The following is a 57,671-nucleotide window of genomic DNA, read 5'->3' on the forward strand; positions in this document are numbered from 1 at the left end:
CATCGAGTTTAAATATAATGATAAAAAATTTATCGTTTTGGCTAAAGAAATTGATTTTTATTATGATATAGATAATACTGTAGAACAGGCATATGGATTAAATAGAAAAGGATCATTTATAGATAATTTAAAAATAACTATAAATAGCCTTAGAGGATATAAAAATACTCTTAAATTATCTATTAACTATAATAAAGATAAGCTTAAATCGTATATAGAGGGATTGTCAAAAGATATAAATGTTTCTATGAAGAATGCAAGTATAAAAATTGAAAACTCTAATATAAAAATACAAAAGGATGAAGAGGGAGTAAATTTACAAGTAGATGAAAGTTTAAATAATGCTATAAATGAACTAGAGAAAGGAAATACATTAATAAACTTAGTGGTTGAAAAAATACAACCAGATGTAAAAGAGGAAAGTTTAGAGAAGGTAGATACAATGCTTGGAACATATTCTACTAAATTTGACTCATCTGTTTCAGGAAGAAGTCATAATGTGGCGTTGGCTGCAAAAAGTACTAGTGATGTAATACTTATGCCAGGTGAAAGTTTTTCTTATAATGAACATACCGGAACAAGAACTATAAGTAATGGATATAAAAATGCTCCTGTAATAGTACAAGGTGTAGTACAAGAAGGTATAGGTGGTGGAGTATGTCAAGTATCCTCAACACTTTATAATGCAGTTTTATATGCTGGATTAGAGATAGAATCTATTAAAAATCATTCAATACCTTCATCATATGTACCTAAGGGTAGAGATGCCACTGTTAGTGATGGTGCAATAGATTTTATATTTAAAAATAATTTAAAGTATCCTGTTTATATAAAGAATTCAGTTTATGGGAATACTTTAACTTGTACAATATATGGAAGCAATGAAGATAAACAAAAAATAGAAATACTAACTAATACAGATAGTGTATCTGAAGCTCCGATTAAAAAAGTCGATGATCCAACATTACCTAAAGGAGAAGATAAGCAGTTAGAGGCTGGTAGAAAGGGATATACTGTATCTACATATAGAATATATAAAGATAATAATGGAAATGTATTAAAAAAAGAAAAGGTATATGTATCGTACTATCCTAAAAAACAAGGGGTAGTGGCGGTTGGAACAATGGAGGCTCCTATAGTTGAAGAAGAAACTACTCCTGTAGAGAATATACCTTCTGAAGATGTAGTTCCTCCTAATAATGTAGAGGTTAATCCAGAACAAGAAACAGAGTCTATATTTGAAGAATCGCCAATTTCAAATAATTAAAATATAAAAAGAATAAACTTAAAATGTATATAAAATGACCTTTATAATTTGAGGTCATTTTATTTTTATGTATAGAAAAATAGCAAAAAATGTATAGTTTTGACTTGATATAGCAAATGTGATATCTTAATTATATAGAAATGGAGGAGATTATTATTTTAGGTAAAAGTATAATAAATGATATAAGAATGATGGATAAAAAGAGTCTAGATATATCTTTAATACAAGATGATAAATCAGATATAACATTTTTTAATATAGATGAAGAAGAAAGTAATGAAACATTAAAAGCATTAAAGCAAAGTTATGTTACTACTAATTATAAAGAAGAAACTATACTTAATTTACAAAATACATTAAATAGTTCTTCAGATGATGCATCTAAGGAGTTAAAAATAGAATCTTATAAAAAATATAATGAAGCTTTAAATTTAGCGAGTAGAAATTATATTACTACAGCTACAGAAATTATAGAAAAAGCGTCAGAACTTAACCCAAAAGATGTGGATATCTTAAATTTAAGAGGATTATTAAAACTTTTAACGTGTGATTTTTCAAAGTCATTTGAAAGTTTTTATACTGCAATGTGTTATGGGAATAACGAACTATCAAGAAAATATGTGGATATATTATCTTCAGATGAGTTTAAAGTCTTCTTAGGAAGGTATAATCACTCTATAAGATTTATAAATGAAGATTTAAATCAAGAGTCTATACATATATTAAATAATATTATAGAGGAAGACCCAGATTTGATAGAGCCTTATGTTATACTAGCGTTACTTTATGATAAAATGGGGAATCTAAAAAAGAAAGAGTATTATTTAGATAGATTAGAACAAGTGGATAAAGATAATCCTTTATTTGAAAACAAAATAAAAAGTGAAGATAAAGAAACTAAGGTTGTTGAGAAAAAAACTAAAAAGAAAATAAATATTATGCCGTATGCAATAGCGGGTATATTAGCCATTAGTATGGTAGCTTATCATATAAGTAATAAAAATAAAATAGAAAGTCTAAACGCTCAGTTAAATAAAAAAGATGAAAAAATAGAAGAGATAGATAAGCAGCTAAGTGAAACTTCTGAAAAATTAGATGAAACAAATCAGGAATTAGATAAAACAAATCAGCAACTAGATGAAGCTAAGAAACAAGAAATGCTAGTTTCTAGTGAGGTAGATTTATATCAAAAGGCACTTGAATTAAAGGCTAGTAAAAATTATAAAGATGCTATAACGTATTTTAAGAAGGTAATTGAATATGGAAAAACTAAAAAATATATTTCAGAATCAATATACCAAGTAGCATTTTTAAGCGAGAAAACTAAAAATTATGATCAAGCAGTAAAATATTATAAAAAGTATATAAATACTTATACTAAAGAGGATCAATACTATGATGATGCTTTCTATCAATTAGGAATGTTATACTATGAAAATGGTGATTTAGAAAATGCTAAAAAGACATTTTATGGAATGAGAAGTGAAGTTCCAGATAGTATGTATAATAACTCAAAGGTAAAAGAAATTTTATCAAAGTAAAATAACACTAAACCATAGGAATACTATACTCTACCAAATAAAAAGTAAACTAACAATACTAATATACTTATTATTTGGTAGGAGGTAAACTATTATATACAAAAGAATTGTTCCTTTCCATACTTATAGATGGTAAGTAAGGATTTATAAATAAAGATATAGTAATAAATACTATATTTGAAGTTGTATCTAATTTAAGCGATTGATTACTAGAATTAGAATAAATAAAATGTGGGGATTTTTAAATTAATCTTGTAGTATCTAAATAATCCTATCTTTTATTATGCATTAGATGTTGAAGATTGGTATGCACAAGTAATTCAAGGTAATAATAGTAATTATATAGATAAACAAGATAAACTTTTTATATAGTTTAGAAATTATATATTATAAAAATAAAAGTTAAAATGATTTATTACTTTAACTTTAAAACTATGACGATTTTTAGGAGACAAATATGAAAACACTAAATCAACTGGCAATAATATTAGGTTTATGGGCCTTAGGTGAATATATTAGTTCATTTATACAAGGTGTAGTTGTTATCCCGGGTAGTATAATAGGTATGATATTATTGTTTATACTACTTAAAGCTAAGGTTATAAAATTAGAAAGTATAAATGAAGTAAGTAATTTCTTTTTAGATAATATGGCTATATTTTTTATACCAGCAGGAGTTTCATTAATTAAATCCTTAGATCTTATATCAGATAATGTATTTGTATTATTAATTACAATATTTATAAGTACTATTATAGTTATGTATGTAACTGGTAAATTAGTTGACATTATGATAAATAAAAAGTCTAAGGAGAATTGATTATGTATAATGTATTTGACACAGAAATTTTTGGAGTAATACTTACAATATTATTTTTTAATATAGGAATATATATACAGAAAAAAACTAATAAGCCTATATTTAATCCATTGCTTATAGCTATTCTAGGTATTATATTATTTTTAAGTATAACTAAGATTCCTTATGAAAGTTACAAGTTAGGAGGGGATAGAATAAACTTCTTTTTAGGTCCTGTAACAATTGTATTAGCAGTTCCTTTGTACAAGCAGTTTGATTTATTTAAAAAATACTTATTAGAGATATTAATTGGTATAAGCTGTGGAGTTGTGGTATCTTTTATATCAATAAAATTAATAGGACACTTTACTAATGCTGATGTAGATATAATAAATTCATTAATACCAAAGTCAATAACTACACCTATGGGTATATCTTTGACAAAAACACTAAATGGAGTAGAAGCAATAACAGTAGTATCTATAATATTAACAGGGATATTAGGTGCTATTATATCTCCTATAGTATTTAAAATAGGAAAAATAAATAATCCTGTAGCAAAAGGAATTGCATTAGGTACTTCAGCACATGCATTAGGTACTACTAAAGCATTAGAAATGGGAGAAGTTGAAGGTGCAATGAGTGGACTATCTATAGGGATTTCAGGAATAATTACAGTTATTTTAATACCTATAATAATAAATTTTATGTAGCGTTTAAATAGTTTATATTATTACTAAACAATGTAACCCAATTAAATAAATCTATAATTTTAAATATTATAATATTATTTTTAAATAATATATTAATAAAAATAAAATATATTGTAAAACTATATATGATTTAAAATTAAACAATAAAAAATTTAAAAAAATATCAAATGAAAATGAAAAATATGAAATACAGTTATGCATATATTTTATTATATATACATAATTGTATTTTTTTGTTTTTATGAATACCTTAATATACCTGATATTATAAACAATTATATTTACAATTAAATATATAAATAAGTTATAAAATGCAAGAAAAAAATACAACTAATCATTTGTCAAAAGAATAGCTACAATATACACAAAAGGCTGATTAAAAATGCANTCTTTATATTTTTATCTATAATATTAGTATATTCTTATTACTCTAACAGAAATACTATACAAGAAATTGAAACTATAAATACTAAATTAGCATCCAATGATACTAGAGTTAATAATAATATAAATATGGATAATTTTAAGAATATAAAAATTGGTGACAATAAAGCTTATGTAATATCTAATATAGGGAAACCATCGAGAATCGATTATAGTGAGTATAATTTTAAATGGTATGTATATAATGAGGATTTAAATAAATTTGCAATGGTAGGAATAGAGGAGGATAATGTAGTAGCTCTTTATAGTAATGGAATTGATAGTAATGAAATAGATGTAAAATTAAACTCAAATAGAGATTTTGTAAGAGAAAAATACAGTCCATTAGAATATAAGAAAAAGGGAAATACTAGATATGTTATAAACTCTGACAATCAATATGATATATTAGAAATTGGAAAAAACTATGTAACAGTTTTTTATGATATACATGAAGATAATAAAGTATGTGGATACCAAATTATAAGTAAAAAAGCAGAATCAACATTAAATGGAATCTATCCACAAGGAAATGATAGATTACAAGAAAGTTTTGAAGCTCAAACTAAAGACCTTGTAAATACTGAACGTACAAAAAATAATTTAAATATATTATCTTATAGTGAAAAAGCAACTACTAGCTCAAGAAAGCATAGTGAAGATATGATGATAAAAAATTATTTTGATCATACTAATAAAGAAAATAAAAGTCCTTTCGATAGGATGGAAGAAGAAGGTATAAATTACAAAAATGCAGGAGAAAATATTGCAGCAGGGCAAAGCAGCGCAATATATGCACATCATGCATGGATGAACTCTTTAGGACATAGAAAAAATATTTTAGGGGATTATAAGTATATAGGAGTTGGTGTTATATTTGGAGGATATTATAACATATACTATACTCAAAATTTTTACACATAGACATACATGAAAGGAAGTCATAACTATGTTTAAGTACAAAAAAATCACACTTATAATTACAGCTGTATTAGTTTTTTTTAGCAATTCGTTTATGTATGCCGAATCTATAAATGATGAAGAGGTATTTATAAAAAATGGTTCAAGAGATAAAAAGCTAATAGCACTAACATTTGATGATGGACCTCACCCAAAAGAAACTAATCAAGTTTTAGATGTACTTAATAAGTACAATGTAAAAGGTACTTTTTTTATAGCTGGAAAACATGCTAATTGGTATCCAAATCCTTTAGTTAGAGCAAGTAAAGAGGGACATGAAATAGGAAATCACACATTTAATCATCCAGATATAACTAACTTGACAAATGCACAGTTAGAAGAAGAAATATTAAAATGTGAAGAGATACTTATAAAACTAACTGGTAAAAAGCCAACATTATTTAGACCACCATATGGTAGTTATAAACAAGAAGAATTAGCATCGATAGCAAAAAAACTTAATTATAAAATAGTATTATGGACTACTGTAGATGCTAGGGATTGGCAAAATCCAGCTGCAGAAGTTATAGCAAATAAAATAATAAATAATGCAAAAAATGGGGATATAATACTTTTACATGATTATGCAACTAATAATACTGTTGCTGCATTAGATATATTAATTCCTAAAATGATGGATCAAGGTTTTGAATTTGTAACAGTATCACAGATAATAGATAAATAATTAGAAAAAATTATAATGCTATACCTAAGGAGGTATAGCATTTTTTATGTATAAGGAAATTATAGCATGAATATATTTATTGATAACCTATGAATATAAATAATATAAATAACTTTAGAAATAAAATAGAAAAATGTTTTGTAAAAATAATTAAGTTAGCAGAATTTATTGCTAATGAATATTTAAATATGATTAACATATATATTAGATATAGTGAATAAAAATTGAGCAAGGGGGGAATTAGCATAAAATAAACTGAAAAATATAACATTTTTTTAAAAATGTAATATATTATAATAAGACTATCTTGAAAAGGATTGATTTAATGTATAACAAAATATATGAAAGAAAAGAATTTATGATATTTCAAGTTAGAGAAGGTTATATAGTTTATAATGCTAAAAAAAGTTTTCAAGAAGGTCACACTCATCTTAAGCATTTTGAAGCTGCAAAAACAGCAATAGATTTAGTTATCAGAAAAAAGATTCCCAAAAGTACTCATGGATACTATTTAACTAGTCTCATTCGATTAAGTGAAGATGATTGTTATATAAATAAGATAAAAGAGTTAATGGAATCAAGAGCACAAAAAGGCAAAAAAGATAAGTACTATAACTCGAGAAATAAACTATGAAAAGGAGCTTAGGCTCCTTTTTTATTTTTATTATAAACTACTTGCTTAAGGATGTATTAGACTTATTTGAATAAATAATATTTATATATTCACTTCTAGATACCAAGTAAGTTGATATACCTTTTTTATTATATTCTTTAAGTTTTATTATGGCCTCATGTTTTGACATGGGAGGCGATATAGATTTATTATCAGATCTTATAATCATATACTTATTCATATTTAGCCTCCAAAAATATAATATATTTAAGAATATTTTCTCTATATAAATAGATATTTATACTAAAAATAAATACGCTATATTTGACTAAAATGACTATGTTGACATACATTTCTACAAAAATATATAATTATAAATATATAGTGATATAGAAAAAAGAGATTATATAAAGAAAATTTATAGATAACTCTTAAATTTTTAATTTTATAGATTTAAATGATTAAATAAAATAATAAAAGTTAAGCTTTGATTATACAGGGAGGGAATAGTAGTGATTTTAATGATTGATAATTACGATTCATTTGTGTACAACCTAGTTCAATATATTGGAGAATTAGGAGAAGAAGTTTTAGTAAAAAGAAATGACGAAATAACTATAGAGGAAATAAAAGAGTTAGATCCTGAGATAATAGTTTTATCTCCAGGTCCATGCTCACCAAAAGAATCAGGTATATGTATAGATGTTGTAAATAATTTCAAAGGTATAAAGCCTATACTTGGAATTTGTTTAGGTCATCAAACAATAGGCCATGTATTTGGAGGAAATGTTATAAAAGCAAATCAACCTGTACATGGAAAAGTGCATAGTATAAAACATACAAATAAAGGTGTTTTTAAAAATCTTAATAACCCATTAAATGTTACTAGATATCATTCATTAGTTGTAGATATTGACACACTTCCTGAAGATTTAGAGGTTACCGCTATAACTGATAAAAATGAAATAATGGGAATAAAACATAAAATGTATTTAATAGAAGGTGTACAGTTCCATCCAGAAGCAATATTATCAGAGCAAGGTCATGATATATTGAGAAACTTTATAAAAGATGCTAGAGAAAGGATGGATATATAATATGATAAAAGAAATAAAAACTAAGTTAAGTTCCTTTGAGATATTTACCATATTTAGAAATGAAGAAAATAGTTTTATATTAGATAGTGCTATGGATAAAAAGAAATTAGGAAGATTTTCTTTTATAAGTAGTAATCCATTTAAAGTATTAAAGTATAAAAATACTTTAAATAACCCATTAGATAATTTACAAGAAGAATTAAAAAAATATAAGGTTGAGAATAAAACCCATTTACCATTTATAGGAGGAGCAGTTGGATACTTATCTTATGATTTAGGTAACTATATAGAAACATTACCTAGAACTGCTATTGATGATACTAATGTATATGATTTATACTTTGGGCTTTATAATTGGGTAATTGTAGTAGACCATTTAGAAAATAAAACCTATATAGCGACACCAGATTTAGATATTGAAGAAGAAAATAAAATAATTAGAAAGATAGAAGATCAAATAAATGAAGCTGAAAGAGCAGGCATAGATAGTATATGCTACGAAGAAAAAGATGTGGAAAAAACTAGATTGAAATCAAACTTTACTAAAAGTGAATTTGAAGATGCAGTAAGAAAAGTTCAAGATTATATAAGACAAGGTGATATATATCAAGCTAATCTAACTCAAAGATTTAGTGGTAAAACAACTTTATCAAGTTATGAATTATACCGAGATCTAAGAAGATTTAGCCCAGCACCATTTGGAGCATTTTTAAACTTTGAGCACAGTCAGATATTATCAAATTCTCCTGAAAGATTTATAAAGTGTGTAGATAATAAGGTTGAAACTAGACCAATAAAAGGAACAAGACCTAGAGGAAAAAATAGAGAAGAAGACTTAAGGCTTCAAGAAGAATTGAGAAATAGTGAAAAAGATAGAGCGGAGCTTCTTATGATAGTAGACCTAGAAAGAAATGATATAGGTAGAATTTCAAAAATAGGAAGTGTCAAAGTACCTGAATTATTTGTTATAGAACCTTATGCAAATGTAAATCACCTGGTAGCTACTGTAGTTGGAGAACTAGAAGAAAATAAAGACTGTATAGATGTAATAAAAGCAACATTCCCAGGAGGATCTATAACTGGAGCTCCTAAAATTAGGTCTATGGAAATAATAGATGAATTAGAACCAACGCAAAGAAATGTTTATACAGGTTCTATAGGATATATTGGATTTAATGGAGATATGGATTTAAATATAGCTATAAGAACTATTGTAAAACAAGATGATAATGTATACTTCCAAGTTGGTGGAGGTATGACTTGGGATTCAAATCCAGAAGATGAATATCAAGAAACTTTAGATAAGGCTCAATCTATAATGAAAGCATTAAGAGGTTACTATGAAGAATAATATATCTTTTAATAGTAAATTAAGTAAATTTGGGATAGGTCTATTTGAAACTATAAAAATAGAAAATGAGCCTATAGATTTTGATTTACATATGAATAGACTATATAATTCTGTAAGAGATTTAAATATAAAAATTGATATAGATAAAAGTACTTTAAAAGATAAAGTTTTAATGTATATAAAACATAATAATATAAAAAATAAAGCTTTAAGAGTAACTCTATTTGATGAAGGATATAACATATCAACTAGAGATATTATTTATAATGATAAAATGTATAATGAAGGGTTTAAATTAACTATTTCCCCTATAAAAAGAGGAGATAGTATAATATATAGGCATAAAACAACTAATTATTTTGAAAATATATATACTAAAGAATATGCTACTAAAAATGGATTTGATGATGCGATATTTTTGAGTACAGAAGGCAAAATATTAGAGTGCTCTATGTGCAATATATTTTTTATAAAATATAATAAGATATATACGCCAAAAGATGAATTACCAATATTAAATGGTATAATGAAAAAAAGGATAGAAGATATTTGCATTGAACTAAATATAGAGGTAGTAAAAAAAGAAATATACATAGATGAAATAAATGATTTTGAATTTTCTTTTGTAACTAATAGTTTAATGGGAGCTATGAAAGTAAAATTAATAGAAAATACAAAGTATAATAATGATAATATATTATTTAAAAAAATATTATCCAAATTAACTTAAAATATTTATTGGAGAATATATATGAAAAATAGTATTTATAATATTTATAATAAAGAAATTAAAAAAATCATAAATAATGAAAATACTAAGGCTATATACTTAGTAGGGTCATCTAAAAATGTTGATTTACAATCAGATAACACATCAGTTAATGATATTGATTTGTTTGTTTTTACAAAGAATGGAGATAAACAAACTAGGATAGTAAAATATATAGAAAATATTGAATTTGATATAAATTATTTTTCTGAAAAAGGGGTACAGAAATTTATAAACGAAAAAGAATATTTTTTCTTAAAAGAGATGAAAAATCCAAAAGTAGTATATGATAAATTGGGAATATCAAAGCACATAATAGGTTTATGTAAAGAAAAATTCACAGAAGGTCCAAATAAATTATCAAGAGAAGATATAAACTTATTAGAAGCTAATCTCTATGCTAAAATAGAGGATCTAAAGAATAAAGAAAAATTTGATGCTTTTGAATATGAATTTTTGACTAATTTATATTTAAAAGATATAATAGTTGGGTATTTTATTATAAATAATAAATGGCTACCTAAAGATAAAAAGTTATTCAAAAGCTTGAAAGATGAAAATATAGAATTATTTAGATTATGCAAAAAAGTCATTGAAACCTATGAGTATAAAGACTTGATAAATGTATATAAGTATATATTCATATAATAAATTATAAATCAAGGGGGCTAACTAAATGAGCAATGTAGATAAAGATAAAATAAAAAGAGCAGTTAGAGATATATTAGAAGCAATAGGAGAAGATCCAGATAGAGAAGGATTATTAGATACACCAGATAGAGTAGCTAGAATGTATGAAGAAATATATTCAGGTATTCATCAAGATCCTAGAGAACATTTAAAAGTAATATTCCAAGATGAAGAACATGAAGAGTTAGTTTTAGTAAGAGATGTTCCATTTTATTCATGTTGTGAGCATCATTTAGTTCCATTCTTTGGAAAAGCACATATAGCTTATTTACCAAAAGAAGGAAGGCTTACTGGTCTTTCAAAACTTGCTAGAGTAATAGAAACTTTAGCTAAAAGGCCACAACTACAAGAAAGAATAACTAAATATGCAGCAGATATAATAATGGAAGAACTTAATCCATATGGAGTTATAGTTGTTGTTGAAGCAGAACATATGTGTATGACTATGAGAGGGGTTAAAAAGCCTGGATCAAAAACTATAACGTCAGCAGTTAGAGGTATATTTGAAAAAGATATAGCTGCAAGGGCTGAAGCTATGAGTTTAATAACTATGAAATAATAAAATAGGAGATATACAATATGTTTGATTATAATAAAAGAACTTATATAATGGGAATATTAAATGTTACTCCTGATAGTTTTTCTGATGGAGGTAAATTTAATAGCATAGATGAAGCTTTAAAGCATGCTATTAAAATGGTTGAAGAAGGCGCAGATATAATAGATTTAGGTGGAGAATCAACAAGACCAGGACATAGCTATGTAGATGCAGATGAAGAATTAAGAAGAGTAATACCTGTTATAAAAAAGCTTAAAGAAGAGTTAGATACACCTATATCTGTAGATACTTATAAAGCGAAAGTTGCAGATGAAAGTTTAAAATTAGGTGTAGAAATGATAAATGATGTGTGGGGTCTTACAAAAGATAAAGATATGGCAAGTGTAATAGCAAAGCACAATGCTTATGTTTGTATAATGCATAATCAAGATGATACTGAGTATGATAAGGATATAATGGAATCTATAAAAGAATTCTTACTAGAAAGTATAAATATAGCTATAGAAGCTGGAATAGATAAAAATAAAATTGTTTTAGACCCAGGTATAGGATTTGGAAAAACTTATGAACAAAACCTAGAAGTATTAAAAAGGTTAGGTGAGTTAAAAACGTTAGGATATCCTATACTTCTTGGCACATCTAGAAAATCAGTAATAGGAAATACGCTAGATCTACCTCCACAAGAAAGAGTAGAAGGAACTATAGCAACTACTGTTTTAGGAATAAGAGATGGGGTAGATATAGTAAGAGTTCATGACGTAGAGAAAAATTTAAGAGCAGCTAAGATGGCTGATGCTATATATAGAGGATAGCAAGAACTAGTAAAGGAGTATATAGGTGATGAAAAAAAACCTATTTGATAGAAACTTAAAAATAGAAATTACTACAGATAATAAAAAGTTAACTGTAAAAGAAGATAAAATTATAATAGCAGGACCTTGCGCTATTGAAAGTTATGACCAATTACTTAAAACTGCAGAGTTTGTAAAAAGTAAAGGTGCAAATATCCTAAGAGGTGGAGCATATAAGCCAAGAACATCTCCAAATTCTTTTCAAGGACTAAAAGAAGAAGGTCTTGAAATATTAAAAGCAGTAAAAAAAGAAACGGGGATGGCTGTTATAACAGAGTTAATGGATATAAGAGAGCTTGATAAATTATATGAGGTTACAGATATAATTCAAATAGGTTCTAGAAATATGCAAAACTTTAATTTATTAACAGAAGTTGGAAAACAAGATAAGCCTGTTATGTTAAAAAGAGGTCTGTCGGCAACTATAGGAGAATGGATAGGTGCTGCTGAGTATATAGCTGTAGAAGGAAATAGTAAAATTATAATGTGTGAAAGAGGTATAAGAACGTATAATGATTATACTAGAAATACATTAGATTTAGCTGCAGTACCTATTATACAAAAAGAAACTGGACTTCCTGTAGTAGTTGATCCATCTCATGGTACTGGTGTTAGATACTTAATAAAACCGATGTCTATAGGAGCATTTGCAGTTGGTGCTGATGGAATTATGGTAGAAGTACATCCAGAACCAGAAAATGCACTATCAGATGGTATGCAATCCCTTAATTTTAGTGAATTTGAAGATTTAATAAATTCTATAAAATAAATCATAAAAAGAGGTAAATTACCTCTTTTTTTATGACTAAAAAAGTATTAAATAATAAAAAAAATGTAAATACTTAATTATATATATAAAAATATTTAAGTATTTTAAAATATATTTTTTTAAAAAAAAGAAGGAATTTACCAAAAAAAGTCGAATTATGAATAATGAGCATTTGACAAATTTAGAATATAATGTAAAATAGATATGTTAAGATAAAAAAACACCAGAAGGTGATAATATGAATGATATAAAAGATATTATAGAAGAAATAAAAAGTCGATGTGATATAGCAAATGTTATATCTAGCTATATAAACATAAAACCATCAGGGGCAAATTATAAAGGATTATGTCCTTTCCATGGTGAAAAAACGCCATCTTTCTACATAAACACATCAAAACAAATTTATAAATGCTTTGGATGTGGTGAAGGTGGAGATGTTATAAATTTTGTAATGAGAATTGAAAACTTAGATTTTATGGATGCAGTGAAATTATTAGCTAATAGATGTGGGATAGAAATCAATACTCATGTAGATGAATCCACAAAGGAAAGAATGGAAAAATCTAAAAAATTTCAAGACATACATGTAGAAGCAGCAAGGTTTTATTTTTCAAATCTTATAAAAAGTAAAAATCCAGGATATGAATATCTAAGAAAAAGAGGATTAGATGATAAAATCATAAAAAAATTTGGTTTAGGATATTCGCTAGATTCATGGAACTCACTTATGAATTATCTAATATCGATAGGATATAAAAATGAAGATTTAATAGAGTGCGGTTTATTTGGATATAAAAGTGAGACTAAAAAGATTTATGACAAGTTTAGAAATAGAGTAATGTTTCCTATATTTGACTATAGGGGAAATGTAATAGGATTTGGTGGAAGAGTACTAGATGACTCTTTACCTAAGTATCTAAATTCTCCAGATACACTAATATTCAACAAAAGACAAAATTTATATGGATTAAATTTTGCTAGAAAAGAGATAAAAGATAGAAGTGTGATATTAGTAGAAGGATATATGGACTTAATATCACTTTATCAATATGGAATAAAAAATGTAGTAGCTACTCTAGGAACAGCCTTAACTGATGGACAAGGAAGTTTGATAAAAAGATATGCAGATACAGTTATTATATCATATGATTCGGATGAAGCAGGTATTAAAGCAACCCTAAGAGCTATAGAAATACTTAATAAGTTAGATATTAATGTTAAAGTATTAAATTTAAAGGAGTGTAAAGATCCTGATGAATTTATACGAAAATATGGAGTTTTGGAATTTGAAAAAGAAATCCAAAATTCAACTCATTATATAAAATATAAAATAGACAATTTAAAAAGAAACTTTAACATACAAAAAGATGAAGAACGAGTAAAATTTGCAAAAGAAGCATCAAAAATAATAAAAGAAATAAAAAGCCCGGTAGAAGTTGATTATTATACTAAATACTTAAGTGAACAAATCGATATAAGTGTTGAATCTATAAAGAAAGAAGTCTATGGTAAATATTACAACGGGAATCAAAATAAAAACAACAAAAATAATAAATATATATATAAGAAAGAAGAAAAGATAATTGAAAAACCAAAAGCTATTGAAAAAGGTAAACTTCTGGTAGAAGAAAATCTTATAAAAATAATGTTAGATAGTAAAAAACATAGAGAAATAATATTATTAAAGATAAGTGAAGAAGACTTTTTAGAAAAAGATAGCAAAGAAATTGTAAATTGGTTAATTAAAAATAAAGATTTGGATAAAATAACTATTGACAAAATTAAAAGTTTAAACATATCCGAAGAATATATTAAAGGATTAGAAAGTATATCTTTAGATAATCTTGATTTAAATAATATAAAGAACATAGATGAGATAATTAAAAATATAAGGAAAAATAGTCTTAATGAAAAAATTAATATGCTATTAAAAGAGCAAATAGATATTGAAAAGAATAAAGACGTTAAAGATGCGAAAGAGGTAGATTCTAAAATTATGGAAATAGCTTTAAAAATAGTTGAATTAAGAAGACAATTACAAAGGTTATAATGGAAGGAGGTCTAAATATGGAGAATAAATCAAACAAAAAAGAATCGAAAAAAATGACAGCTAAAGGTTTAATTGAAAAAGGTAAAAAACAAGGATCTCTTACTCTTGCTGAAATAATGGAAGCTTTTTCAGAAACTGAGTTAGATAAAGATCAAGTAGAAAATCTTTATGAAACATTAGGTAACTTAGGCATAGAAGTTATAGAAAATAAAACTGATAAAGTTGATATAGATTTTGCACAAGATGATTTAGATTTAGATGACTTAGATGAAAGTATAGTAAAAGATGATACACCAATGGAAATAGAAGAAATAGATTTATCTCTTCCAAAGGGAATAAGTATTGATGACCCTGTTAGAATGTATCTAAAAGAAATAGGAAAAATACCTTTATTAAAGCCACATGAAGAAGTAGAGTTAGCTAGAAGAATGCATGAAGGTGATGAATTAGCTAAACAAAGATTAGTAGAAGCAAACTTAAGATTAGTTGTAAGTATAGCTAAAAGATATGTTGGGCGTGGAATGCTTTTCTTAGATTTAATACAAGAAGGTAACTTAGGTCTTATAAAAGCAGTTGAAAAGTTTGATTATGTAAAAGGATTCAAATTTAGTACTTATGCTACATGGTGGATAAGACAAGCTATAACTCGTGCCATAGCAGACCAAGCAAGAACTATAAGAATTCCTGTTCATATGGTTGAAACTATAAATAAATTAATAAGAGTATCAAGACAACTACTTCAAGAATTAGGAAGAGATCCAAAGCCTGAAGAAATAGCTAAAGAAATGGATATGACAGAGGATAAAGTAAGAGAAATAATGAAAATAGCTCAAGACCCAGTGTCACTTGAAACACCTATAGGTGAAGAAGAGGATAGTCATTTAGGAGACTTTATACCAGATGACGATGCTCCAGCACCAGCAGAAGCTGCGGCATACTCATTATTAAAAGAACAAATAGAAGACGTATTAGGTTCTTTAAATGAAAGAGAGCAAAAAGTATTAAAATTAAGATTTGGTCTTGAAGATGGACGTGCTAGAACTCTTGAAGAAGTAGGTAAAGAGTTCGATGTAACAAGAGAAAGAATAAGACAAATAGAAGCTAAAGCTTTAAGAAAATTAAGACATCCAAGTAGATCTAAAAAACTTAGAGATTATTTAGACTAGAATAAATATATAAATACAAAAATTCGCCTTTTGGGGCGAATTTTTGTAGCATATAGGAAATTATATATACAATATATATAGTTAATACTAGTAATTAATTATTTTTCCTCAACTTATTGATATTTAAAATTACTTTTTAGATATTAATGATTGTATAATAGTAGTATTTCAAATTTAAAATATAAATACTGTTATTATAATTGGAATAAAGAAGTATTGCTTAGTAAGAAAGGAAATTACATATGAAATTAACAGATAGATTATTAAAAATAGCAGATTTAGTTACAAAAGGTAAAAAAATAGCAGATATAGGTACGGACCATGGATATATACCTGTATATTTATTAAATAAAGGACATGTTGACTTTGCAATACTTGCAGATGTAAATAAAGGACCTCTAGAAAATGCGAGAAGTGAAGTAAGACATAATAATTTAACTGATAAAGTAGATTTAAGATTAGGTTCTGGCATAGAAGTACTTAATGAAAATGAAGTAGATGAAGTAATAATAGCTGGTATGGGAGGAATATTAATAAGTGAGTTACTAGAAGCTAAAAAGAGTGTAGCTCATAACTTAGATAAATTAATTCTTCAACCTATGCAAGCTCAAGATGAACTTAGAAAATATCTTTTAAATAATGGATATGAAATATTAGATGAAGTTTTAGTTAAAGAAGACTTTAGAATATATGAAATAATAGTAGCTAAGTATACTTCAAAAAATACTGTTGTAGATGATGAAATATACTATGAAGTTGGTAAAAAGCTTATAGAAAATAAAGACCCATTATTAAATGAATTTATAGATAAAAAAATATTTATGTATAATTCAATACTTAAAAAATTAGAAGGTAAAACTGGTGAAGAGATAGAAAAGAAAATAAAGATAAGTACTGAGAAAATTTCAAAACTTGAAAATTTAAAAAAATAAAATAAAGGGGTATAGTATGTTATTAAAAACAATTATAAAAAAGATAGAGTCTAAATATCCATTAAACTTAGCTTATGATTGGGATAATGTAGGTCTTTTAGTTGGAGACTTTGATATGAATGTAGAGAAGGTTTTAGTTGTTCTTGAAGCAAATGAAAAAGTTATAGATGAAGCTATAGAAAATAACATAGATTTAATAATAACTCATCATCCATTTATATTTAAAAAAATGAACAAGATAAATACCATGGATTTAAAAGGGAAGCTAATACATAAACTTATAAAAAATGATATAGCTCTTTATTCTATGCATACAAATTTTGATATAGCCTATGATGGATTAAACGATTATTTTATGAAGTTAATGGGATTTGAAAATTCAAAAGTATTAGAGGTAACTAATACTGAAACTTTATATAAATTAGCTGTATACGTGCCTAATACACATGTAGATAAAGTTAAAAATGCATTATCTGATGCAGGTGCAGGTCATATAGGTAACTATAGTCACTGTAGTTTTAGTTCTCAAGGTATAGGTAGTTTTAAACCACTTGATAATGCTAATCCCTATATAGGAAGTTTGGGAGAAGTAGAGCTAGTTGAAGAAGTTAAAATAGAAACTATAGTACCTAACAAAACGTTAGGGGGGGTAATAAGTTCTATGATAAAAGCTCATCCTTATGAAGAAGTTGCATATGATATATATAAACTTGAGAATAAAGGAAACTCTGTAGGTTTAGGAAGAATAAGCAAATTACAAGATAGTATAACTTTAAAGGAATTATGCAATAGTATAAAAGAAAAGCTTAATATGGAACATATCAGAGTTGTTGGTAATCTTAATGATAAAATAAATAAGGTTGCAGTAGTTACTGGATCTGGAGCAGATATGTTCAAAAAAGCCAAGAGAAGCGGTGCAGATGTATTAATAACTGGAGATATGAAATATCATGATGCTCAAGATGCACTAGATATAGGAATGAATGTAATTGACTGTGGACATTTTGATACAGAAGATATATTTAAAGATGCAATTAGTATTTATTTAGAGGATATTGAAGGGATAGAAGTTATAAAAAGTAATGTTAATTTAAATCCATTTAAAATAATATAATAAAATGAAAGTGCCATAAAAATAATTTATGGTACTTTTATTTATTTTACGATAGTTATTTAGTTATATTATTTTTTTGTAAAAGTTTCTTTACTTCATATACATCAGATTCAATTAAAGTATTAGCCTGTTCAGATATTATTTTATTATTAGCTAACTCTGATAATTTAGATATTGCTAATTCTTTTTTATATTCTCATGGTAACTCAGAGTTTAGTTGCTCAATAGCCATAACAATTTGTTTTGCAAGGTTATAGTAGTCTTTAAGTTTTTGACTTGCTATTTTTTCGTTTAAATAATTTAATAAAAAAACTATAGCTACAGTTATAATAAAGGTTATTATAGTTAACAATGGATTAAATAAAATAGAATCAAAAATTAAACCTTCTTTCTTAATTTGATGTAAAAAAAATGAAATTTTAAAATATAATTATTTTTATTTTAATAATACAAATACTATTAGTGTAGTATATGACATTTAAGAAGGAGAAGTGCTATGATAAAATATCTTGTTAAAAGAACAGTCAAAAATGAAATGTTAGAAAATAGTAAAAAAATAGCTTTTTATACAGGAATAGCAGCAGTATCCACAGTTGGAGGATATATTTCGTATAAAGCTATAAAGAAAATGAGAAGTAGAAAAGAAGATGAGATAGAATATTTAGAGTATGAAGAATACGATTCTGATGATCTAGAAAATGAGTTAGAAAAAGATGAATTAAAAGAAAAAGTAGAAGAATTTAATTCTAGAAGAATTTGTCATGAGAACTGTGAAGATGCATCACCAGGAGAAATAGAGAAACATATAAATTCTATAAAAGATGATAAAGAAAATATGAAGATAGATACAGATGAATATAAAAGTGTAGAATATGAAAACTATGAAGATGATATAGAAGAATAAAAAGGCTAAAAGCCTTTTTATTCTTATTGATAAAATAAACCTTGTAAAATATAAAAGATACTTTACAAGGTTTATTTTGATTAGGGTTAACATCCAAAAAATTATCAAGATTACTATAATGTAGTGGAATATTTTTATAAAGACTATAAAAATAAAAAGCTTAGTCAAACTTTGACTAAGCTTTTAGTATTTTAATGTCCAGTTAAATCACTTTCGTTAAATCTATTTTGAATCTTTTCAGTAACTTTATTTATCGGTTTTTTAAAGAATACTGTAAATATTACAAATACAACAATAAATATTGCTAAAGTAGAGATATCTTTTGTTAAATTTGGCATATATATTCCACCAACTGCTTCACGCATAGCAGATATTGCATATGTGAATGGTAATAGTGGATAAACATTTTGGAAAAATTGTGGAGTAACTTGTATAGGGAATGTTCCTCCTGATCCTGCAACTTGTATAACTAATAGTACAACTCCTATTGCTTTTCCAACATTTCCAAATATAGAAACTAAAGAGTAAACAATAGCTGTAAATACTATACTTGTAAATACTGATATTAGGATAAATAATGGTATATTAACTGCTTGTACTTTTAGGAAATATATATCACCTAAACTTACGATAAGAGCCTGAATTATAGTCAATGTTAAGAATGTAAGTCCTCTACCAAAATAGACTTCATTTGGTTTATAATCACCATGTACATTTGTAGATAGTAAAGACATTAAAAGTAATATACCTACCCATAAAGATAAAACTGTATAAAATGGTGCCATAGCTGAGCCATAATTTTTTATAGGATATAATCTATTTTCAACTAAATCAACAGGTTGTTTTAAGAAGTCAGAACGTTTTAAAACATCACTCTTAAGTAATGATATAAGTTCATTTACTTCACTACTATTATTTATTTTTTTCATAGAATCTACAATGGTATCTACTACAGATTTAGCATATGGTAGCTTTTCTTTTATAAATGATGCACCTTTTTCAGCACTACCACTAAAAGATAAAGTAGTATTTAATATATCTTCAACTGCTGGTAATTTTTTTTCAGCACTATCTAATACTGCTATTATATTGTCTGCAACTTTAAAACTATCTTCTATAATATTACTTATAGGACCTTGTATTTTTGAATCAAAATTATTTAATATAGATGATGTTATTGTATTTACATCACCTATAACTTTTAATAAGTTATTTAAATTAGTTAAAGGTGGTTTTTCTCCATTAGCCACTTGGTTTTTAATAGTTTGTAGTGAGCTAACTGCTGTATCTAATTTAGCACTTATACTGTTAAGTGAATCTATTACACTTTTTAACTGGTTACCAGGAACAAGTTTGTTTAATTTTTCCAAAAACTTAGTTAAAGTATTTGTACTAGATGCTAAGTCTGATAACTTAGTAGATAAATTATCTATAAGTTGAGGAGCTGATTCAGAACCTTTATTTATAGCATCTATTAAATCTGAAACTGCATTTTTAGCATTTGATGATATTTCTGATATTAATCCTAAATCATTTTTTAGAATAGGAGAAAGTTGACTTAATCCTGTTTTTGAATCATTTAAAAAGCTTTTTATATCAGACGATAAGTTTTTAGAATTAGTAATAGTATCTTTTATAAGAGGCATATCATTTTGTATGTCTTTAATTATATCTGATACTTTATCAGTTGCATCAACAGCAGTATCAACAACTTTATCTATATCTTTAAACTTACCTTGTACTTCAACTAAATTATTTTCTAAAGTTGATAGTTTAGGTAATTGTTTTTCAATTTCTATTCCTGCTTCCTTAAATGCCTTTAAAATCACTTCACTTACTGTTTTAACAACAGTTTGGTTTACTTCATTTTGAATAGTTGTAGCTCCTTTACTTGTAATTTTAGGGGCTATAGCATTTATTTTTTCGTTTACTGTATATATTATAGTACCTTTTTTTATATCTTTAGAAACTAAAGAAGTTAAATTCTCAGAAAAGTTTGAAGGTATTTCTATGTACGCATAATATTTACCAGAATTTACACCTTCTAGGGCTTTTTTTCTATCTACGAATTTCCAACCTAAATCTTTATTAGTTTTAAGTTCTTTTACTAGTTCATCACCCATATTTACCTTTTTATTCATTATTTCTGCACCAGAATCTTCATTTATAACTGCAACAGAAATATTTCCTGTGTTACCGTATGGATCCCATGAAGCTTTTATATTAAACCATGCATAAAGTGATGGTAATATACATAGGCCAATTATGATAACTAATAAAACCTTATTAGTGAAAATATCTTTTAAGTCATTTTTATATATCTTGAAAATATTTTTCACTTAAATCACCTCCAAGTTAAAATAAAGTTAGAAATCAAACTATATTCATTATAAATGGAAAATTAAATATAGTAAAGTTACAATTTGGTATCTTTTTTGACAAAAAAATACAAATTAATAAAAATATAAATTTTTATAAGAGAATCAATCTTTTTAAAAAGTTGAGTTATTTAATTGTATTTTATGTAATTTAAAGAATTTTATAGTATTAATATAAAATAAAATAGGTAAGTAAAAAAATGTTTACTTACCTATTAAAAAATAAATAGATTTGAAATTATTTGAGTATGTTCATTTAATATATTTAGCCCTATTAGAATTAATATAATACCACCTATTATCTGAGCATAATTTTTGAATACAGATCCAATTTTCTTACCAATCAATACTCCTATAAAGCAAACTAAAAATGTTATAACTCCAATTGATACACAAATTGGTATTATATCAATGTTTAAAAAAGCAAAAGTTACTCCAACTGCTAATGCATCAATGCTAGTTGCAATAGATAAAATTATTAATTCTTTATTATCTAAATATGTAGAGTTATCATTATCATCATCTTTAATAGCCTCAACTATCATTTTTATACCTAGAAAGCTTAGTAAAAAAACTGCAATCCAATGATCTATACTTCTTATGTATAACTCAAAGTTCATGCCAAATAACCACCCAATAAGAGGCATAACTGCTTGAAATAGTCCAAATAAAAATGCAATTTTAGTAGCTATTGATAAATTTATTTTTTTTAGTGTCATACCTTTAGTAACAGATACTGCAAATGCATCCATAGAAAGAGCAAACCCCGTTAATAATATACTAAAAATTCCCATATAAAACCTCCTTAAAACATGTCCTAAAATAAGTATATATTAAGTTGAGTATTATAAGTATAAAATTAATGACTTAATAAAATAATTATATATAACTTATGAGTTATAATTGTTCATAAAATTTAAAAATGATTTTACACTTAAGTAAAATATAAATGCATCTTTAAAATTCTTTAAATCTAGATTAAGATATTCTTTTATTTTTTCTAACCTATATATTAACGTATTTCTATGTAAGAACAACATATTTGAAGTTTTAGATATGTTTAAATCATTTTCTATAAAATTAATACCAGTAGTAAGTAAATTTTTATCTATATTTTTTATAATATCATATTTTATTAATGAAGAAATTTGCTTATTATTACTTGCAATAGAAGTAACTTTATACATTATTAAATCATTTAAAGTTATAAATTTACTAGTATTACTATCATTAATTATTATATCAATTAATTCATTGGTTATATTTATCTTAAAGTCTAGATTATCAATGTTAGTTATTTTTTCTAAATATATAATATAAGTTTTTGAATATGTTTCAGATTCTATAATTGTAGGAGTAGAACAGTCTATATCTAGAATATCATCAGATATTAATAGTAAATAATTATTATAATTGTATATTTGTACATCTTCATATAAATTATTAAGTATATTTTTTAAAGAATCAAAATCTAGATTTTGTTGATTAAACAAATAACAATGTCCGTTTACATGATTTAGTATACTATCTTTTAGAAATTCTATTACATAAGTTGTATTATTAAATTCAATTAAATTTTGATTAGAAGTGATCTTTTCGTTATTATATTTAAACATATTGATTTTTTTATTAGTTTCTTTTTCAAAAAACTCTATTAAGCTTTGCATAATTTACCCCCTCGAAAAATTATGAAATTTTTTATGATTATATTGCTAGTAATTTAAGTATTTTAAAGTATCTAGATTACATTAAAAAGAGTAAGATGATTAATCATCTTACTCTTTTTAATATAACATTAATTCAAACTATTTTGAAGTTTCTTTTACTTTTTCATCTCTTATAGCTACTTGAGTTTCTTTATCAAATATATGGATTCTATGCTTATCCATAGCAAGTTTTAACTTATCTCCTATATTTAACTTATATCTACCATCAAATCTAGCAGTGATACTATGGTTACCAGCTTTTAAGTAAGCATATATTTCAGCTCCCATAAGCTCTCCTAGTTCAACATTAGCTTCAAATGTACTATCTAAACTGTTATCAACAAATATATCTTCTATATGAATATCTTCTGGTCTTATACCTAAAATAACTTCTTTACCTATATATCCATTAGATGTTAAGGCTCCACAGTCTCCAGCATTTAACTTTATACTTAAAGCATCATTTTGTGCATATATTTCTCCATCTTTTTCAACTAATTTCACATCTATGAAGTTCATTTGAGGAGCTCCTATAAATCCTGCAACGAATATGTTGTTTGGAGAATCGTATATATCTTGTGGAGTATCTATTTGTTGAACAATACCATCTTTCATAACTACTATTCTATCAGCCATAGTCATAGCTTCTACTTGGTCATGTGTAACATATATAAATGTAGTTCCAAGTGATTTATGTAACTTAGTTATTTCAGTTCTCATTGCTGTTCTAAGTTTAGCATCTAAGTTTGATAAAGGTTCATCCATTAAGAAAACCTTAGGATTTCTAACTATAGCACGCCCAAGAGCAACCCTTTGTCTTTGTCCTCCAGATAAAGCCTTAGGCTTTCTATCTAATAGATGGCCTAAATCAAGTATCTTAGCTGCTTCTTTAACTTTTTTATCTATTTCATCTTTAGGCATCTTTCTAAGTTTTAAAGCAAATGCCATATTATCGTATACACTTAAGTGTGGATATAGAGCATAGTTTTGGAAAACCATTGCTATATCTCTATCTTTAGGATCTATATCATTTACTAATTTATCTCCTATGTATAATTCGCCATCACTTATATCTTCAAGTCCAGCTATCATTCTTAATGTAGTTGACTTACCACACCCAGAAGGGCCAACTAAAACTACGAATTCTTTGTCTTCTATATCTATATTTACATTTTTTACTGCATTAAATCCATTGTCATAAGACTTGCATATATTTTTTAAAATTACCTCTGCCATAATAAATCTCCCCTTTATACTTGAATATTTTTTATTTAAAAATAATTACAATTAAATGTTATCAGAGAAATGTTTTCCTAGTAATGTTTATATTAACCGAAAAACTTTGTATATATTTTACAAAGGTATTCATTAATATTTTTTTTAGATGCTCAATAGGTATTTTTTATATATAAGTTTAATTTACTAGACATAGTTTTTTTTATGTTGTAATATAATATAAAAGTAGAAAAAAAAATAAAAATAGCTAAAAATGACATAAAATGGAGGTATATGTATGTTTCTGGAGCAAAAAGCTACAGATGTAACTACTGAAGACGTATTAAAAGGGATTGAGCAGTTAGGGAACTTAGACTTTAGCAAGATAAAAATGAGTTCGTTAATAGAAAAACTAGTAGAATGGGCAGCAACTACAGGATTTAAACTTATTGTAGGAGCATTAATAATATCAATAGGATTTAAAATAATTAACAAGCTTGTTGGTCGTTTTATGAATGTTTTAGAGAAAAGAGAAGTTGATATAACCATTAGTAAATTCTTAAAATCACTTATAACAGTCAGTCTTAAAGTAATTCTTGTTTTACCAGTATTAGGATATTGGGGTATACAATTATCTGGTATTGCTGCATTAGTAGCGTCAGCTGGGGTTGCAATAGGTTTAGCTCTTCAAGGGAGTTTATCTAACTTTGCTGGTGGATTTATAATATTATTTATTAGACCTTTTAAAGTAGGAGACTATATTGAAACATCAACATATGGTGGTGTTGTAGAACAAATAGGATTATTTTACACTCAATTAGCAACGTTTGATAATAAACAAATATTAATACCAAATGGAAGTTTATCTAATGGAAGTTTAATAAACTATTCAGCAAAATCAACTAGAAGAGTAGATTTAATATTTAGCGTTGGGTATGAAAATGATATACATCATGTTAAAGATATATTAACTAAAATAGTTGAAAATCATAAGCTAATTTTAAAAGATCCAAAACCATTTATAGGTGTAAGTTCACATAGTGCAAGCTCTATAGATTTCGTAGTAAGAGTATGGGGTAATACTGAAAATTATTGGAATATATATCATGACTTATTAGAAGAAGTCAAGATAACTTTTGATAAAGAAAATATAAGTATACCTTATCCACAAATGGATCTTCATTTAAAAGAAGTTTATAAGAAGTAATAGAAAAGACTAGTGTATATATGCACTAGTCTGATTATTATAAATATAAAACATTAAATTGAATAAGTTATATTTAAATTAAAGTTTTAATATATTAAGTGATGAAATAAAAATATTATTTATTTTAACTTTTGATAAAATAAAACAAAATTTAAAGTAAATAATGTATACTAGGATTAATAGAAATCAAAAGGAGAAATACAAATGGAGTATATTCAAAATTTATACTACATGGTACAAGATTATTGGATTTTGACAATGTTAATAGGTTTAATGAGTTGTTTTGTAGAAAGTTTCATACCAGCATTACCTTTGATAGGAATAGTAACTGGGAATGCAATGTTTTTTGGATTCTTAAATGGAATGATATTATCATGGATAGGATCAGGATTAGGAACAATATTGTTATTTTTATTAACTAAAAAGTTTAAAGACAGCATACATATGGAAAGATTTAAAAATGAAAAAATAAATAAAGTTATAAACTGGATATATAAACAAGGATTTAAGGTATTGTTTATAGCTTATTGTTGCCCATTTGTACCAGGTTTTTTAGTTACAATAACATCTGCATTAAGCGGAAAAGATATAAGGAATTTTGCTCCTGCAATGTTATGTGGAAAATTTATTATGTTTTTAGTCGTAAGTTATCCAGCAAGTGATGTAGTAGGATTTATAAAAAATCCAATTAAAATAGTACTATTTATATTATTAGTATTTTTAGCTTGGAAAGTAGGAAATAGTATTAATACTAAATTAGATAAAAATAATTAAATATAAAGGATATAGGTCCTATATTAATATATAAAACCTATATCCTAGTAAGAATATAACTATAAAGCTTAATACTTTGCATATTAGTTTTTCTGTTTTAGAATTAGTCTTTATAGGCATTAAAGAAAAGTTAATATCTATTGGGTAAAGCAATTCTATACCTTCCTTTGTAAATAAATCTAATATCATATGAGAAAAACATCCGATTATAAGACCACTAAATGAAGATATAAAAACTATATTATTATCTGCATACTTTAATATTAGACTTGATAAATAACATAGTAAATATAGAAATAGTAGACTATGAGTAAAACTTCTGTGACGAAATCTAGAACCGAATAATTTATATACTTTTGGGAAGGTTTTACTTGCACAAGAACCACGCATATCTATATCTGGAATTATTGAACCTATATATGAAAAATACATATAAATAAATAATAGAATAAATTTATAAACAGGCTCATAACTAGATAAATATTCATTGTCAATAAAGGGCAGTGCAAGTAGTGCTAATAAGTATCCGCCCTTTGTGTGAGTTTCCTTTACCATTAATCCTCCTATGGTGCTAAGTACATGATGATTTATTACATTATATAGTAAATATAAAAATTTTACAAATTGCAACTATTTAGAATTATTATAATTAGAAAGAGCTTTATCCCAATTAACAACATTAAACCAATTATCTATATAATTTACTCTATTATTTTGATATCTAAGATAATAAGCATGTTCCCATAGATCTATTCCTATAACTGGAATTAAGTTTAGTGTTATAGGTGTATCCTGATTTGATGTTTTTATTATAGATAAGTTTCCTTTATTGTCAGATACAAGCCATACCCATCCTGAACCGAAAATATCTAATGAAGCTTCTTTAAATTCCTTTTTAAATTCATCAAAAGATCCAAAATCTCTATCGATAGCCTTTTTTAGTTCTTTAGAAGGATATGTTTTTCTATTAGTCATTATGCTAAAAAAGAACTCATGATTATAAATTCCTCCACCGTTGTTTTTTATTATTTGCGACGCACTATCTGGAAGACAATCTAAGTTACTTAGTAAATCTGTTAAGCTACAAGAATAAAGTTTAGGATATTTTTTTATAGTATCATTTAGTTTATCAACATAATTTTTATAATGTTTATTATAATGTAACATCATAGTTTCTTTATCTACATATGGTTCTAATGCATCATAAGAATAATTTAGTTCTTTACATTCAAATGGTTTAAATTCTGATGATAAGCTTAATGAATTTGAAGAAGCTAAAATTATAAATAAAAAAAATAATGTTACTGATAATAGTTTTTTCTTCATAAAACCACCTCTATATAGTATTATGCTTAAAAATAAGATAAAAATTTATATAAAGTTAAATTTTATAGTATATATATCTAAATTATTTCAATTTTACATTATTTTATTATATTTCATATAAAAAGGAGTAGAATAATCTACTCCAAGTACTATTTAACACCCATTATTCCAGATACTAAAACATCAGTATCAGCCCCTAGGAAATAATCATTTATATTTATAGAGTTAAGTATTGTTTTTAAACTTTCTTCTTCGTGTTTTGTATTTAATAATAGGTTCTCAATATGAGAAATATCACATTTTCCAAAGAAATCCCCAAAGAATTTTATATCCTTTATAATTCCACCTTCAACATTTAAGTTAAATTCTACATTTCCTCCAGGATACCTTAATTCATTATAAAGAGAGTATTTTGGGGAATGTCCAAAGTTCCAATCCCAAGTATTGTATTTTTCTTCTACTAATTTATTTATATTATTTATATCTAACTCACTTAAAGTATAATACTTATTATCAGTATTTGTTTTATAAAAGTAATCTATTATTAAATCCTTAAATTCTAATATATCCATAGGAACTTTTAAATGTTCACTTATATTAGTTACACGAGCTTTTACAGATTTAATGCTTTTTCCTTCAAATTTTATAGGTTTAACTTTTAAAGCATTTGACATATCTGATATTTGAGATGAAAATAACAATGTACCATGATGCATTACTTTATTTTTGTAGTTATATTGAGCATTGCCTGAAAATTTACATCCATCTATTAACAAATCATTTCTTCCAGAAAATTTAGCATTTATATCCAATGTTTTTAAAAGTTCTATTATAGGAGTAGTAAATCTTTTGAAATCACTGAAATTATCATTATTACTTGCTATAAATGTAAAGTTTATATTACCTAAGTCGTGAAATACAGCTCCTCCTCCTGATTGTCTTCTGACAACGGGTATAGAGTTTTCTTTAATATAATCTAGATTAATTTCAGATAATGTATTTTGATTTTTACCAACTATTACGGAACTTTCATTTCTCCAAAGTATAAAGATATCTTCATCGAAGTTTTTAAGAAAATATTCTTCCATAGCCAAATTAAAAAACGGATTAGTTTTTTCATTATAAATTAGTAACATAAAATCTCTCCCTTAAAATGTATATAAATTTACATCATTAGGTAAATAGTAGCAGGGAATAATATAGTTATCAATATACTTAAAATTTATAGTTATAAGATATTTATAAATAGAAAATAATGAATACATATGAGTTATTTTAATTTGAATGTATAATATCATGGAAATCTATATAAATTAGTATATTAAATTAAATATGATAAACAATAAGATAGAAAATATTAGTATTTTAATAAAGTTTAGACTTAAAGCCTATAAATATAAAAGGAGGTAAGTATGGCTTACATTAATTTTAAGGAAGAGAAGGCTAAAGGCAAATTTCAACTTGATGAAAGAAAAAAGAACAATGAAATTTTATATAAATCTATATTAAAGCATAAAGATAGTTTAACTGGATTTTATCCTAATTTAAAATATAGTTTTAAAAAGATAATTGATGAAAATATAGGTAAAAAGGGAGTGTTAGGAGAAGAAGATTTTCAGGAAATAACAAATGAAGATATTATTTGTACTAAGTTTATAGATTGTACATTTAAAAATATAAAATTTAAAGATTGCAGATTTATAGGATGTGTATTTGATAGTTGTAAATTTGATGAAGGTGGAGTAAGTTTTGAAAACTGTATATTTATTAAAGAAGACAGTGAAAAGCTACCATCTTTAAATAGAAAAGATAATCTAGGTTGTAGTTTTTATAACTGTAATATATATGCTAAATTTTTAAATAGCGATATATCTTATGCCATATTTGAAAATAGCAAACTTCAAAATACTAGCATAGAATTAACTAATGCTTCAAATTGTATAATAACAAATTGTGAATTTGAAAAGGTTGAAGTTGTAGATTCTGATTTTAGGGGATTTAAAATTTTTAGTACATATATGGTGAATTTTTCTTTTGAAGATAAGTTTTTAACCAAATTTGATGAAAAAACATTCTTTGATAAAATTGAACCAAGGGTAAAAGATAAGCAAGAATATGAAGGAATATATACAGTATATGAAAGTATTGCAGATAAATTTAAAGATAATACTTTAACGAGTAACTTTGGAGAATATTATTACCTAGGTAAATGTATTGAACGAAAATCACTAAAGTTATTGCCAAAGTTAGGTTCATATTTAGATTGGATTATTTGTGGATATGGAGAAAGACCTTTCTTTTGTATATTTTCAGCTTTGGGTATAATAATTATATTTTCATTTTTATATTTAATAACAGGTATAGATACGGACGGTAGAACTATCTTATATACATTTAGTAATATGTATACATGGAACATAAGTAAATTTATAAAAGATTTTAATGAAGCGCTTAATTTAAGTGTAGGAATGTTTGCTGGTGTGGGAATTGACAATGGAAAACCTACAGAAATTGGGTATTTGGTAGCCAATTTAGAAATGTTAATAGGTATAGTTCTTATGGGTGTTGGAGTAGGAACTTTAGTTAGGAAGGTAATTAGATAAATAAAAAGATAGGAATTATAAAGTGTACCCTTTGTCAAGGACAATTTAAAAAAAGGTATTTCTAAGAAACAAGATGATTTCTGTACTGAACAGGAGTCATCTTGCTTAAATTCCATTGATATCTATAATTATTATAGTAATCCATATAATCATCTATTTCTTTTATCACTTCTTCTAATGTACTACATTTGCTAAGAATAACTTCATCTTTAAAATGCCCAAAGAATGATTCTTGTGGAGCATTGTCCCAGCAATTGCCTCTCCTTGACATAGATTGTTTTAAACCTAATTGCTGTACTTGCTTTTGAAATTTAGGACTCGTGTAATGAACACCTTGATCTGAGTGTAAAATAGCTTCGCTATGGAGTTTTAAATTCACATTTGACTTAAGTTTTTCTAGTGTATTTAAAACAATATCTAACCGTAGGTTATCTGAGACATAATGAGCTAATATTTCATTTGTAGAGGAGTCTTTTATTGTAGACAAGTATGCTTTTTTTCCATTTTTATAACTTAAATATGTAATATCTGTTAATAGCACTTTATATGGTATATCTTGCTTAAATTCTCTGTTTATGAAATTAGAAACAATAGTATGCTCTTTACTTGCTTTCATCATACGTCTGTAAGGATTCGCTTTTCTATACGGGCAAACTATTCCATATTTTTTCATTATTCTCCTAATACGCTTTAAATTATATATTATATTAAATCTATCTTTTAAAACCATTTTTATTTGTCTTGCACCTTTTTTACGTCCTTTAAAGTTAAAAGCTTTTAATACATTTTCTTTTGATAAAATATCTTTATCTTCTCTTGATTTTCTTAAATCCTTGCTTTCTGATGAGAAGTATTTATAATACCCAGAACGTGATACACCTGCAACTTTACATAAATAACTTATCATATTTTTAAGTTTATATTTTTTTATTGTAGACTTAATAATCTCATATTTTTCACAAGAAAATAAACTTACTTCTTCTTTAACACTCTCCTTTCTATCATGTCTAACTTTTTTAGTAATTCATTTTCAGCTTGAAGTAACTTCATTTTAGCTTCTAGTTTTTTGTATTTTTCTTCTATTGAAAGATCTTTCTCAATAGGTCTTCCAGTATTGTATTTGCGAGTATCTGTAAGTTTTATAGCTCCGCCATTTTTAAAGGCCGTACGCCATCTGCTAGCAGAAGATTTAACTCTTTGCATGCCTATAATATCGATATTGAAGCCACACTCTTCAAATATTATTCTAGGAAGTTTACCATTACCATTTTCATCTATAAATATTCTTTTAAATTCATCTGTATAAGTAATACCTTTTGAAGTTACTTTCTTAACGTATTTGTTTTGTTTTAATATTATTATTTCCTCTTCTGTAAATAATTTTTTACTCATTAAAATTTTCTCCGATCTAATTATTATTTATTTAATTATATACAAAAATACCCTATAGAGTAGACCTTTTTATTAGCTGTCTACTCTATAGGGTACATTTTATATTATCCTGTCTTTTTATTTATTTTATAATTTTTTTATTAATATATTTTGATAACTATTTGGTAAACTTAACTCTTATTACAACCTTTAAGATTATAAAATGAATTTAAAATGCAAATATAGTAATAAAATAGAGATTGAGTATACCAGTTTTTGAATAAATATATATATTGTGTTACAATAAATATTAATATTATGATTTTAGACAACGGAGGAGTGCATGAAAGATAAAGATAAAGAAAGAATAAAAAAGTTTATAGAACTTCAAAATAAAGATTTGAAGTTTGAAGATATAGCTTTAGAATTAGGAATAGCAAAAACAACTCTTAGAGTATTTTTGAATAGAAATGGATATAAAATGTATAATGGTAAGTATAAGCTTAAAGATGAATCTAGTGAATTTAAACAAATAGAATTTGAACAAAGTAAAAACTCTAGTAAAAAGAAATCTACTAAAATTAAAGAGAATAAAAACACTGCAAATAAAGAAGTGAAAATAAAAAAAGAAAAAGATACAAAGAAAAAAGTAGAGAGTAAAGAAGGTAATTCTAGAAAGAATATAAAAATAGATAATAAGGTAGAAACTAAAAAAAATAAAAGGGGAGTTCCTAAAAATGATAGAAAGATAAATATAACTCAAGAGGATTTAGATAAGCTATGTGAAGTTTATGACTGGTATATGGAAGTCAAAGATCTAAAATCTATGAAAATTAAAGCAAAGACAAATAAAAAAGATATAAAAATAGAAGATACTAATATAGATACATTAAAAAGTACGAGCATAAAAGTAGATAAAAAGACTTGGGAAGATTTTGAAAGATTGTGCAGTAATTCGAAATTTACAAAACAAGAGATAATTACCCAAGCCTTAAAAGACTTTATGAAAGAGTATAAAAATTTACTATAAATATAGTAAGAATTGAGGTGTTTACATTATGAATAAATTTCCTAAGAGAGTATTATTTATTTCAATGTTATTAATTGTAAACATATTAATGTTGGCATCTTGTAAATCGAAGGATATTTATGATGATGAAAATTTAGATTATACTATAGATATAAATAATGAAAATGCAAAAGTATTATCAATAAAAGATGTAGAAAATAATAGTGATGATAGTGATAATGAATTGAAATTATCTAAAGTAATTAAAAATATTTCAGATATTAGCATATACAATATACTAATAACTTATGAAGAAATAAATAATAAAGATAATATAGTAGAAAAATCTCAAGTGTTTTTAGATTTAACTTTAAATCCAAATGAATCATCAGAGATAAGTTTTTTCAATGATGATGAAGTTAAAGGAATAAATATAGTATCCTATGAGTATCATACTTTAGATAAAGAAGTTATGGTTAATTTAAAAGATGATACGGTAGTTATAAATAAAAGTAGTGTGGATTTAAAAGATAGTAAAGAATATGAAGTTTTAACAACATCTGAAATATACAAAGTTAAAAATTCTAATGAAATAGATACTTATGCATTGGATATAAAAAATACATCTAAAAAGCAATTAGGTAATATAACTGTAAAAATAGGACAACTAGATAAAGATGGAACGTATATTATGGTAGATAGTATAAGTTTATATAATATATTAAAACCATCAGAAGATATAAAGATGGAAATAAAGGCATTAGACAATACAAAAAGTATTGAGTTACTAGGGTACAGTTATGATGATATAAAAGAAAAAGCAAACATAAATATAGACCTTAAATTACATAAAGCAAGTATAAGTGGTTAGTATTGAATTAATATAACAAGGGGAATATGAATAAATCATATATATATTACTAATACTAAATATAATTTAAGGTGGTGATAACTATGGATAGAGATAATAATTTAAATAAAATTGACGTAGATTTTGAAAAAATTAATGCTACTTTAGCTGACCCAAATTTTGCGAATTGGTACTATCATCAAGTTACAGATAATGTTGATGGTAATGAGGAATTTAATATAGAAAATTTCGTAAACATAATTAACAATTATAAATTAAATTAATTAAGTAAGAAATAAAATATGGAAAAAATAAAACTTCTAGGATATAGGTACTAAGTAAAATTAGCTAGTTATATTCTAGAAGTTTTTTATTTACTAGAATTTTATGATAAAGTAGTATTAATATATGTAGAAAAGTAAAAAAATATATTTTTAAGTAAGGATATATCGTTGGCTAAATGAAGTATTTATCCGACACGTCGCTCGAGCGAAACGAATTTTTATTTAAAATAAATAATTATATTGTATAATTTATATTAAATAAAGTGTTAAAAAAGGAGCAGAGTATGAAGATATTAGTAGTAGAAGATAATATAAAAATATTAAAGAGTATATGTGATGAACTTGATAATCATTTTGATACATATAAATGTAGCGATGGAGAAGATGCACTATACCAAATTAACCAAAATATATATGATTTAATAATATTAGATATAATGATTCCTGGAATCAATGGACTAGATATATTAAAAAGTATTAGAAAAAATATAGAAACACCAGTACTTATATTAACTGCAAAAGAAGAATTAGATGATAAAGTAAAGGCTTTTGAAATAGGTGCAAACGATTATTTAACAAAACCTTTTTATATGGAAGAGTTAGTGGCTAGGGTATATGCAATACTAAGAACTACTGGAAAGTTAAAAAATAAAAATGTATTACAATTTAAGGACTTACACGTAGATATAAATGAAAAAAGGGTATTTATAAATGATTGTGAAATAGAGCTTCAAAATAAGCAGTTTAATTTATTAGAATATTTCCTATTAAACAAAGGGTGTATATTATTAAAAGAACAAATTTATGATAGGATATGGGGTCTTGATTCAGATTCTACTATAGAAATAGTAGAAGTTTATGTTAGTAACTTAAGAAAAAAGTTAAGTAAATTTGGGTATGACAAATATATAAAAACTAAACGTAAGGTAGGATATATTTTTGATGATAAATAAAAAGGTATTTAATAAAACTAAATCCAGTCTTATAAAGATTAACATAGCAGTAGTGCTTAGTTTTTTAATCTTATTTTCTATATTTATATATGCATATTTTAAAGGAGTTACATATAAGAGCATAGATAATAAACTAAATAATGAATTAGAATCTATAGCTATACAACTTACTAGGCAGTCTATGGTTTATCCAGTTACAAAATATCCAAGTAATATGATTTATATATATAAAAGAGATAGAGTAATGTATTACACTCCTCAAAATGGTTATTTTAGTGATGTATTACCAAACCGGTATACTAATAAATTAAATGATATATTTACATTTAGTGAAAATGGATATACTTTTAGAGAATTAAACGTAGAAATAGATGAATATCAGATTCAAATAATTAGAAATATTGACTCTGAGATAAGTTCTCTTAGACAGCTTATATTTGTATTTATAATAGGTATATTAATATCACTTATTATAACTTATTATTTAGCAGTATATTTGACTAAAAAAGCATTAATACCTATAGAGACTGCTTGGAATAATCAAGCTAAATTTATACAAGATGCTTCTCATGAACTTAGAACACCAATATCAATAATTTCATCTAAATTAGAACGTATGTTAAAACATCCAAATAGTACTATAAGTGATGAGGTTGAAACTATAGCAGATGCTATGAGTGAGATAAGAAGGAGTAAAAAAATGATAAGCGATTTGTTATCCTTAACTAAAGAAGAAGCTATAACTAAGCTTAACATAACTGAAGTAAATATAAAAAATTTTATAAAAGATATATGTGTTGATTATGTTGATATAGCAGATATACAAGAAAAAAGATTTGAGATGAATTTTAATTTGAAAAATGAAACTATATTTACAGATGAAAATAAATTAAGACAACTTCTTCTTATATTTATAGATAATGCATTTAAATATACCAAAGAAAATGATTTTATAGCTATAAATATAAATCAAAAAGACAATGTTTATACAGAGATTTTTATAATAGATAGTGGAGTAGGAATAAAACAAGAGGATATACCGTATATATTTGATAGATTTTTTAGAAGTGAAAATGTAAGAGATAAAGATATAGAGGGATCTGGAATTGGATTATCTATTGCCAAGATGATAGCTATAAATTTAGGTGCAGAGATATCTGTGAAATGTGAAAATAACAAAACAGAGTTTAAGATAATCATACAAAATAATAAGTGCGACAAAATAACATAAAGTAAAAAAATGCTAAAAAAGGGTGGTTTAATGATTGCAACTTGGGTATAATTTGAATATACTAATAATATTAAAATAAATACACATAATAAATAAAGTAATTAAATATTAGGAGGGAATATCCATGGCTAAAATAATAAATACATCTCAATTTAGAGGAAGCGTTGAAGAAAATCAAGGGGTAGTTGTAGTAGACTTCTTTGCAACTTGGTGTGGACCTTGTAAAATGTTAGCACCTGTATTTGAACAAGCAGGGGAAGAAATGAAAAATGATGCAACATTCTTAAAAGTTGATATAGATCAAAGTTTAGAATTAGCACAACAATTTAGAATATCTACTGTACCTACAATGATGATATTTAAAGATGGTAAGCCGGTAGAAACATTAGTTGGATTTATGCCAAAGGAAAGAATAGTTCAAAAAGTTAAATCACATTTATAAAAATTAAGGTGGTATAAAAATGAGATATGACATAGCTATAGTGGGAAGTGGTCCTGCAGGGCTTTCGGCTGCAATAAATGCAAAAATAAGAAACAAAAATATTATAGTATTTGGAACTGAAAGCTTAAGTAATAAGTTAATAAAAGCACCGTCAATAGATAACTACTTAGGATTTTATGAAATAAGTGGTGAAGAATTAAGAGAAAAATTTCAAGATCACTTAGACAAAATGGAAATTGAAATAACATATAAAAAAATAAATAATATATATGCTATGGGTGATTATTTTGCACTAATGTCAGGTGATGATATGTATGAAGCTACTACAGTCATACTAGCTACAGGTGTAGAATATGGAAAACCTATAAAAGGTGAAGAAGAGTTTTTAGGTAAAGGTGTTGGATATTGTGCAACTTGTGATGCGCCTTTATATAAAGACAAAAAGGTTGCTATTATAGGATATAACAAAGAATCTAAAGAAGAAGCAAACTTCTTAAACGAGATAGCATCTAAAACTTATTTTATACCTATGTATAAAAATGACTCTTTAATGAGAGAATCTAATGAATTAGATAATAGCATAGAGGTAATAAATGATAGACCAGTACAAATAAAAGGAGAAAATCTAGTAAATAAAGTTTCTTTCAAAGAAAAAGAAATAGACGTAGATGGTGTATTTGTAATAAAAGATAGTGCATCTCCTAAATCATTAGTACCAGGTATTGAAACAGAAGGACCTCATATAAAGGTAGATATAAATATGCAAACTAGTATTACTGGATGCTTTGCAGCAGGAGACTGCGCAGGTAAACCATACTCGTATATAAAATCTGCAGGTCAAGGTCAAATAGCAGCAATAAATGCAGTTTCGTATTTAGATAAGCTAAGAATTGAACAAAAAAATAAAAAATAAGTTCTAGGGTTCCTAGAACTTATTTTTTTACGTTTAAGGATATTATAATATTTAAAAAAATGTGGATAACTTCTGAATGTAAGTAATATCAATCAACTGGTTTTGAGCGTAAAAAAAGATTTTGAAATGCTTCGCCCACGCAGTGGCTCAAGCAACGGACGAAGTCGTTGGCGACATGAGCGAAGCGAATTTTTTATGTATTAAGTAAATTAGTATGAAAATAAATAATATCAATAGTTTTATAAACATAAAAATTATATTTTTGAGAAATGATATATCGTTGGCAAAATGAGGTGTTTCATCGACATATCTTTTAAGAAAAGCGCATTTTTATATTAATTAAATAAAATAATAAATTGGATTTAGTTATGATTAAAAATAAAATTATTGTAAAAAATGATTTACTTTATATTTAAATTTAAAAATGCAAGCTATAAATAAAAAATTGCAAAAAAATAGTTGAAATTTAGAAAGATAATCGCTATAATGTATATAAATGAATGATTGTATTAAAAATATGCATTATTAAAACTTTTATAAATTATTTATACAATGAAAATAAGGAGGGATTTAGATGGATGCAATACTTAAACTGATAGGCAATATGAATACATTCTTATGGTCTTATATATTAATAGTAATGCTAATAACATTAGGACTTTATTTTACTTTTAGGACTAAATTTGTTCAATTTAGATACTTTGGAGAGATGTTTAGATTATTAGGTGATGGAGCATCTAAAGATTCTAAAAAAGAAGGTAAAGTATCTTCATTCCAAGCCTTTTGTATGAGTACAGCATCAAGAGTTGGAACAGGAAATATAGCAGGGATAGCAATTGCAATTATAGGAGGAGGTCCTGGAGCTATATTTTGGATGTGGATTATAGCTTTAATTGGATCAGCATCAAGTTTTGTTGAAAGTACATTAGCTCAAATATATAAAGTAAAGGATGGAGACTCATTTAGAGGAGGTCCAGCTTATTATATAGAACAGGGATTAAATAAGAAATGGCTAGGTGCAACTTTTGCAGTATTAATAACTATATCTTTTGGATTTGTATTTAACGCAGTTCAAGCTAATACTGTAGCTACAGCATTTAATAATGCATTTGGTTTAGATAAGATGGTTATAGGTATAGTACTTGCAGCATTAACAGCAGCTGTTATATTTGGTGGAGTGCATAGAGTTGCTAAAGTTTCTGAAATAATAGTTCCTATATTTGCAGGACTTTATATATTAGTATCATTATTTATAGTAGTTACTAACTTAAATTATATTCCAGGTGTATTTAAATTAATATTTGAAAGTGCATTTGGTATGAGAGAAATAGCAATGGGTACTATGGGTGGTATGATGTTAACTGGTATAAAAAGAGGATTATTCTCTAATGAAGCTGGTATGGGATCAGCACCTAATGCAGCAGCTACAGCTGATGTAAGTCATCCAGTACAACAAGGTTTAATACAAACTTTAGGAGTATTTACAGATACTATAGTTATATGTAGTTGTACTGCATTTATTATACTTTTATACCCAACATATATGGAAACAGGGTTAACTGGTATAGAACTTACACAAGCTGCATTATCAGCACATATAGGACCTATAGGAAATATATTTATAGCAGTTTGTATATTCTTATTTGCATTTAGTTCTATAGTAGGTAACTATTATTATGGTCAATCTAATATGGAATTTGTAAACTTAAGTAAAACTGGATTAAATGTATTTAGAGTGATTGTTGTAGGTATGGTTTTATTTGGAGCACTTACAAAGGTGCAAATAGTTTGGGATTTAGCAGATGTATTTATGGGGCTTATGGCTGTTATAAACTTAGTGGCTATAACATTATTAGGTAAATATGCATTTGCAGCATTAGATGATTATACTAAGCAAAAGAAAGCTGGAATTAAAAATCCAATATTCAATGCTTCTAATATAAAAGGGTTAGAAAATGTAGAGTGTTGGAATGATAATAAATTTTCAAAAGAAGTAATATAATTTAAAAGTGTCTCTTAGTTATAAGAGGCACTTTTACTATATTATAAAATATATATAAATAAGATGTATTAAATTATATAAAACGTTTACATTGTATATATATAATGTTAGAATATAATTAATATTTATTTATCTGGGGGTAAGTTTATGAATTTGCTTAAACAAAAGTCTTGGGCTGTAGTAATCATAGATGAAAATGAAGATTCCAAAGAAATTAAAATTATAAATTTATTAAAAGAAAATAATTATAATGTAGTGGGGATTAATTTAAATAATTATAAGTCAGATAAATTTCATGTTTATGAGAGCTTAAAAGATATACCACATAATGTAGATATTGTTGCTATCATTAAAGAGTCAATACATAATTATTGTATAATAGATGAGATGGAACTACTGGATATAAAAAATATTTATTTTGAAAAGGGTAGTTATACAGAATATATGTTAAAAAAAGCAAAAGAAGCTAAATTAAATATAGTAAATTTTGTAGATTTGTATGAAGAACTTAAATTAAAATAATTTTAAAGAAGGTATAAAAAAGTCTATTTAAACTTTTTATACCTTTTTTGATGTATGCTATTTGTTATATAATAGTTAATTATAAACCGTAGCAGCATCTAATATAAATTAAAAAATGGTAATATTTATAAAGTATACAATAAAAATTGAAGGAGAGTTAAGTAGTAATATATAATTATTAATATAGTCAAAAAAAGTTATAAATATTCAATTTATAGGGGAATCTGTTTAAAGTAGTAATAATTACAGTGATTAATTATGTATAGTGAAAAATAAGGTGTAGTGGGAAAATATAAATGAAAATGTAGAAAAATTATAAATGTAGTGTAGTGAACTATATTTTGATAAAAAATATTAAAGGGATAAGCTAGTAAGTGTACAACAAATTTAAAATGATATAATTTATTAGAGTGAGTAGGTGACATAATGTTAGATGGATATGAAAGAAATATAGATTATGCTAGAATATCTCTTACAGATAAGTGCAATTTAAGGTGTGTTTACTGTATGCCAGAAGATAAAGTATATGAAAATAATTTAATAAATGATACTTTATCGTTTAATGATTATAAATTTATAATAAATGGATTATCACAAGTTGGTATAAAGAAAATTAAATTTACAGGTGGAGAGCCTTTGTTATATCCACATCTTATAGAGTTAATAAAGTATGCACATTATGAGTGTAATATAGATGATATATCGATAACTACAAATGGTATAGGTCTTAATGAAATAGCGTATGAGTTAAAAAGAAGTGGATTAAAAAGTGTTAATATTAGTTTAGATTCTCTTAAATCATACAAATATAAAAGTATAACAAGAGGTGGAAACTTAACAGATGTATTAAAATCCATAAATAGATGTTTAGAGTTAGGGATAAAAGTAAAAATAAACTGTGTTGTTATAAAAAGATTTAATGATGACGAAGTTTATGATTTTATAGAAATGGCAAATTATTATCCTATAGATGTTAGATTTATAGAACTTATGCCACTAGGAGAAGGTGAGTATTTTTATGAAAATGGATATTTTAATATATCTAATTTTATAAATGATATTGATGAACTATATAAAATAGAAGATGAAAAAGGCTCTACGGCAAGACTATATCAAGCTAAATATGCAAAGGGAAGAATAGGTATTATAACTCCTATTAGCTGTCAGTTTTGTAATACGTGCAACAGAATTAGAATTACATCAGATGGAAAGATAAAATTATGTCTTCATTCAAATGAAGAAACGGATATAAGGTATTATCTTAATAAACCAATGATATTTAAAGAAGTATTAAAAGAAATTATACTTAAAAAGCCAGATAAGCACAATTTATTAGAAAGTAATTCTAGTGATACATATAGACAAATGTATGAAATAGGTGGATAATATATAAATGATAAAATATAACAATAAAAAAGTGTCTTATAATGATATATATTATAAGACACTTTTTGCTATTTAGAAAAATAAATAGTTTTTAATTAGTTATACAACTTAATAAAGTTAGATTAGATGTTTTGATTAAATTTATTTATAGAATCTATCATTTCTTTTCTTATAGACTCACCAAGAATTGTAGTTTTAACTTTTGGATTTTCTATATGTTCGTATATAGGTGGTAAAAACTCAACTTCAACATCTTTTGAATTTATTTTACCTATAGGTTGGTAACCTTCATAAGTGTGTCTAGAGTTTTTTATAACAAAAGGAACTATAGGACATTTTGCTTTGTATGCAATTTTTAGTGCACCATTTCTAAATTCAGATATAAGTGCATTTGGATCTTTTACCCAAGTTAAATCTCCTTCGGGGAAAATTGCCATACTTTGGCCTTTTAATATATTATTAGCTGCCTCATTTATACTTTTTATACCTTCTCTATTATCTTGTCTGTTTATATAAACACATTTTGTAAGCTTTGCCCAACTGCTAACTATAGGCATTGACCTCCAAACAGGTTCATCAGCAACTACACAGCCAATAGGTCTATCTACACTTGCAAAGAGTATGAAACTATCTAGCATACTAGCATGGTTGCAAATGAATAAGACTGGTTGGTTTGGTATATTTTCTTTTCCATTTATAGTAAGGTTTATGTTAACCAACTTTAAAGACTTTTTAGCTTGTTTATGTAAAAAATCATATATTTCTTTATTAGTAAAGTTATCTGGATTTTTCTTTATTTTGTTAAGTTTAGGTATAGAACAAGAAAAACCGAATATTTGATAAGTTGCAAATTTTAAATAATTAAGCATTTTTGTATCTCCTCATATAGATATCTAATAATTTATTTTAACATAAAACAATTATATTTACAAATAACTTATATCTAAGAATTATTGTGAATATAATATAAGGTCTCTTGAATATAATTTACCTAGATACACCTGTTTATATACTAATTTTAGGAGGAAATTAATGAGATTATCTGATGAGAGATTATTAAGGGTAAGGATTTTATCTCATACTGGAGATAAAATACATATAAAATTACCTGTTGGATTTGTTAAAAAAATGATTAAAAATAATACATTTGATTTTTTCTATGGAGCAGATGATATGATAGATAGCCAAAAGCTTTTAGATGTATTAGTTAAAGCCTTTGATTATGACTTAAGTGGGGAAATTGCTCATATGGAGAGGAAAAATGGGGATATAATAAAGATGATAATTGATTAAATAGCACTAATAATTAGTGCTATTTTTTACGCTTAAGGATATTATAATATTTTAAAAAATGTGGATAACTTCTGAATGTAAGTAATATCAATCAACTGGTTTTGAGCGTAAAAAAGATTTTGAGCAACGGACGAAGTCGTTGGCGACATGAGCGAAGAGAATTTTTTATATAGAATAGAAAGTCTAATTTATTTTTAAAAAAGTATATATAAATTATAAGTTTGACAATAAATAGTCTATATTTAAAGAAAAAATGTTGAAGATTAGATAGAAATAAAATAATATGTTGCACTATAAAAATAAATGTGATACTCTAAATAAAGAAATAAAATATTAATTAAAAATCTTATTTAAATTTAATTTTAAAATAAGATACTTTAACTAACATAAGCATCGAATGATTAGAATGAAAAATTAATAATATAACATAAAAAATTACTTACATAAGGAGATTATTATGAAAAATATATGTGTAATAGGTAGTTTAAATATGGACTTGGTAGTTAATGTAGATACAATGCCAAAACCAGGACAAACAATAATTGGAAGTAACTTTAAAGAAGTACCGGGCGGAAAAGGTGCTAATCAAGCAGTTGCTATGGCAAGATTAAATGGAAATGTATCTATGATAGGTAAAGTTGGAGAAGACGGATTTGGACAAACTTTAATAAACTCACTAAAAAATGATAAAGTAGATACTACATATATACAAACTGCAAAAGGTGCAACTGGAGTAGCACTTATAACTGTAGATAAAAATGCTCAAAATTCTATAGTAGTTTCACCAGGAGCTAACTTTGAAGTTAAAGAAGATGATATAGATAATAATATAGAAGCGATAAAAAATAGTGATATAGTAGTACTGCAACTTGAAACACCACTTAACACTATAAAGTATGCACTAAACAAAGCAAAAGAATTAAATAAGTATACAATATTAAATCCAGCACCGGCGGTTAAGTTAGATGATGAAATAATAAAAAATGTTGATTTATTAACTCCTAATGAAACAGAACTTGAAATTATAAGTGGAGTAAGTATAGAAACTGAAGAAGATATACAAAAAGCTGCACAAATAATGATAGAAAAAGGTGTAAAAGAACTTATAGTAACATTAGGTTCTAAAGGAAGCTTATATATAAATAAAGAAAAAAGTATGTTTAAAAAAGCATACAAAGTTGAAGCAGTAGATACAACTGCAGCTGGAGATAGTTATACTGGAGCGTTAGCAGTAGCATTATCTCAAGATAAAAATATAGAAGATGCAATGGACTTTGCATCAAAAGTAGGAGCTCTTTCAGTTTTAAAAGAAGGTGCTCAAAGTTCATTACCAACATTAGAGGACGTTAAAAATTTCAGGGGGTAGGAAAATGAAAAAGACTAAAATGATAAACAGCGAATTATCATACACAATATCTAAAATGGGACATACTGATAGTTTAACTATAGGAGATTGTGGTCTTCCTATACCAGATGAAGTTAAAAGAATAGATTTAGCATTAACTCATAATGTTCCAACATTTATACAAACATTAGATGTAGTTTTAGAAGAACTATGTGTAGAAGAAGTAGTAATTGCCGAGGAAATAGTAGATAAAAACCTATTAGTATATGAAGAAATATTAAAGAGATTTGAAAATATAAAAATAACAAAAGTTTCTCATGAAGAATTCAAGAAATTAACTAAGGAAAGTAAAGCAGTAGTAAGAACTGGAGAATGTAGTCCTTACGCAAATATAATATTAAAATCAGGAGTTGTATTTTAATGAAGACACCAATCCTAAAAATGACAAATATAATAAAAGAGTTTCCAGGCGTTAAAGCTTTAGATGGAGTTAATTTAGAACTTTATGAAGGTAAAGTTATGGCTCTTATGGGAGAAAATGGGGCTGGAAAATCTACACTTATGAAAATATTAAGTGGAGTATATAAAAAAGATGGAGGACAAATCTTTTACAATGGAGTTGAAGAAGATATAAAAGGTCCAAAGGATGCTACTAAAAAAGGTATAGCAATAATCCATCAAGAGTTAAACTTACTTAATGATTTAAGTATAGGAGAAAATATATTCTTAGGTCGTGAGTTTAAAAAAGGTTTTAGAATAGACTTTAATAAACTTCATGAAGAAGGAGACAAACTACTTAAGAAATTAAATGTAAATAGAAGTTCAAGAGAATTAGTTGAGAACCTAAGCTTAGGTGAACAACAAATGGTTGAGATAGCTAAAGCCTTATCTTTAGATGCTAAAATTATAATAATGGATGAGCCTACAGATGCTCTTACAGAAACAGAGACTGAGAGTTTATTTAAAGTTATAGAAGAATTAAAATCAGAAGGTAAAGCTATAGTATATACATCACATAGATTAAAAGAAATATTTGAAGTGTGTGATTACATAACTGTTTTAAGAGATGGAAAATACGCAGGTAGTGAAGATTTATCTAACTTAGATGAAGATAAAATGATAGAGATGATGGTAGGTAGAAAGCTTACAGATCAATTCCCAAGAGTTGAAATAACACCTGGAAAAACAATATTAAAAGTTGAAAACTTAAATAATGAATATGTAAGTAATATAAACTTTGAGGTTAGAGCTGGAGAAGTAGTTGGTATAGCAGGTCTTATGGGAGCAGGAAGAAGTGAACTTGCAAAAACTATATACGGTCATTTTAAAAAGGAAAGTGGTAAGATAATACTTAATGGAAAAGAATTAAACCACAAAAGTGCTCAAGAAGGATTATTACATAGAATAGCTTATGTTAGTGAAGATAGAAAAGGTGATGGATTATTAGTTGATTTATCAGTAAGAGAAAATATGACTTTATCATCATTAAACATAATAAGCAAAGGATTAATAATCGATAAAAAACATGAAAATGAGAGAGTTGACTCTTATATAGAAAGAATAAATATAAAAACACCAAGCAAAGAACAATTAATAAGAAACTTAAGTGGTGGTAATCAACAAAAGGTTGCAATAGCAAAAGCTTTAATGATACACCCAGAAGTATTAATACTTGATGAACCTACTAGAGGGGTTGACGTTGGTGCTAAAAAAGAAATATATGATTTAATAAATGAATTCAAATCTCAAGGTAAAGCAGTAATAATGATATCTTCTGAAATGCCAGAAATATTAGGATTAAGTGATAGAATATTAGTACTTAGTCAAGGAAGAGTTACTGGAGAATTTGATATAAAAGACGCAAGCCAAGAAGCCATATTAAAATGTGCAGTAGAAACTAAGGAGGCAATATAGCATGACATCGCAAGCTATGAAAGAAATAGCAAAGAAAACAATAGATAAAAAAGAATTTTTCGATAAATACAGAAGTTTAATAGCATTAGCTTTATTAGTAGTAGTTGTATCGATATTAAGTCCATCATTTTTAACTACTAAAAATATTTTTAACGTATTAAGACAAACATCAGTAAATGCTATAATAGCAGCTGGTATGACATTTGTAATACTAACAGGTGGAATAGACTTATCAGTAGGTTCAATACTTGCTATAAGTGGTGCAGTTTGTGCAAGTATGTTAGTATCAGGAACTAACATGATAATAGCAATAATAGTAGCTTTAGTAATAGGAGCAGTTGTAGGATTTTTAAATGGATTTATAATATCTAAAGGTAAACTTCAACCATTTATAGCTACACTTGCAACAATGACGGTATTTAGAGGTTTAACTTTAGTGTTTACAGATGGTAAGCCAATAACACTTGGAAGTGGAGATTTAGCAGTTGCATTTGGAAAAATAGGTGGTGGAAGTATATTTGGAATACCAACACCAGCAATAATAATGATAGTAGTATTTTTAGTTTGTGGTTATGTACTTAATAACACTACAATGGGTAGACATACTTATGCATTAGGATCAAATGAAGATGCAGCAAAATTATCAGGACTTAACACTGATAAAATAAAAATAGCAGTATACACAATAAGTGGTATATTAGCAGCAGTTGCAGGTATAATAATAACTTCAAGATTATATTCAGCACAACCAACAGCAGGTAATAGTTATGAACTAGATGCAATAGCAGCAGTTGTACTTGGTGGAACTAGCTTAACTGGTGGTAAAGGGAAAATAAGCAAAACTATAGTTGGTGCTTTAATAATGGGTGTATTAAGTAATGCACTTAACTTATTAGATGTATCATCTTATTATCAAATGATGGTGAAAGGTGTAGTTATATTAATAGCTGTACTTTTAGATAGAAAAAACAAGTAGGAGGAAATAAAATGAAGAAATTTCTTTCTATAATAATGACGACAATATTAGCATCTAGTTTGTTAGTTGGATGTAGCCCAAAAGATGATGGAATACAAAAAATAGGTTTAATAGTATCTACATTAAACAACCCATTTTTCGTAGATTTAAAATCGGGAATAGAAAAAAGAGCAAAAGAATTAGGATATGATGTTGTGGTTTTAGATTCTCAAAACGATCCAGCAAAAGAAGTATCAAACATGGAAGACTTAACTGTTAAAGATGTTGATATAGTACTTTTAAACCCAGTTGATTCAGATTCAGCTATAGCATCAGTAATGATTGCAAACAATTCAAATTTACCAGTTATGACAGTAGATAGAGTTGCAAATGGTGGTAAAGTAGTATCTCATATAGCATCTGACAATGTAGCAGGTGGAGATATGGCTGCTAAATTCTTAATAGAAAAGTTAAATGGTAAAGGGAATATAGTAGAACTAGAAGGTACAGCAGGATCTTCAGCTACTAGAGATAGAGGTCAAGGGTTTGACGATGGGATAAGAAAAAGTGGATTTAATTTAGTAGCTAAGCAAAGTGCAGACTTTGATAGAACTAAAGGTCTTACAGTAATGGAAAATATAATCCAATCAAAAGGAGATATAGACGCAGTATTTGCGCAAAATGATGAAATGGCACTAGGTGCACAAAAAGCATTAGAAGCTGCAAATATGAAAGATGTATTGATAGTTGGATTTGATGCAACAGATGATGCAGTAGAAGCGGTTAAACAAGGTAAAATGGCAGCAACGGTTGCACAACAACCATTACTAATAGGTGAAACTGCAGTTAATGCAGTCCATAAGGTATTAAGCGGTGAAAAGATAGCTGATTATATACCAGTTGAATTAAAATTAATAACTAAGTAAAGATAAGTGTCTCATTAAATATGAGGCACTTTTTTGAGTAAGGAGAAATTTTTATAGATAGTCCGCTCGATGATGATATATAAGCCTCCCTCTATGCTAAAAAATTATCGCCAACGATATATCCTCATTTCCATTTCGGATACATCTGCAGCGGTAGCAAGGATATATCGTTGGCGACATGAAGTGGTTCGCCGACACGTCGCTCAAGCGAAGCGAATTTTATGCTTGTATAAATTAAAATAATAAGAAAATATATATAAATATTAAAATTTGAATGATTATTAAGATTTAATTTTTATTTTAACTTGTCCTATTGTAACTAAATTATAATAAATTTAATGGAAACACTTTACAAATGAATTATAATCAACTACTATTTACAGTATAAAGTTTACAAAATAGTAACAAATATAGAAAATTAATTATGAAGATTAATTACTATAGAAAATTTAAAGGAGGATTTTTATGATAAAGAAAACTTTATTTAAATTTTTGTTAGTATTGACAGTAATATTTTCAATAGGAGTAACTAACATATTTGCTGATAGCACAGGGGTTGTTACAGCATCAAAATTAAACGTAAGAAAAGGTCCATCGACTAAATATAGTACAATGGGGAGTTTATATAAAAATAAAAGTGTAACAATATTAGGTGAAAGTAATGGTTGGTATAAAGTTAATTTAAATGGAAAAGAAGGATGGGCAAGTAAGCAGTATATAAAAGTAAGTGGAAATAGTACTTCAAGTAATACTTCGCAAACTACTAGTTCAAATAATAGCCAAGGTAACGTAGTTCGTACAATGAATGTAGTAGCTACAGCCTATACTGGATATTCAACAACTTCAACAGGTCAAAAGCCTGTATGGGGAACAATAGCTGTTGATCCTAAGATTATACCATATGGAACTAAAGTTTACATACCTCAATTTGGAAGAACTTTTATAGCAAATAATACTGGTGGAGCTATAAAAGGAAATAAGATAGATATATTCATGAATACTAAAAAAGAATGTTACAACTGGGGAAGAAGAACTATAGAAATTCAAATATTAGGATAAGATATAAAGTTTGACTTATTTTATGATGAATAATTTTTTAGTATTTATATTTAAAAATTTAAATATATACTTGAATAAATAAAAATGGAGCTGATCTCAATTATGAGATAGCTCCTTAATGTTTTTACTTTTTAGATTTACTTAGATATTTTTTATTATTGAATAAAAGCATAGAAATGCTAAGTATAATACCTAAAACAGATAATATTACAAATACAGTTTCATTAGTCGATGAAAATCTGTTAAAAGTTATTATACATATAAATGTAGCAATTAATAATAAAATATCATACATCCTGTCCATTTAAGAAAGTATTCCCCCTTTATGTTGGTAATAAGTATTTTAAATTTACATACAACTTAGATGATACTTATATTATATACTAACTTAGTCAATAAGTTGTCTTTTTGGTATGTTAAATTTAATAGTATTTTCGATTTCTTCTAACATAGATTGATTTTTAGGATCTATGAAAAGGCAAGTATATCCTTTTTCACCAGCTCTACCACATCTACCTATACGGTGAATATAAGATTCTACAGTTTCAGGTATATCATAATTGTATATATGAGTAACTCCTGTAACATCTATACCACGAGCGGCAACATCAGTTGCTATTAAATATTGTATATCTGCATTTCTGAAAGATTTCATTATACGTTCACGTTTAGACTGCTTTACATCACTGTGGATTTTAGCGCAGTTATAACCACGTCTTGATAAGTCTTCCTCAAGCTTGTCAACTCTAACCTTAGTTCTACAGAATATTATAGATAAAAATGGATTATCCTTATCTAGACATTTACAAAGAGAATCTTGTTTATTTCTATCAGTAGTTTCAACAACCTCTTGAATAATATTATCTAAAGTAACTTCCTTAGATTTTATAGATATTACACTAGGGTCATTCATATATCTATAAGCAAGTTTTTTAACAGCTGAGTCCATAGTAGCTGAGAAACATAAAACTTGAGATTTTTTAGGAACATCTTTCATTATAGTTTCTATATCGTTTTTAAATCCCATAAAAAGCATCTCATCTGCTTCATCAAATACAACAGTTTTTAAGTTTTTTAGATTAATAGTACCTCTCATTATATGGTCTATAAGCCTACCTGGAGTAGCTATAACTAAATGAATATTTCTTTTTAGTTTATTTAACTGAGCTCCAATATCCTTTCCACCATATGCTGCTAATATATTTATATCTTTACCTTCTTTTAACTTCATAGCTTCTTCAGTAATTTGAATGGCAAGTTCTCTTGTAGGAGTTAAAATAAGTCCTTGTATATTATTATTATCTATAGATATATTTTCAAATAGAGGAAGTAAAAATGCTAAAGTTTTACCAGTACCTGTTTGAGCTTGAGCTATAACATCACAACCATTTTTTATAATGTTTATACTTTCTTCTTGTATAGGAGTTGGTGTTGATATACCGTTTTTTAATAAAACCTTTGTTATGCTTTCACTAATTCCTAAATCTTTAAAATTCATAAGTTATTACCTTTCATTTTGAATATTTTAAATATTATGTTATTAGATTTACTTAATTTAAGAAAACTTTATAACTAATCTATAATACCACAATAATGTATATTATTCTAATAGTTTCTATAATAATGTGCCTTGAATTTACTTTGTTCATATCGACAACAATATATATTGTTTAAGATTATATAATTTTATAGATTTAAAAAATAAAAATTGAAAATACTAAATATATATAGTATGTAAAAAAGTTGGAGGATCATATGAAGTGTAAATGGTCATCAAAAATAAACAATGAACTAATATGCAATCATGAAGCTGATGATAGTGGATATTGCATATTTCATAAAAAACATAAAACAAAAGAAGAAAATAAAGAAGTTATAAAATTAATAAAAGAAAAAAAAATAAGTGATTTTAGTGGATTTATATTTGAAGAAAATTTTAATATAAATGAAGTTATAGATTATAGTTATAAAGAACTTAATTTTACAGAAACGACATTTGTAAAAGAAGCTTTATTTAATAACTATATATTTAAAGGTAAAACAATATTTAATCAAACTAATTTTTTAGATTTTACAACATTTATAAATAGCAAGTTTAGATATACAGCAATATTTAACAATGTGATATTTAATTCAAAACATTCTAATAAAAAAATATTTATGGGAGTTGAATTTACTGGGCAAAATTTAGTTATAAGCTCAGTTTATAATCTTCCAAGATTAGATGGAATAAAATTTGATGATTATACAAAATTTATATTATTAGATGTAGACTATGAAAAAGAACATTATATAAATGGTAAAATAAACTATAGAATAGCTAGAAATCAAGCTAATAAAATAGGAGACCATGAAAGAATTGGATATTATTATTACAAAGAAAGAGCCTATGGTTCTAAAAATATAAGAGTTGAAGACTATCCAACCTATAGAGATTATTTATCAACTAAATTTTTCGATGCATTATCAAAGTACACAGTAGGTTATGGTGAAAGACCTTGGAATATATTAATAGTAAGTGTTATGACAATAAGCATATTTGCACTTTTATATATGTTTATTGGAATTAAAACATTGAATAATGAATTAATAGGCATAAGTATAAAAACATTAAGCCAACATTCATTAGTTGAAATACTAAATACATATATAGACCTTTGGTACTTTAGTATGGTTACATTTACTACAGTAGGTTATGGAGATATGATAGTAACAACAACAATTGGTAAAATATTAGTAGGTCTTGAAGTTTTTTTTGGAATAACAATAGGTGCAGCATGGACATCTGTAATAATTAAAAGGATGATCCGATAGTTAGTAAATAATTACTGATATATTATTTATACAAAGAGGAAAAGATTAAGATATACTTATTAATCCAAGAAGGTGAGCATTTTGAGAAAAAGACTAAAAGAATTACTAATATTAACCTTTGTATTAATACTATCAGTACCTACTTTAATATATTGTGATGATAACAATAAAGTAGACAGATACTCTAAATCATCAATACTTATAGATCAAACAACAAATAGAGTAATGTTTGAAAAGGATCCAGATGCAAAAAGACCACTTGCTAGTCTTAGTAAAATGATGACATTTTTAATAGCTCTAGAAGCAATAGAAAATAAAGAAGTAAGTAAAAATGATATCATAACAATAGATAAAGATATGGCAAAGGTAAAAGGATCTAGTTATCACTTAAAAGTAGGTGAAAAAGTACCTCTATATGAACTTATGAAAGGGCTTATGATAGTATCAGGAAATGATGCTTCAATAGCAATAGCAAAGCATATTAGCAAAGATGAAAAAACATTTGTTGAAAGAATGAATGCTAAAGCTAAAGAGATAGGGATGATAAATACAAGTTTTGTAAACCCAAATGGTCTTCCAATATATGACCTTCAAAATCCTAAAGCTCTTCCAAAGGAAAATATATCGACAGCAAGAGATATAGCCAAGCTTGGAAAGTATATGTTTGATAACTATGAAAAAGAAGTAGTAGCAATAACTGATATGCAAACATATTCATATCCAGAAAGAAATTTCCAAAAAAATAATACTAATGCGTTACTTGGTATTATCCCTGCTGTAGATGGAATAAAAACAGGCTACACTGGAAACGCTGGATATTGTTTAGCCTTTTCTATGGTAGTAGATAAAGATAAAGACAATGAAATAAGACACAGAATGATAGGTGTAGTACTTGGAGCTAATCATAAAGAAAAAAGAACTTCTGCATCATTATCTATACTAAGATATGGTAAAGAAAACTTTTCTACTAAAAGAGTTATGGAAAAGGATAAATTAATAGGTAAAAAATATATAAAAGGGTTAGAAGAATTAGAGGTAACATTAAAAAGTGAAGATGAACTTTATGCAACATTAAAAAACACAGAAAATTTAAAATCTCAAATTACATTAAAAGAATTAAAATATCCAGTTAAAAAAGGTGATACAATAGGTGTAATAAAATACTTCACAGAAACTGGACAGGTTATAGGTAGTGTGGATATAATAAGCGCTAATGATGTAGATAATATATCATTTATAACTAAAATAAAAATGATATTTACTGATTAAAGTCCAAGAAAAAAGTATATAATTTAGATAAAAAAGGATAAAAATAAAAGATATAAAAAATATTGTAATTTTAAAATCCTTATGATATACTATCTAAGGTGAAAATAACAATAAAATAATCACGCACGACAATGTGATCTTTGAAAGGTGCCTACGAAAGAGGTTTTTCAGAGAGATGACCATGTCGGAGGATAAAAACCAAGGAGGACTAAGATGTCAGTAATATCAATGAAACAATTACTAGAAGCTGGTGTACACTTCGGACACCAAACAAGAAGATGGAACCCTAAGATGGCTCAATATATATTCACAGAAAGAAACGGAATATATATAATAGACTTACAAAAAACAGTTAAGAAAGCTGAAGAAGCTTACAAAGCTATGAAAGAAATAGCTGAAACTGGAAAGCCAGTTTTATTCGTAGGAACTAAGAAGCAAGCTCAAGAAGCTATAAAAGAAGAAGCTGAAAGATGTGGAATGTTCTACGTTAACGAAAGATGGTTAGGTGGAATGTTAACAAACCACAAAACTATACAAACAAGAATAAACAAATTAAGAGAATTAGAAAGAATGGAAAACGAAGGTGTATTTGAAGTTCTTCCTAAGAAAGAAGTTATAAAATTAAGAGCTGAAAAAGAAAAGCTTGAAAAATACTTAAACGGTATGAAGGATATGCCTGAATTACCAGGAGCTATGTTCGTAGTAGACCCAAGAAAAGAAAACATAGCAATACAAGAAGCACACAGATTAGGTATACCAGTATTCGGTATAGTTGATACTAACTGTGACCCAGAAGAATTAGACTACGCTATACCAGGAAACGATGACGCTATAAGAGCTGTTAAGTTAATAACTGGTGCTATGGCTAACGCTATAATAGAAGCTAGACAAGGTGCTGAAGAAGAAGTAGAAGCTGAGCAAGAATAATAAAACAACTTAATGGTAAGGGTCTCCCTTACCATTAATAATATATACATATGGAGGGTACTCAAAATGGCTATAACTGCACAAATGGTTAAAGAATTAAGAGAATCTACAGGTGCTGGAATGATGGACTGTAAGAAAGCTTTACAAGAAGCTGAAGGAAACATGGAAAGAGCTGTAGATATATTAAGAGAAAAAGGATTATCTAAAGCTGCTAAGAAAGCTGATAGAATAGCTGCTGAAGGTTTAGTTGCTATAGAAATAAACGAAGACAACACAGTTGCTTCTATGGTAGAAGTTAACTCTGAAACTGACTTCGTTGCTAAAAATGAAGATTTCAAAACTTTCGTTAAGGATGCTGCTTTAATGGCTTTAGCTACTGATAAAGAAGACGTAGCTGGATTATTAGCTGAAACTCATAGCGAAGGAATAGCTTTATCTGAAGTATTAAACAACAGAATAGCTACAATAGGAGAAAAATTAGACGTAAGAAGATTCGTTAAGATAGCTACAGAAGGTCAAGTAGCTGGATACATCCACGGTGGTGGTAAAATAGGTGTTTTAGTTGAAATGATAACAACTGCTAAAGATGCAGAAGTTATAGCTATGGGAAGAGATATAGCTATGCAAGTTGCTGCTATGAATCCTAAATACGTTTCAAGAGACGATGTAGATCAAGAATACATAGCACATGAAACTGAAATATTAACTCAACAAGCTTTAAACGAAGGAAAGCCAGCTAACATAGTTGAAAAAATGATAAAAGGTAGACTTGAAAAGCAATTAAAAGAAGTTTGCTTATTAGAACAACCATTCGTTAAGAACGGAGACTTAACAATAAAAGCTTTAGTTGCAGAAACTGCTAAGAAAGTAGGAGCTGACATAACTTTAGGAAGAGTTGTTAGATTCGAAGTTGGAGAAGGTATAGAAAAGAAAGAAGAAAACTTTGCAGAAGAAGTTGCTAAGCAACTTAAGTAATTGTAAAAGAGAACACTTAAGTGTTCTCTTTTTTTGAAAAAGATATTAGGTAGAATGTAGGGAGGATTTCTTTTTATGAAACCAATGTATAAAAGGGTACTGTTAAAACTTAGTGGTGAAGCACTAGCAGGAGATAAAGGTTTTGGAATAAATAATGATGTTGTTAATGAAATAGCAGTAGCAATAAAGAAAATTCAAGAAATAGGTGTTGAAGTATCTGTAGTTGTTGGTGGTGGAAACTTCTGGAGAGGAAGAACATCAGAAGGTATGGATAGAACTACGGCAGACTATATAGGGATGCTTGCAACAGTTATGAACTCTATGGCACTTCAAGATGCTCTTGAAAACATAGATGTTCAAACAAGAGTTCAAACTGCTATAGAAATGAGACAAATAGCAGAACCATATATAAGAAGAAAAGCAGTTAGACACTTAGAAAAAGACAGAGTAGTTATATTTGGTGCGGGAACAGGGAATCCATATTTCTCAACAGATACAGCGGCATCACTTAGAGCAGCTGAAATGGAAGCAGAAGTTATACTACTTGCTAAAAATGTTGATGCAGTATACGATAAAGATCCAAAGGTACACGCTGATGCAGTTAAGTTTGATGAATTAACTTACTTAGAAGTTTTACAAAGAGAATTAAAAGTAATGGACTCTACTGCAACATCTTTATGTATGGATAACAAAATACCTATACACGTATTTGAATTATCTACAGATAATATAATAAAAGCAGTTATGGGTGAAAAAATAGGTACAATAGTAAAATAATACTTAATATTAATTATTTTATTAAACACCGCTCGATAAAAAATATATAACCTTCCCTCCAAGCTACAATGTCGGTTCAGTTTATATATTTCTCATCTTCGCTAGAAGAATTAATAAAATAAAAAAATGTAAAATATATTTTTTAATATAGATTAAAAGTATTATATAAAGTAAGATAAAGATATATAATAGTATTATAATATATAGGAGGATAATAACTATGAAATTAGATGTACATAAGCAATTAGAAGCTAAGATGACTAAAACAATAGATGCCCTAAAGCATGAATACACAACTATAAGAGCAGGAAGAGCAAACGCTCAAATGTTAGACAAGGTAAGAGTTGACTACTACGGATCATTAACTCCAATCAACCAAATGGCTGCTATATCAGTTCCAGAACCAAGAACATTAATGATAAACCCTTGGGATAAGTCTTCTATGGCAGAAATAGAAAAAGCTATAAGAAACTCTGATTTAGGATTAAACCCAACTAACGATGGTCAAGTTATAAGAATATCAGTTCCAGCTTTAACGGAAGAAAGAAGAAAAGAATTAGCTAAGAGAGTTCATAAAGTTGCTGAAGAATTCAAAGTAAGACTTAGAAACGAAAGAAGAGATGCAAATGATGCATTAAAGAAAATGGAAAAAGACGGAGAATTAACTGAAGACGAATTAAAGAAAGCACAAGATGAAGTTCAAAAAATAACTGACAAATTCATAAAAGAAGTAGATCAAGTTGCTACTGCTAAAGAAAAAGATATAATGGAGGTATAATATTGAATAAATATTATAACCTTTTAGGCCTTCAATTAGAAGAAGTAGAAAAGTATCTCAAAGAAAAAAACATAACATACACTGTAAAATCTATACAAGGTAAAAAAGACACGGATAAGCTTATTATTCCTAAAGTCATAAAAATATCAGAAGTAGATAATGGTGTAGAATTACTAACAACTAAGTTTTCTGACTCCCTAAAATAGGGGTCAGAAATCTTTGCATTTAAGCAAATTTTATAATGGAGGCAAAAACTATGAATAGTTATGACATAAATTTAGAAAAAGTGCCTACTCATATAGCTATAATAATGGATGGAAACGGGAGATGGGCAAAATCTAGATTCCTTCCTAGAACTGCAGGACATAAAGCAGGGGTAGAAGCAATAAGAGAAGTAATAAAAGAATCTCAAAGATTAGGGGTAAAACATCTAACTTTATATGCTTTTTCAACAGAAAACTGGAAAAGACCTAAACTTGAAGTAGATACACTTATGACTCTTTTAGCTACATATTTAAGCAAAGAGATTAAAGAATTACATGCCAACAATGTAAAAGTTACAACAATAGGGGATATATCAAAGCTTCCTAAAAATTGTATAGAACAATTAAATAATGCATTCGAATTAACTAAAGATAATACAGGAGTTAATTTAAATCTTGCTCTAAACTACGGAAGTAGAGATGATATAAAAAATGCAATAATAGATATATTAAATGATGCAAAATGTGGTAAAATAAATATAGAAGAAATAAATGAAAATACTATAAAAAATTATTTAGATACAAAGTCTATACCAGATCCTGACTTAATAATAAGAACTAGTGGAGAGCAAAGACTTAGCAACTTCTTAATGTGGGAAGCTGCTTACTCTGAGTTTTATTTCACTGATATACACTGGCCAGACTTTAATAGAACAGAGCTTCAAAAGGCAATATACGTATATCAAAATAGAGACAGAAGATTTGGCGGACTAAGTAAGTAGTAAGGAGAAAATTTATATGCTTACAAGAGTAATAGCCGCATTAGCTTTAGTACCATTATTTATATTCATTGTAATTGGTGGGATACCATTATATATAGCTGAAATAGTAATACTTGCTATGGCTTTAAGAGAATTTTATAAAGCATTTAATGCAAAGGATATACACCCTATAGAAAATATAGGTTATATATTTATAGCATACATGGGTCTAAAAAATATACTTAAT

Annotated in this window: 62 protein-coding genes (1 of these 62 only partly in view); 49 read left to right on the forward strand and 13 right to left on the reverse strand. The window is 26.5% G+C overall.

Going from position 1 to position 57,671, the window contains the following annotated elements; translation table 11 throughout:
• Positions 1 to 37: 37 nt before the first annotated feature.
• From BN7997_RS05510 to BN7997_RS05540, 8 genes are all read left to right on the forward strand, one after another.
• Positions 38 to 1,267: a VanW family protein gene (locus BN7997_RS05510; RefSeq protein WP_143023171.1), complete on the forward strand. Its 1,230-nt coding sequence runs from the start codon at positions 38 to 40 to the stop codon at positions 1,265 to 1,267.
• A gap of 140 nt (positions 1,268 to 1,407) precedes the next feature.
• Positions 1,408 to 2,808, forward strand: coding sequence for a tetratricopeptide repeat protein (locus BN7997_RS05515; RefSeq protein WP_071119858.1), 1,401 nt, complete (start codon positions 1,408 to 1,410; stop codon positions 2,806 to 2,808).
• A gap of 457 nt (positions 2,809 to 3,265) precedes the next feature.
• Positions 3,266 to 3,628: a CidA/LrgA family protein gene (locus tag BN7997_RS05520; protein WP_071119859.1), complete on the forward strand. Its 363-nt coding sequence runs from the start codon at positions 3,266 to 3,268 to the stop codon at positions 3,626 to 3,628.
• Between the two features lie 2 nt (positions 3,629 to 3,630).
• On the forward strand, positions 3,631 to 4,320 hold the full coding sequence (locus BN7997_RS05525; RefSeq protein ID WP_071119860.1) for an LrgB family protein: 690 nt from the start codon (positions 3,631 to 3,633) through the stop codon (positions 4,318 to 4,320).
• A gap of 513 nt (positions 4,321 to 4,833) precedes the next feature.
• Complete coding sequence (locus BN7997_RS05530; RefSeq protein ID WP_242873391.1) at positions 4,834 to 5,667, forward strand: CAP domain-containing protein; 834 nt, start codon at positions 4,834 to 4,836, stop codon at positions 5,665 to 5,667.
• Positions 5,668 to 5,692: 25 nt separating this feature from the next.
• Positions 5,693 to 6,388, forward strand: a complete 696-nt coding sequence (locus BN7997_RS05535; RefSeq protein ID WP_074010961.1) for a polysaccharide deacetylase family protein — start codon at positions 5,693 to 5,695, stop codon at positions 6,386 to 6,388.
• Between the two features lie 89 nt (positions 6,389 to 6,477).
• Positions 6,478 to 6,609, forward strand: a complete 132-nt coding sequence (locus tag BN7997_RS16180) for a hypothetical protein (RefSeq protein ID WP_278335238.1) — start codon at positions 6,478 to 6,480, stop codon at positions 6,607 to 6,609.
• A 104-nt stretch (positions 6,610 to 6,713) separates the two neighbouring features.
• Entirely contained in the window at positions 6,714 to 7,022 is a 309-nt protein-coding gene (locus BN7997_RS05540) for a hypothetical protein (protein ID WP_071119863.1), read from the forward strand.
• A gap of 37 nt (positions 7,023 to 7,059) precedes the next feature.
• Here the strand turns inward: BN7997_RS05540 and BN7997_RS05545 are convergent, their stop codons facing one another.
• Positions 7,060 to 7,242, reverse strand: coding sequence for a hypothetical protein (locus tag BN7997_RS05545; RefSeq protein WP_071119864.1), 183 nt, complete (start codon positions 7,240 to 7,242; stop codon positions 7,060 to 7,062).
• A gap of 271 nt (positions 7,243 to 7,513) precedes the next feature.
• On the opposite strand from BN7997_RS05545, the gene BN7997_RS05550 reads away from it, so the two are divergent.
• From BN7997_RS05550 to BN7997_RS05600, 11 genes are all read left to right on the forward strand, one after another.
• Positions 7,514 to 8,098, forward strand: coding sequence for an anthranilate synthase component II (locus BN7997_RS05550; protein WP_071119865.1), 585 nt, complete (start codon positions 7,514 to 7,516; stop codon positions 8,096 to 8,098).
• A 1-nt stretch (position 8,099) separates the two neighbouring features.
• Positions 8,100 to 9,449: an aminodeoxychorismate synthase component I gene (gene pabB, locus BN7997_RS05555; protein ID WP_071119866.1), complete on the forward strand. Its 1,350-nt coding sequence runs from the start codon at positions 8,100 to 8,102 to the stop codon at positions 9,447 to 9,449.
• Entirely contained in the window at positions 9,439 to 10,179 is a 741-nt protein-coding gene (locus tag BN7997_RS05560; RefSeq protein WP_071119867.1) for an aminotransferase class IV, read from the forward strand. The genes pabB and BN7997_RS05560 overlap by 11 nt, the downstream gene beginning before the upstream one ends.
• A gap of 21 nt (positions 10,180 to 10,200) precedes the next feature.
• Entirely contained in the window at positions 10,201 to 10,866 is a 666-nt protein-coding gene (locus BN7997_RS05565; protein ID WP_071119868.1) for a hypothetical protein, read from the forward strand.
• A 28-nt stretch (positions 10,867 to 10,894) separates the two neighbouring features.
• Positions 10,895 to 11,467: a GTP cyclohydrolase I FolE gene (gene folE / locus BN7997_RS05570; protein ID WP_071119869.1), complete on the forward strand. Its 573-nt coding sequence runs from the start codon at positions 10,895 to 10,897 to the stop codon at positions 11,465 to 11,467.
• 20 nt (positions 11,468 to 11,487) lie between these two features.
• Positions 11,488 to 12,279 carry a dihydropteroate synthase gene (gene folP / locus BN7997_RS05575; RefSeq protein ID WP_071119870.1) on the forward strand — a complete coding sequence of 264 codons (792 nt, stop codon included), beginning with the start codon at positions 11,488 to 11,490 and terminating at the stop codon, positions 12,277 to 12,279.
• A 28-nt stretch (positions 12,280 to 12,307) separates the two neighbouring features.
• A complete protein-coding gene (aroF, locus tag BN7997_RS05580) occupies positions 12,308 to 13,087 on the forward strand; it encodes a 3-deoxy-7-phosphoheptulonate synthase (protein ID WP_071119871.1) in 780 nt (259 codons plus the stop codon).
• Positions 13,088 to 13,325: 238 nt separating this feature from the next.
• Entirely contained in the window at positions 13,326 to 15,140 is a 1,815-nt protein-coding gene (gene dnaG, locus BN7997_RS05585; protein ID WP_071119872.1) for a DNA primase, read from the forward strand.
• A gap of 17 nt (positions 15,141 to 15,157) precedes the next feature.
• Positions 15,158 to 16,306 (forward strand): RNA polymerase sigma factor RpoD, encoded by a 1,149-nt coding sequence (gene rpoD / locus BN7997_RS05590; protein WP_071119873.1) that lies wholly within the window; start codon positions 15,158 to 15,160, stop codon positions 16,304 to 16,306.
• Between the two features lie 242 nt (positions 16,307 to 16,548).
• Positions 16,549 to 17,238, forward strand: coding sequence for a tRNA (adenine(22)-N(1))-methyltransferase (locus tag BN7997_RS05595; protein ID WP_071119874.1), 690 nt, complete (start codon positions 16,549 to 16,551; stop codon positions 17,236 to 17,238).
• A 16-nt stretch (positions 17,239 to 17,254) separates the two neighbouring features.
• Positions 17,255 to 18,352, forward strand: a complete 1,098-nt coding sequence (locus BN7997_RS05600; protein ID WP_071119875.1) for a Nif3-like dinuclear metal center hexameric protein — start codon at positions 17,255 to 17,257, stop codon at positions 18,350 to 18,352.
• Between the two features lie 196 nt (positions 18,353 to 18,548).
• On the opposite strand, the gene BN7997_RS15875 is transcribed toward BN7997_RS05600, so the two are convergent.
• Positions 18,549 to 18,704 (reverse strand): hypothetical protein, encoded by a 156-nt coding sequence (locus BN7997_RS15875; protein WP_207645581.1) that lies wholly within the window; start codon positions 18,702 to 18,704, stop codon positions 18,549 to 18,551.
• 144 nt (positions 18,705 to 18,848) lie between these two features.
• Between BN7997_RS15875 and BN7997_RS05605 the strand changes: the two genes are divergently transcribed.
• Positions 18,849 to 19,256, forward strand: coding sequence for a hypothetical protein (locus tag BN7997_RS05605; RefSeq protein ID WP_071119876.1), 408 nt, complete (start codon positions 18,849 to 18,851; stop codon positions 19,254 to 19,256).
• Positions 19,257 to 19,447: 191 nt separating this feature from the next.
• On the opposite strand, the gene BN7997_RS05610 is transcribed toward BN7997_RS05605, so the two are convergent.
• The 4 genes from BN7997_RS05610 to BN7997_RS05625 all read right to left on the reverse strand — a co-directional run bounded on the left by BN7997_RS05610 (position 19,448) and on the right by BN7997_RS05625 (position 24,576).
• Positions 19,448 to 21,595, reverse strand: coding sequence for a YhgE/Pip domain-containing protein (locus BN7997_RS05610; RefSeq protein ID WP_071119877.1), 2,148 nt, complete (start codon positions 21,593 to 21,595; stop codon positions 19,448 to 19,450).
• A gap of 254 nt (positions 21,596 to 21,849) precedes the next feature.
• A complete protein-coding gene (locus BN7997_RS05615; RefSeq protein ID WP_071119878.1) occupies positions 21,850 to 22,428 on the reverse strand; it encodes a manganese efflux pump MntP in 579 nt (192 codons plus the stop codon).
• Positions 22,429 to 22,524: 96 nt separating this feature from the next.
• Positions 22,525 to 23,301: a PucR family transcriptional regulator gene (locus BN7997_RS05620; RefSeq protein WP_071119879.1), complete on the reverse strand. Its 777-nt coding sequence runs from the start codon at positions 23,299 to 23,301 to the stop codon at positions 22,525 to 22,527.
• 138 nt (positions 23,302 to 23,439) lie between these two features.
• The gene (locus BN7997_RS05625; protein WP_071119880.1) at positions 23,440 to 24,576 is read right to left on the reverse strand and encodes an ABC transporter ATP-binding protein; all 1,137 of its coding nucleotides are present in this window, start codon (positions 24,574 to 24,576) and stop codon (positions 23,440 to 23,442) included.
• Between the two features lie 277 nt (positions 24,577 to 24,853).
• Here BN7997_RS05625 and BN7997_RS05630 point away from each other — a divergent pair, with 277 nt between their 5' ends.
• Both BN7997_RS05630 and BN7997_RS05635 read left to right on the forward strand, forming a co-directional pair.
• Positions 24,854 to 25,762 (forward strand): mechanosensitive ion channel family protein, encoded by a 909-nt coding sequence (locus tag BN7997_RS05630; protein ID WP_143023173.1) that lies wholly within the window; start codon positions 24,854 to 24,856, stop codon positions 25,760 to 25,762.
• A gap of 204 nt (positions 25,763 to 25,966) precedes the next feature.
• Positions 25,967 to 26,536, forward strand: coding sequence for a TVP38/TMEM64 family protein (locus BN7997_RS05635; RefSeq protein WP_071119881.1), 570 nt, complete (start codon positions 25,967 to 25,969; stop codon positions 26,534 to 26,536).
• An 18-nt stretch (positions 26,537 to 26,554) separates the two neighbouring features.
• Here BN7997_RS05635 and BN7997_RS05640 read toward each other — a convergent pair whose 3' ends face one another.
• The 3 genes from BN7997_RS05640 to BN7997_RS05650 all read right to left on the reverse strand — a co-directional run bounded on the left by BN7997_RS05640 (position 26,555) and on the right by BN7997_RS05650 (position 28,998).
• Complete coding sequence (locus BN7997_RS05640; RefSeq protein WP_071119882.1) at positions 26,555 to 27,091, reverse strand: metal-dependent hydrolase; 537 nt, start codon at positions 27,089 to 27,091, stop codon at positions 26,555 to 26,557.
• 75 nt (positions 27,092 to 27,166) lie between these two features.
• A complete protein-coding gene (locus BN7997_RS05645; protein WP_083335017.1) occupies positions 27,167 to 27,862 on the reverse strand; it encodes a superoxide dismutase in 696 nt (231 codons plus the stop codon).
• A gap of 149 nt (positions 27,863 to 28,011) precedes the next feature.
• Positions 28,012 to 28,998: a lipoate--protein ligase gene (locus tag BN7997_RS05650; RefSeq protein ID WP_071119883.1), complete on the reverse strand. Its 987-nt coding sequence runs from the start codon at positions 28,996 to 28,998 to the stop codon at positions 28,012 to 28,014.
• 276 nt (positions 28,999 to 29,274) lie between these two features.
• Here BN7997_RS05650 and BN7997_RS05655 point away from each other — a divergent pair, with 276 nt between their 5' ends.
• Complete coding sequence (locus tag BN7997_RS05655) at positions 29,275 to 30,465, forward strand: pentapeptide repeat-containing protein (RefSeq protein ID WP_071119884.1); 1,191 nt, start codon at positions 29,275 to 29,277, stop codon at positions 30,463 to 30,465.
• 61 nt (positions 30,466 to 30,526) lie between these two features.
• On the opposite strand, the gene BN7997_RS15200 is transcribed toward BN7997_RS05655, so the two are convergent.
• Positions 30,527 to 31,857 (reverse strand): IS3 family transposase gene (locus BN7997_RS15200; protein WP_408638332.1). Its coding sequence is split into 2 segments (ribosomal slippage): positions 30,527 to 31,464 and positions 31,464 to 31,857, totalling 1,332 coding nucleotides; the frame shifts between segments, so codons are not numbered across the junction.
• Positions 31,858 to 32,179: 322 nt separating this feature from the next.
• Between BN7997_RS15200 and BN7997_RS05670 the strand changes: the two genes are divergently transcribed.
• The 10 genes from BN7997_RS05670 to moaA all read left to right on the forward strand — a co-directional run bounded on the left by BN7997_RS05670 (position 32,180) and on the right by moaA (position 41,428).
• Entirely contained in the window at positions 32,180 to 32,866 is a 687-nt protein-coding gene (locus BN7997_RS05670; protein WP_071119885.1) for a hypothetical protein, read from the forward strand.
• Positions 32,867 to 32,894: 28 nt separating this feature from the next.
• A complete protein-coding gene (locus BN7997_RS05675; protein ID WP_071119886.1) occupies positions 32,895 to 33,716 on the forward strand; it encodes a hypothetical protein in 822 nt (273 codons plus the stop codon).
• 83 nt (positions 33,717 to 33,799) lie between these two features.
• Positions 33,800 to 33,979: a hypothetical protein gene (locus BN7997_RS05680; RefSeq protein ID WP_071119887.1), complete on the forward strand. Its 180-nt coding sequence runs from the start codon at positions 33,800 to 33,802 to the stop codon at positions 33,977 to 33,979.
• A gap of 284 nt (positions 33,980 to 34,263) precedes the next feature.
• Positions 34,264 to 34,932 (forward strand): response regulator transcription factor, encoded by a 669-nt coding sequence (locus BN7997_RS05685; RefSeq protein WP_071119888.1) that lies wholly within the window; start codon positions 34,264 to 34,266, stop codon positions 34,930 to 34,932.
• The gene (locus tag BN7997_RS05690) at positions 34,922 to 36,163 is read left to right on the forward strand and encodes a sensor histidine kinase (RefSeq protein ID WP_071119889.1); all 1,242 of its coding nucleotides are present in this window, start codon (positions 34,922 to 34,924) and stop codon (positions 36,161 to 36,163) included. Before BN7997_RS05685 ends, BN7997_RS05690 begins: the two co-directional genes overlap by 11 nt.
• Before the next feature lie 124 nt (positions 36,164 to 36,287).
• Positions 36,288 to 36,605, forward strand: a complete 318-nt coding sequence (gene trxA / locus BN7997_RS05695; RefSeq protein ID WP_071119890.1) for a thioredoxin — start codon at positions 36,288 to 36,290, stop codon at positions 36,603 to 36,605.
• Positions 36,606 to 36,624: 19 nt separating this feature from the next.
• The gene (locus tag BN7997_RS05700; RefSeq protein WP_071119891.1) at positions 36,625 to 37,518 is read left to right on the forward strand and encodes an NAD(P)/FAD-dependent oxidoreductase; all 894 of its coding nucleotides are present in this window, start codon (positions 36,625 to 36,627) and stop codon (positions 37,516 to 37,518) included.
• Between the two features lie 574 nt (positions 37,519 to 38,092).
• Complete coding sequence (locus BN7997_RS05705) at positions 38,093 to 39,520, forward strand: alanine/glycine:cation symporter family protein (protein WP_071119892.1); 1,428 nt, start codon at positions 38,093 to 38,095, stop codon at positions 39,518 to 39,520.
• 147 nt (positions 39,521 to 39,667) lie between these two features.
• Complete coding sequence (locus BN7997_RS05710; RefSeq protein ID WP_071119893.1) at positions 39,668 to 40,042, forward strand: CoA-binding protein; 375 nt, start codon at positions 39,668 to 39,670, stop codon at positions 40,040 to 40,042.
• 426 nt (positions 40,043 to 40,468) lie between these two features.
• A complete protein-coding gene (gene moaA, locus BN7997_RS05715) occupies positions 40,469 to 41,428 on the forward strand; it encodes a GTP 3',8-cyclase MoaA (RefSeq protein ID WP_071119894.1) in 960 nt (319 codons plus the stop codon).
• A 122-nt stretch (positions 41,429 to 41,550) separates the two neighbouring features.
• Here the strand turns inward: moaA and BN7997_RS05720 are convergent, their stop codons facing one another.
• Positions 41,551 to 42,297: a lysophospholipid acyltransferase family protein gene (locus BN7997_RS05720; protein ID WP_071119895.1), complete on the reverse strand. Its 747-nt coding sequence runs from the start codon at positions 42,295 to 42,297 to the stop codon at positions 41,551 to 41,553.
• Positions 42,298 to 42,460: 163 nt separating this feature from the next.
• Between BN7997_RS05720 and BN7997_RS05725 the strand changes: the two genes are divergently transcribed.
• From BN7997_RS05725 to BN7997_RS05755, 7 genes are all read left to right on the forward strand, one after another.
• Positions 42,461 to 42,721, forward strand: a complete 261-nt coding sequence (locus BN7997_RS05725; RefSeq protein WP_071119896.1) for a hypothetical protein — start codon at positions 42,461 to 42,463, stop codon at positions 42,719 to 42,721.
• Positions 42,722 to 43,178: 457 nt separating this feature from the next.
• Positions 43,179 to 44,087, forward strand: coding sequence for a ribokinase (rbsK, locus tag BN7997_RS05730; RefSeq protein ID WP_071119897.1), 909 nt, complete (start codon positions 43,179 to 43,181; stop codon positions 44,085 to 44,087).
• Positions 44,088 to 44,091: 4 nt separating this feature from the next.
• The gene (rbsD, locus tag BN7997_RS05735) at positions 44,092 to 44,487 is read left to right on the forward strand and encodes a D-ribose pyranase (RefSeq protein ID WP_071119898.1); all 396 of its coding nucleotides are present in this window, start codon (positions 44,092 to 44,094) and stop codon (positions 44,485 to 44,487) included.
• Positions 44,487 to 45,980: a sugar ABC transporter ATP-binding protein gene (locus tag BN7997_RS05740; RefSeq protein WP_071119899.1), complete on the forward strand. Its 1,494-nt coding sequence runs from the start codon at positions 44,487 to 44,489 to the stop codon at positions 45,978 to 45,980. Before rbsD ends, BN7997_RS05740 begins: the two co-directional genes overlap by 1 nt.
• A 1-nt stretch (position 45,981) precedes the next feature.
• Positions 45,982 to 46,956, forward strand: a complete 975-nt coding sequence (rbsC, locus tag BN7997_RS05745) for a ribose ABC transporter permease (protein WP_071119900.1) — start codon at positions 45,982 to 45,984, stop codon at positions 46,954 to 46,956.
• Positions 46,957 to 46,967: 11 nt separating this feature from the next.
• Entirely contained in the window at positions 46,968 to 47,861 is an 894-nt protein-coding gene (gene rbsB, locus BN7997_RS05750; protein WP_071119901.1) for a ribose ABC transporter substrate-binding protein RbsB, read from the forward strand.
• Positions 47,862 to 48,326: 465 nt separating this feature from the next.
• The gene (locus BN7997_RS05755) at positions 48,327 to 48,920 is read left to right on the forward strand and encodes a 3D domain-containing protein (protein ID WP_071119902.1); all 594 of its coding nucleotides are present in this window, start codon (positions 48,327 to 48,329) and stop codon (positions 48,918 to 48,920) included.
• Positions 48,921 to 49,044: 124 nt separating this feature from the next.
• Here BN7997_RS05755 and BN7997_RS15380 read toward each other — a convergent pair whose 3' ends face one another.
• Together BN7997_RS15380 and BN7997_RS05760 are read right to left on the reverse strand one after the other, a co-directional pair.
• Positions 49,045 to 49,224, reverse strand: a complete 180-nt coding sequence (locus BN7997_RS15380) for a hypothetical protein (protein ID WP_143023174.1) — start codon at positions 49,222 to 49,224, stop codon at positions 49,045 to 49,047.
• An 84-nt stretch (positions 49,225 to 49,308) separates the two neighbouring features.
• Complete coding sequence (locus BN7997_RS05760) at positions 49,309 to 50,418, reverse strand: DEAD/DEAH box helicase (protein ID WP_071119903.1); 1,110 nt, start codon at positions 50,416 to 50,418, stop codon at positions 49,309 to 49,311.
• 257 nt (positions 50,419 to 50,675) lie between these two features.
• On the opposite strand from BN7997_RS05760, the gene BN7997_RS05765 reads away from it, so the two are divergent.
• From BN7997_RS05765 to BN7997_RS05805, 9 genes are all read left to right on the forward strand, one after another.
• Positions 50,676 to 51,734, forward strand: coding sequence for a potassium channel family protein (locus tag BN7997_RS05765; protein ID WP_071119904.1), 1,059 nt, complete (start codon positions 50,676 to 50,678; stop codon positions 51,732 to 51,734).
• A 72-nt stretch (positions 51,735 to 51,806) separates the two neighbouring features.
• Positions 51,807 to 53,003, forward strand: a complete 1,197-nt coding sequence (locus BN7997_RS05770; protein WP_143023175.1) for a D-alanyl-D-alanine carboxypeptidase family protein — start codon at positions 51,807 to 51,809, stop codon at positions 53,001 to 53,003.
• 213 nt (positions 53,004 to 53,216) lie between these two features.
• Positions 53,217 to 53,930 carry a 30S ribosomal protein S2 gene (gene rpsB, locus BN7997_RS05775; RefSeq protein ID WP_071119906.1) on the forward strand — a complete coding sequence of 238 codons (714 nt, stop codon included), beginning with the start codon at positions 53,217 to 53,219 and terminating at the stop codon, positions 53,928 to 53,930.
• A 66-nt stretch (positions 53,931 to 53,996) separates the two neighbouring features.
• A complete protein-coding gene (gene tsf / locus BN7997_RS05780) occupies positions 53,997 to 54,905 on the forward strand; it encodes a translation elongation factor Ts (RefSeq protein WP_071119907.1) in 909 nt (302 codons plus the stop codon).
• Positions 54,906 to 54,980: 75 nt separating this feature from the next.
• On the forward strand, positions 54,981 to 55,682 hold the full coding sequence (pyrH, locus tag BN7997_RS05785; RefSeq protein ID WP_071119908.1) for a UMP kinase: 702 nt from the start codon (positions 54,981 to 54,983) through the stop codon (positions 55,680 to 55,682).
• A gap of 220 nt (positions 55,683 to 55,902) precedes the next feature.
• A complete protein-coding gene (gene frr / locus BN7997_RS05790; RefSeq protein ID WP_071119909.1) occupies positions 55,903 to 56,460 on the forward strand; it encodes a ribosome recycling factor in 558 nt (185 codons plus the stop codon).
• Positions 56,461 to 56,462: 2 nt separating this feature from the next.
• A complete protein-coding gene (locus BN7997_RS05795) occupies positions 56,463 to 56,666 on the forward strand; it encodes a hypothetical protein (protein WP_071119910.1) in 204 nt (67 codons plus the stop codon).
• A 50-nt stretch (positions 56,667 to 56,716) separates the two neighbouring features.
• The gene (locus BN7997_RS05800; protein ID WP_071119911.1) at positions 56,717 to 57,445 is read left to right on the forward strand and encodes an isoprenyl transferase; all 729 of its coding nucleotides are present in this window, start codon (positions 56,717 to 56,719) and stop codon (positions 57,443 to 57,445) included.
• A 16-nt stretch (positions 57,446 to 57,461) separates the two neighbouring features.
• Positions 57,462 to 57,671, forward strand: the 5' portion of a protein-coding gene (locus tag BN7997_RS05805) for a phosphatidate cytidylyltransferase (RefSeq protein ID WP_071119912.1). Its footprint extends 570 nt past the window's final position; the window shows 210 of its 780 coding nt (coding positions 1-210); the start codon lies at positions 57,462 to 57,464; the stop codon falls past the right edge of the window.

Source organism: Romboutsia timonensis, from assembly GCF_900106845.1.
Classification (GTDB): Bacteria; Bacillota; Clostridia; order Peptostreptococcales; family Peptostreptococcaceae; genus Romboutsia; species Romboutsia timonensis.

Excerpts from the sequence above, each read along its gene's own strand:
- BN7997_RS05515 (WP_071119858.1), top strand. The coding sequence starts at position 1,408 with ATGGAGGAGATTATTATTTTAGGTAAAAGTATAATAAATGATATAAGA.
- BN7997_RS05520 (WP_071119859.1), top strand. The coding sequence starts at position 3,266 with ATGAAAACACTAAATCAACTGGCAATAATATTAGGTTTATGGGCCTTA.
- BN7997_RS05525 (WP_071119860.1), top strand. The coding sequence starts at position 3,631 with ATGTATAATGTATTTGACACAGAAATTTTTGGAGTAATACTTACAATA.
- BN7997_RS05530 (WP_242873391.1), top strand. The coding sequence starts at position 4,834 with ATGGATAATTTTAAGAATATAAAAATTGGTGACAATAAAGCTTATGTA.
- BN7997_RS05535 (WP_074010961.1), top strand. The coding sequence starts at position 5,693 with ATGTTTAAGTACAAAAAAATCACACTTATAATTACAGCTGTATTAGTT.
- BN7997_RS16180 (WP_278335238.1), top strand. The coding sequence starts at position 6,478 with ATGAATATAAATAATATAAATAACTTTAGAAATAAAATAGAAAAATGT.
- BN7997_RS05540 (WP_071119863.1), top strand. The coding sequence starts at position 6,714 with ATGTATAACAAAATATATGAAAGAAAAGAATTTATGATATTTCAAGTT.
- BN7997_RS05545 (WP_071119864.1), bottom strand. The coding sequence starts at position 7,242 with ATGAATAAGTATATGATTATAAGATCTGATAATAAATCTATATCGCCT.
- pabB (WP_071119866.1), top strand. The coding sequence starts at position 8,100 with ATGATAAAAGAAATAAAAACTAAGTTAAGTTCCTTTGAGATATTTACC.
- BN7997_RS05560 (WP_071119867.1), top strand. The coding sequence starts at position 9,439 with ATGAAGAATAATATATCTTTTAATAGTAAATTAAGTAAATTTGGGATA.
- BN7997_RS05565 (WP_071119868.1), top strand. The coding sequence starts at position 10,201 with ATGAAAAATAGTATTTATAATATTTATAATAAAGAAATTAAAAAAATC.
- folE (WP_071119869.1), top strand. The coding sequence starts at position 10,895 with ATGAGCAATGTAGATAAAGATAAAATAAAAAGAGCAGTTAGAGATATA.
- folP (WP_071119870.1), top strand. The coding sequence starts at position 11,488 with ATGTTTGATTATAATAAAAGAACTTATATAATGGGAATATTAAATGTT.
- aroF (WP_071119871.1), top strand. The coding sequence starts at position 12,308 with ATGAAAAAAAACCTATTTGATAGAAACTTAAAAATAGAAATTACTACA.
- dnaG (WP_071119872.1), top strand. The coding sequence starts at position 13,326 with ATGAATGATATAAAAGATATTATAGAAGAAATAAAAAGTCGATGTGAT.
- rpoD (WP_071119873.1), top strand. The coding sequence starts at position 15,158 with ATGGAGAATAAATCAAACAAAAAAGAATCGAAAAAAATGACAGCTAAA.
- BN7997_RS05595 (WP_071119874.1), top strand. The coding sequence starts at position 16,549 with ATGAAATTAACAGATAGATTATTAAAAATAGCAGATTTAGTTACAAAA.
- BN7997_RS05600 (WP_071119875.1), top strand. The coding sequence starts at position 17,255 with ATGTTATTAAAAACAATTATAAAAAAGATAGAGTCTAAATATCCATTA.
- BN7997_RS05605 (WP_071119876.1), top strand. The coding sequence starts at position 18,849 with ATGATAAAATATCTTGTTAAAAGAACAGTCAAAAATGAAATGTTAGAA.
- BN7997_RS05615 (WP_071119878.1), bottom strand. The coding sequence starts at position 22,428 with ATGGGAATTTTTAGTATATTATTAACGGGGTTTGCTCTTTCTATGGAT.
- BN7997_RS05620 (WP_071119879.1), bottom strand. The coding sequence starts at position 23,301 with ATGCAAAGCTTAATAGAGTTTTTTGAAAAAGAAACTAATAAAAAAATC.
- BN7997_RS05625 (WP_071119880.1), bottom strand. The coding sequence starts at position 24,576 with ATGGCAGAGGTAATTTTAAAAAATATATGCAAGTCTTATGACAATGGA.
- BN7997_RS05630 (WP_143023173.1), top strand. The coding sequence starts at position 24,854 with ATGTTTCTGGAGCAAAAAGCTACAGATGTAACTACTGAAGACGTATTA.
- BN7997_RS05635 (WP_071119881.1), top strand. The coding sequence starts at position 25,967 with ATGGAGTATATTCAAAATTTATACTACATGGTACAAGATTATTGGATT.
- BN7997_RS05640 (WP_071119882.1), bottom strand. The coding sequence starts at position 27,091 with ATGGTAAAGGAAACTCACACAAAGGGCGGATACTTATTAGCACTACTT.
- BN7997_RS05645 (WP_083335017.1), bottom strand. The coding sequence starts at position 27,862 with ATGAAGAAAAAACTATTATCAGTAACATTATTTTTTTTATTTATAATT.
- BN7997_RS05650 (WP_071119883.1), bottom strand. The coding sequence starts at position 28,998 with ATGTTACTAATTTATAATGAAAAAACTAATCCGTTTTTTAATTTGGCT.
- BN7997_RS05655 (WP_071119884.1), top strand. The coding sequence starts at position 29,275 with ATGGCTTACATTAATTTTAAGGAAGAGAAGGCTAAAGGCAAATTTCAA.
- BN7997_RS05670 (WP_071119885.1), top strand. The coding sequence starts at position 32,180 with ATGAAAGATAAAGATAAAGAAAGAATAAAAAAGTTTATAGAACTTCAA.
- BN7997_RS05675 (WP_071119886.1), top strand. The coding sequence starts at position 32,895 with ATGAATAAATTTCCTAAGAGAGTATTATTTATTTCAATGTTATTAATT.
- BN7997_RS05680 (WP_071119887.1), top strand. The coding sequence starts at position 33,800 with ATGGATAGAGATAATAATTTAAATAAAATTGACGTAGATTTTGAAAAA.
- BN7997_RS05685 (WP_071119888.1), top strand. The coding sequence starts at position 34,264 with ATGAAGATATTAGTAGTAGAAGATAATATAAAAATATTAAAGAGTATA.
- BN7997_RS05690 (WP_071119889.1), top strand. The coding sequence starts at position 34,922 with ATGATAAATAAAAAGGTATTTAATAAAACTAAATCCAGTCTTATAAAG.
- trxA (WP_071119890.1), top strand. The coding sequence starts at position 36,288 with ATGGCTAAAATAATAAATACATCTCAATTTAGAGGAAGCGTTGAAGAA.
- BN7997_RS05700 (WP_071119891.1), top strand. The coding sequence starts at position 36,625 with ATGAGATATGACATAGCTATAGTGGGAAGTGGTCCTGCAGGGCTTTCG.
- BN7997_RS05705 (WP_071119892.1), top strand. The coding sequence starts at position 38,093 with ATGGATGCAATACTTAAACTGATAGGCAATATGAATACATTCTTATGG.
- BN7997_RS05710 (WP_071119893.1), top strand. The coding sequence starts at position 39,668 with ATGAATTTGCTTAAACAAAAGTCTTGGGCTGTAGTAATCATAGATGAA.
- moaA (WP_071119894.1), top strand. The coding sequence starts at position 40,469 with ATGTTAGATGGATATGAAAGAAATATAGATTATGCTAGAATATCTCTT.
- BN7997_RS05720 (WP_071119895.1), bottom strand. The coding sequence starts at position 42,297 with ATGCTTAATTATTTAAAATTTGCAACTTATCAAATATTCGGTTTTTCT.
- BN7997_RS05725 (WP_071119896.1), top strand. The coding sequence starts at position 42,461 with ATGAGATTATCTGATGAGAGATTATTAAGGGTAAGGATTTTATCTCAT.
- rbsK (WP_071119897.1), top strand. The coding sequence starts at position 43,179 with ATGAAAAATATATGTGTAATAGGTAGTTTAAATATGGACTTGGTAGTT.
- rbsD (WP_071119898.1), top strand. The coding sequence starts at position 44,092 with ATGAAAAAGACTAAAATGATAAACAGCGAATTATCATACACAATATCT.
- BN7997_RS05740 (WP_071119899.1), top strand. The coding sequence starts at position 44,487 with ATGAAGACACCAATCCTAAAAATGACAAATATAATAAAAGAGTTTCCA.
- rbsC (WP_071119900.1), top strand. The coding sequence starts at position 45,982 with ATGACATCGCAAGCTATGAAAGAAATAGCAAAGAAAACAATAGATAAA.
- rbsB (WP_071119901.1), top strand. The coding sequence starts at position 46,968 with ATGAAGAAATTTCTTTCTATAATAATGACGACAATATTAGCATCTAGT.
- BN7997_RS05755 (WP_071119902.1), top strand. The coding sequence starts at position 48,327 with ATGATAAAGAAAACTTTATTTAAATTTTTGTTAGTATTGACAGTAATA.
- BN7997_RS15380 (WP_143023174.1), bottom strand. The coding sequence starts at position 49,224 with ATGGACAGGATGTATGATATTTTATTATTAATTGCTACATTTATATGT.
- BN7997_RS05760 (WP_071119903.1), bottom strand. The coding sequence starts at position 50,418 with ATGAATTTTAAAGATTTAGGAATTAGTGAAAGCATAACAAAGGTTTTA.
- BN7997_RS05765 (WP_071119904.1), top strand. The coding sequence starts at position 50,676 with ATGAAGTGTAAATGGTCATCAAAAATAAACAATGAACTAATATGCAAT.
- rpsB (WP_071119906.1), top strand. The coding sequence starts at position 53,217 with ATGTCAGTAATATCAATGAAACAATTACTAGAAGCTGGTGTACACTTC.
- tsf (WP_071119907.1), top strand. The coding sequence starts at position 53,997 with ATGGCTATAACTGCACAAATGGTTAAAGAATTAAGAGAATCTACAGGT.
- pyrH (WP_071119908.1), top strand. The coding sequence starts at position 54,981 with ATGAAACCAATGTATAAAAGGGTACTGTTAAAACTTAGTGGTGAAGCA.
- frr (WP_071119909.1), top strand. The coding sequence starts at position 55,903 with ATGAAATTAGATGTACATAAGCAATTAGAAGCTAAGATGACTAAAACA.
- BN7997_RS05800 (WP_071119911.1), top strand. The coding sequence starts at position 56,717 with ATGAATAGTTATGACATAAATTTAGAAAAAGTGCCTACTCATATAGCT.